General features: G+C 56.8%; 28 protein-coding genes and 1 riboswitch (2 of these 29 cut by a window edge). Of the genes, 2 read left to right on the top strand and 26 right to left on the bottom strand.

The genetic code is table 11. The features are described from left to right. From NLX71_RS10430 to NLX71_RS10415, 4 genes are all read right to left on the bottom strand, one after another. Window positions 1-11223 carry the 5' portion of a non-ribosomal peptide synthetase gene (locus NLX71_RS10430; protein WP_302058168.1) on the bottom strand. The gene continues 3618 nt to the left of window position 1, outside the view, so the window shows 11223 of its 14841 coding nt (coding positions 1-11223); the start codon lies at window positions 11221-11223; its stop codon lies off the left edge, out of view. 61 nt (window positions 11224-11284) lie between these two features. After that, window positions 11285-29494 (bottom strand): non-ribosomal peptide synthase/polyketide synthase, encoded by an 18210-nt coding sequence (locus tag NLX71_RS10425; protein WP_254363555.1) that lies wholly within the window; start codon window positions 29492-29494, stop codon window positions 11285-11287. Between the two features lie 48 nt (window positions 29495-29542). Next, window positions 29543-31327, bottom strand: a complete 1785-nt coding sequence (locus NLX71_RS10420; protein WP_254363554.1) for an ABC transporter ATP-binding protein — start codon at window positions 31325-31327, stop codon at window positions 29543-29545. Continuing rightward, complete coding sequence (locus NLX71_RS10415) at window positions 31302-33098, bottom strand: ABC transporter ATP-binding protein (protein WP_254363553.1); 1797 nt, start codon at window positions 33096-33098, stop codon at window positions 31302-31304. The genes NLX71_RS10420 and NLX71_RS10415 overlap by 26 nt, the downstream gene beginning before the upstream one ends. Window positions 33099-33721: 623 nt before the next feature. Between NLX71_RS10415 and NLX71_RS10410 the strand changes: the two genes are divergently transcribed. After that, on the top strand, window positions 33722-34960 hold the full coding sequence (locus tag NLX71_RS10410; protein ID WP_254363552.1) for a cytochrome P450: 1239 nt from the start codon (window positions 33722-33724) through the stop codon (window positions 34958-34960). 139 nt (window positions 34961-35099) lie between these two features. Here NLX71_RS10410 and NLX71_RS10405 read toward each other — a convergent pair whose 3' ends face one another. From NLX71_RS10405 to NLX71_RS10380, 6 genes are all read right to left on the bottom strand, one after another. Further along, window positions 35100-36062, bottom strand: coding sequence for an AraC family transcriptional regulator (locus NLX71_RS10405; protein ID WP_254363551.1), 963 nt, complete (start codon window positions 36060-36062; stop codon window positions 35100-35102). Then, on the bottom strand, window positions 36059-37078 hold the full coding sequence (locus tag NLX71_RS10400) for a Gfo/Idh/MocA family protein (protein ID WP_254363550.1): 1020 nt from the start codon (window positions 37076-37078) through the stop codon (window positions 36059-36061). Before NLX71_RS10400 ends, NLX71_RS10405 begins: the two co-directional genes overlap by 4 nt. A 24-nt stretch (window positions 37079-37102) precedes the next feature. After that, window positions 37103-38185 carry a Gfo/Idh/MocA family protein gene (locus NLX71_RS10395; RefSeq protein WP_254363549.1) on the bottom strand — a complete coding sequence of 361 codons (1083 nt, stop codon included), beginning with the start codon at window positions 38183-38185 and terminating at the stop codon, window positions 37103-37105. Between the two features lie 143 nt (window positions 38186-38328). After that, window positions 38329-39510, bottom strand: a complete 1182-nt coding sequence (locus NLX71_RS10390; protein WP_254363548.1) for an aminotransferase class I/II-fold pyridoxal phosphate-dependent enzyme — start codon at window positions 39508-39510, stop codon at window positions 38329-38331. Between the two features lie 47 nt (window positions 39511-39557). Continuing rightward, window positions 39558-40643, bottom strand: a complete 1086-nt coding sequence (locus tag NLX71_RS10385; protein ID WP_254363583.1) for a site-2 protease family protein — start codon at window positions 40641-40643, stop codon at window positions 39558-39560. Window positions 40644-40675: 32 nt separating this feature from the next. Continuing rightward, on the bottom strand, window positions 40676-41047 hold the full coding sequence (locus tag NLX71_RS10380; protein ID WP_254363582.1) for an arsenate reductase family protein: 372 nt from the start codon (window positions 41045-41047) through the stop codon (window positions 40676-40678). Between the two features lie 164 nt (window positions 41048-41211). On the opposite strand from NLX71_RS10380, the gene NLX71_RS10375 reads away from it, so the two are divergent. Next, the gene (locus NLX71_RS10375; RefSeq protein WP_254363547.1) at window positions 41212-41952 is read left to right on the top strand and encodes a YdcF family protein; all 741 of its coding nucleotides are present in this window, start codon (window positions 41212-41214) and stop codon (window positions 41950-41952) included. Window positions 41953-42025: 73 nt separating this feature from the next. On the opposite strand, the gene NLX71_RS10370 is transcribed toward NLX71_RS10375, so the two are convergent. From NLX71_RS10370 to cysK, 16 genes are all read right to left on the bottom strand, one after another. After that, window positions 42026-43135: an RluA family pseudouridine synthase gene (locus NLX71_RS10370; RefSeq protein ID WP_254363546.1), complete on the bottom strand. Its 1110-nt coding sequence runs from the start codon at window positions 43133-43135 to the stop codon at window positions 42026-42028. Continuing rightward, window positions 43132-43701: a cob(I)yrinic acid a,c-diamide adenosyltransferase gene (locus NLX71_RS10365; RefSeq protein WP_254363545.1), complete on the bottom strand. Its 570-nt coding sequence runs from the start codon at window positions 43699-43701 to the stop codon at window positions 43132-43134. Before NLX71_RS10365 ends, NLX71_RS10370 begins: the two co-directional genes overlap by 4 nt. Next, the gene (locus NLX71_RS10360; protein ID WP_254363544.1) at window positions 43698-46478 is read right to left on the bottom strand and encodes a cobyric acid synthase; all 2781 of its coding nucleotides are present in this window, start codon (window positions 46476-46478) and stop codon (window positions 43698-43700) included. The genes NLX71_RS10365 and NLX71_RS10360 overlap by 4 nt, the downstream gene beginning before the upstream one ends. Window positions 46479-46489: 11 nt before the next feature. Beyond that, the gene (cobS, locus tag NLX71_RS10355; protein WP_254363543.1) at window positions 46490-47332 is read right to left on the bottom strand and encodes an adenosylcobinamide-GDP ribazoletransferase; all 843 of its coding nucleotides are present in this window, start codon (window positions 47330-47332) and stop codon (window positions 46490-46492) included. Beyond that, window positions 47311-48291 (bottom strand): adenosylcobinamide-phosphate synthase CbiB, encoded by a 981-nt coding sequence (gene cbiB / locus NLX71_RS10350; protein ID WP_254363542.1) that lies wholly within the window; start codon window positions 48289-48291, stop codon window positions 47311-47313. Before cbiB ends, cobS begins: the two co-directional genes overlap by 22 nt. A gap of 263 nt (window positions 48292-48554) precedes the next feature. Next, on the bottom strand, window positions 48555-49100 hold the full coding sequence (gene cobU, locus NLX71_RS10345) for a bifunctional adenosylcobinamide kinase/adenosylcobinamide-phosphate guanylyltransferase (RefSeq protein ID WP_254363541.1): 546 nt from the start codon (window positions 49098-49100) through the stop codon (window positions 48555-48557). Window positions 49101-49129: 29 nt separating this feature from the next. Beyond that, window positions 49130-50212, bottom strand: coding sequence for a nicotinate-nucleotide--dimethylbenzimidazole phosphoribosyltransferase (gene cobT, locus NLX71_RS10340; RefSeq protein ID WP_254363540.1), 1083 nt, complete (start codon window positions 50210-50212; stop codon window positions 49130-49132). After that, a complete protein-coding gene (locus tag NLX71_RS10335) occupies window positions 50209-50991 on the bottom strand; it encodes an ABC transporter ATP-binding protein (RefSeq protein WP_254363539.1) in 783 nt (260 codons plus the stop codon). The genes cobT and NLX71_RS10335 overlap by 4 nt, the downstream gene beginning before the upstream one ends. Window positions 50992-51152: 161 nt before the next feature. Beyond that, entirely contained in the window at window positions 51153-52193 is a 1041-nt protein-coding gene (locus tag NLX71_RS10330) for a FecCD family ABC transporter permease (protein ID WP_254363538.1), read from the bottom strand. Window position 52194: 1 nt separating this feature from the next. After that, a complete protein-coding gene (locus NLX71_RS10325; RefSeq protein WP_254363537.1) occupies window positions 52195-53220 on the bottom strand; it encodes an ABC transporter substrate-binding protein in 1026 nt (341 codons plus the stop codon). 180 nt (window positions 53221-53400) lie between these two features. Then, window positions 53401-53602: riboswitch (cobalamin riboswitch) on the bottom strand. A 56-nt stretch (window positions 53603-53658) separates the two neighbouring features. Next, entirely contained in the window at window positions 53659-54177 is a 519-nt protein-coding gene (locus NLX71_RS10320) for a hypothetical protein (RefSeq protein WP_254363536.1), read from the bottom strand. Between the two features lie 125 nt (window positions 54178-54302). Further along, on the bottom strand, window positions 54303-54572 hold the full coding sequence (locus tag NLX71_RS10315) for an aspartyl-phosphate phosphatase Spo0E family protein (protein ID WP_254363535.1): 270 nt from the start codon (window positions 54570-54572) through the stop codon (window positions 54303-54305). Window positions 54573-54706: 134 nt separating this feature from the next. After that, window positions 54707-55900, bottom strand: a complete 1194-nt coding sequence (locus NLX71_RS10310) for an aminotransferase class I/II-fold pyridoxal phosphate-dependent enzyme (RefSeq protein ID WP_302058166.1) — start codon at window positions 55898-55900, stop codon at window positions 54707-54709. Window positions 55901-55915: 15 nt separating this feature from the next. Next, the gene (locus tag NLX71_RS10305) at window positions 55916-56392 is read right to left on the bottom strand and encodes an Lrp/AsnC family transcriptional regulator (protein WP_174551243.1); all 477 of its coding nucleotides are present in this window, start codon (window positions 56390-56392) and stop codon (window positions 55916-55918) included. 281 nt (window positions 56393-56673) lie between these two features. Continuing rightward, window positions 56674-56970 carry a hypothetical protein gene (locus tag NLX71_RS10300; RefSeq protein WP_254363534.1) on the bottom strand — a complete coding sequence of 99 codons (297 nt, stop codon included), beginning with the start codon at window positions 56968-56970 and terminating at the stop codon, window positions 56674-56676. 155 nt (window positions 56971-57125) lie between these two features. After that, on the bottom strand, window positions 57126-57671 hold the 3' portion of the coding sequence (gene cysK, locus NLX71_RS10295; RefSeq protein WP_254363533.1) for a cysteine synthase A. 384 nt of this gene lie beyond the right edge of the window; the window shows 546 of its 930 coding nt (coding positions 385-930); its start codon lies off the right edge, out of view — the gene reads right to left on this strand; it ends in the stop codon at window positions 57126-57128.

Below are 57671 nucleotides of genomic sequence, written 5' to 3'. Positions count from 1 at the left end.
CGGATAGTGCCGCAAGGCCAGCGTATTGACGAACATGCCGATCATCGGCTCCAGGTCGGCATGGCCTCTTCCGGCCGTCGGCGTACCCACCACAACGTCTTCCTGTCCGGTATAAACGTGAAGCAGCGCCGTGTAGACAGCGAATAGCACCATATACAAGGTCGTGCCCGTTTGCGAGGCCAGATTCCGCAAGCCCTCAAGCTGATCCTTGTCTATCGTGAATCCGAATATGTCCCCTTCAAAGCTCCGTACAGCAGGACGCGGGTAATCCGTAGGCAAATCAAGTGCAGGCGGCCGGCCTTCATAACGCCTCAGCCAGTAGTCCTTCTGCTTGCCGAGCCGGTTACGGAAGGCAGCTGACTGCGTCCATACCGCATAATCTTTATATTGCAGCGCTAGAGGCTGAAGCTGCTCTCCTTGGTACAGCCGGGCAACCTCATCAAGCAAAATGCCCATGGAAACGCCGTCGCTGATCATATGATGCATGTCAAAGAGCAGCAAATGACGCTCCGCTTCCAGTTCGACCAGTTCCACCCGAAGCAGCGGAGCCTGAGACAAATCAAAGGCACGGATAAATTTGCGGATCACAGCCTCAAGCGGCTCGGCTCCGTCATACTTGCGAACATTCAGCTTAAAGGGAACCTCCGCATAAATTCGCTGTACCGGCTCGCCCTTCACAAGCTCAAAGCCAGTCCGCAGCGAAGCATGGCGGATCATCAATTGGCGGAACGCTTCCTCAAACCGGACAAGGTCCAGCTTGCCTTGCAGCATAACGGTCCCTGGCATGTTGTAGCCGAGCTCGCCGCCCTCCAATTGATTCAAAATGTAAAGGCGGTATTGCGCCGGAGTCAGCGGGTAGTCGTCGCGCTCGCTGGCGACCGGAATCGAGACGTAGCGGTCTTGGTCCATAGCATGCAGCGCTTCTGCCAGCTGCTCCACCGTCGGATGCTCGAAAATCGTTTTGACCGGCACATTGCGGTCAAATTCTTTATGGAGCGTTGTCGCCAAAGCGGCAGCCCGCAGCGAATGTCCGCCGAGTTCGAAGAAATTGTCCTTGATGCCAATCCCCGGTATATCGAGAATATCCTGCCAGATGTCCACCAGCTTGGTTTCCAGTTCACTGCGCGGCGGCACATAGTTCGTGCCGCTTTGTCCGCTGGCGTCGGGCTCCGGCAGCGCCTTGCGGTCGATCTTGTCGTTCGGTGTCAGCGGCATCGCTTCCAGCTGCACGAAGTGCGCCGGCACCATGTAGCTTGGCAGCTCTTCTCTCAGAACTTGGCGCAGTTCGCTCGCCGCCAATTCCTCGCTTGCCACGTAGTACGCGCAGAGCTGCTGCTGGCCTTGGCCGTCTTCCCGCGCGATTACGATTACTTCCTGCACCGCTTCCACCTGCAGGAGCTTCGCTTCGATCTCGCCCAGCTCGATCCGGTAACCGCGGATTTTCACCTGGTGGTCGATCCGGCCCAAATATTCAAGCCGACCGTCCGGCAGCCATCTCGCCAGATCGCCCGTCCGGTACATCCGCTCCCCGCTGAAGCGGCTGGTCACGAATACCTCCGCCGTCAGCTCCAGACGATCCAGGTAGCCTCTGGCCAGACCCACACCTGCTACGCACAGCTCGCCTGCCACGCCTACCGGCAATAGATGTCCGTGCGTGTCCACGATGTATACCCGGTGGTTCGGCATCGGCCGCCCGATTGAAATCAGGCTGCCTGCCTCCGGATCTTCCGAAACCGGCCAGCTCGACGTCGCTACCGAGTTTTCCGTCGGACCGTACCCGTTGTAGTACGCCACCTTGTCCTTCCACTTCTGCACCAGCTCCGGCGACGAGGCCGAACCCGCTGTGAACAGAACGCGCAGGCTTGGCATATGCTCCGGCTCCAGATACACCGCATACGTTGGCGGCAGGGTCGCGACCGTAATTTGATGCTCCGCCATATACGTTTCAAACAACTGATAGTTCAGAATCGTATCCTTCGTCGGCACGTACAAGCTCGCGCCGCAGAACAACGCCTGAAAGATCTCCCAGCAGGCCGCGTCAAACGACAGGCTGGCGAACAGCAACACGCGGTCCTCTACGCCGAAACGCAGCGCGTGGTCATAGTAAGCTTTCAGGTTCGTCAGTCCGTGATGCTCCAGCATGACGCCCTTCGGCTTGCCGGTTGTGCCCGATGTGTAGATGACATAGGCCAAGTCGCCCGCACCGGATACCGGCTCCAGGTTCGAGCCGTCGGCATGGTAGTTCGCCTCCTCGTCCGCCGTAAGCACCGTAACGTCCTTCAGGTCGGCGGCGATGCGCTCGCGAAGGCGTTCCTGCGTCAGCAGCAGCTTCGCGCCCGAATCCTCCAGTATGTAGCGGATGCGGTCTTCCGGATACTCCGGATCGATTGGCACATACGCGCCGCCGGCTTTGAGGATCGCGAACACGCCGACGATCATCTCCAGCGAGCGCTCGACCATCAGGCCGACGAACCGGTCGCGCTGCACCCCGGCGCTGCGCAGCGTGCGGGCGAGGCGGTTGGCCCGCTCGTTCAGCTCGCGGTACGTCAGCCGCTGGCCTTCGCAGTAGACAGCAACCTGCTCCGGCCTCCGCACCGTTTGTTCCTCCAGCAACTGGTAGATCGTCTTCTCGCGAGGCGAGTCGACCGCGGTGTCGTTGAACGCATGCAAAATCTGCTCCTTCTCCGCCCCGCTCACCAGCTCCAGTTCGTGAATGCGGATATCCGGGTTTGCTACGACCTGCTCCAGCAAGTAAGTCAGGTGCGTTTGAATCCGCTGAACATCCGCTTCGTGGTAAAACCGTGTGTTGTACTCAAAGCGGACAAGCAGGTTTTCACCCGGCGCGACAATCAGGTTGAAGTCGTAATTCGTTTGTTCGGCAATCTCTATGTTCTCGACCTTAAATGCGGCTTCTCCACTGCCGATCTGGCTCATTCGATCTTCAACCGGGAAATTCTCAAATACCATAATATGGTTGATAAGTTCCTGCTTTTGCTCCGTCGACGCCTGAATTTCAAACAGCGGATACGAATCGTAAGCATTGGATTCCAAGTACCGGCGCTGAACGCCAGCCACAACCTCGGTGAAGGTGTCGCCCGCCTCGCAGCGAATCCGCACAGGAACCGTATTAATGAACAAGCCGATCATTCGTTCAATGCCCGGAATTTCCGCAGGACGCCCCGACACGACGCTGCCGAATACCGCATCGTTTGTGCCGTTGTATCGGTGCAACAAAATGCCCCAAGCGGTTTGCAGCAGCGTATGGACGGTGACCTGCTGCTGCCTGGCGTAGCGGTTGATTTGCTCCGTCAACGGTTTGCCCAAGTGGCAGAACAGACTGCCGAAGAGCGGACCAGCCCCTTGCTCCCTGGCTTTGCTTGAAGGCAGCAGCGTCTGCTCCCCGTATCCTGACAAATAGTTTCTCCAGTAAGCTGCCGCTTCGTCACGGTCGCGCGCTTCCAGCCACTCGATATACCGGCTGTAAGGCGTTACCGGCTCAAGCTTAGGCTTGCGCTGCTCAAGGGCGGCAAAATACATTTCGAACACTTCTTCCGTAACCAGCGACAAGCACCAGCCGTCCATCAAAATATGATGGGAACTCCAAAGGAAATGGTACGACTCATCACCCGTGCGCAGGATGGATACACGGATCAAGACATCCCGGGTCAAATCGAATCCGCGCTGCCGGTCTTCGCGAAGAAGGCGTTTAACCCTGAGATGCTGCCCTTCCTCAGACAGACCGCGTATGTCCTCGACGGCAAAATCCGCTTCTCTGTGACGGTACACCACTTGCAGCGGCTGCTTTCTCCAGCCGTTATATACATTCGTACGGAAAATTTCATGTCGCTGCAGCATGGCCTCGAAGCTTTGCCGGAAGGTCTCTACGTCGAAATAGCCGATAATATCAAAGGAAGTCTGTTCAAAATAAGCACCCGAGTCCGAATCCAGTAAAGCATGGAACAGCATGCCTTGCTGCATCGGCGTAAGTGCGTAAACATTTTCAATTTCAGCGATAGCGCTTGTCTCTTTTACGATTTGCTCCAGCTCTTCTTCGGTCATGCCGCGAACCGATACATCGCTAGGCGTCAGTGTCGGTGTTGTCTTCGCCGCGCAATGAGCGACGACTTCCCGTAGCGAGGACTGCAAAAGCCCAGTGAAGCGTTCCATCGTTTCCTTGCGGTATTGCTTGCGGCTGTAGCTGACGGTTAGGGAAAGAACACCCCCGGATACCAATCCGTTAATATCCAGGATAAAGGTTCTTGCAGCCTTTCTGCTGATCTCGTCGCCGCTTGAATATGGGGAAAACCGTAAAGAACCGTTCTCTAAATCCTGATCGAACTGCCCCAAATAGTTAAAGCTGATTTCCGGCTCCTGTCTGGACTCTTGAGGCCCGAACCGCCCGGATAAATAACGCCAAATGCCGTATCCAATTCCCTTGTTCGGAATGCTGCGCAGCCCTTCCTTGACCGCAACAATGCTTTTTTGCAGGTTCTCGTTCGCGCTCATGTCCAGCACAACCGGGTATTGGCTCGTAAACCAGCCGACGGTGCGGGAAACATCGATATCCGGAATAATCGGCTCCCGGCCATGGCCCTCCAGGTTCACGGCAACACGGTTCATCCCCGTCCAACGCTGGACGGCAAGCCCCAGTGAGGTGAGCAGCAAATCATTGATTTCGGTATTGTACGCTTGGTTAGCATACCTTAGAAGTTGCTCCGTTTCGTGTTCCGTCCAAACGACGGTTATTGTATCACTATCGCCGACCAGCGAAAGCTCTCCCTCATGATCCTTAGGCAGCGCTTCGAACCCCCGCTCTGTGACATTCTGCCAGTAGGCTTGCTCGCGTTCGATTTCAGGACCTTTGGCATACTGCGAAAGCTTCTCGGCCCAGAGCTGAAACGAATCCGTTTTTTGCGGCAGCCGGATCGGCTCATCTTTTAGCGCCTGCTCATAGGCACTTGCAAGATCCTCGAACAAAATACGCCATGATACGCCGTCGACCACCAGGTGATGAATGGCGATTAACAGGTGGTCTCCGTCTTGGGTCCGGAACAATCCAACCCGAACGAACGGACCTTCTGTGAGCGTGATGCCGCTTTGAATTTCGTTAGCTTTCGCTTCTATAGCAGAGGCAAGGTCAACTTCACCGTTCATGTCGTATAAGTCGAAGCTGTACAGCTCGCCTTCGCGGGTACTGCGGTTCCAGGCTAACGGCGGCCCGTTCTCAGAGTAACGGATCACGATGCGGAGGGCATCATGATGCTCCACAAGCCGGCTGATACTACGGCGGAGCGCATCTTCCTGGAATCCCTGCTCGCGATAAAGCAGAACAGCCTGGTTGTGATGGTGGGGATCCGCGTATTCCTGCTCAAAGAACCACCATTTAACCGGTGTCAGCTCCACGGCTCCAACCGCTTCTCCTTGGTCGGCCATCCGCGTAATCCGCTGTATATAGGGACTCAACCCGCCGATCGTCGGGTTTTGGAATAAATCTTTGATCTCCAGTTTGTATCCATTTTGGTATAATTTGGACGATACTTGAAGCGACTTGATGGAATCTCCGCCCAGCTCAAAGTAGTTATCCCGGATGCCGACAGCCGGCACGCCCAGCACCGCCTGCCAAATCGAGGCGAGCGTGCGTTCCGCCTCTGTACGCGGAGCCTCGTAGTCCGCACCGGGGAGCAGCAGCCCGCCTTTCGGCTCAGGCAGCGCTTTACGGTCCACCTTCCCGTTCGGCGTCAGCGGCAGCTTCTCCAGCACTACGAGCTGTGCCGGCACCATATGTGAAGGCAAGCTTTGCTGCAAGTGCGCCTGCAGCTCAGCGATACCCAACGACTCGCTTGCCGCCGCATAGCCACACAAATACTTTTGCCCGCGTTCGTCCGTCCGGTCAACCACAACCGCCTGCTTGACTCCTGCGAACTGCAGAATGGCGGTTTCGATCTCGCCCAGCTCGATCCGGTAGCCGCGAATTTTCACTTGGTGGTCCATTCGCCCGATAAAGTCGACGTTCCCATCCGCCATCCAGCGCGCCAAATCCCCTGTACGGTACAAGCGCTCGCCTTCAACGAAGGGGCTGGCGATAAACTTCTCCTCGTTCAGCTCCGGACGGTTCTTATACCCCCGTGCGACCCCAGGACCACCAATGAGCAGTTCCCCGGCTACGCCAATAGGAACCGGCTGCAAGGCCGCGTCCACGATATAAAAGCGGGCATTCAGCCAAGCTTTCCCGATTGGCACATTCCCTGCCTCCGGAAGCTTCTCCAGCGGCTCGTCGTAATAGCTGGAGTCGATAGCCGCCTCCGTAACGCCGTATGCGTTAATGATCCGCACGTGCGATCCGTAGCGCTCCTGCAGGCGCCGGTAGTCCGTCACGCTGCAGCTATCGGAGCTTGTGATTAAAAGCTGCAAGGTCGAGATGTCCAGCGATTGGCTGGCGATATGCTCCATCATCGGCACGATGAGCGCAGGCGTCGATTCAAATACGGTGATGCCGTAATCGCGAATCCATGCGTACAGCCGCAGCGGATCGATCCGGTCCTCCTTCGGCACGATCACCATCAGACCGCCGTTATACAGCGCCCGCGCCATGTCGCCCACGAACACGTCGAAGGAAAAGCTCGCCAATTGCAAGAGCCGCACCGGAAACTGGTCCAGCCGATAATCACGGCGGTATGCGATAGCCGTATTGATATAACTGCCGTGCTCAATCATGACGCCTTTCGGCCGCCCCGTTGTCCCGGACGTATAGATGACATAAGCCAAGTCTTTCGGCACGTTTTGATTCGGCAGATCCGACGCGTCGGCGTCGTAGGACGCTTCCTCATCCAGACAGAGGACCGTTTGCAGCTTGGCCCCTCCGGCCAGCCATTCCTGAGCGCGCTCCTTAAGCTGTGTTTGGGTGAGCAGTACGGTGGCCCCGCTGTCCTGGAGCATAAATCCGATGCGCTCCGACGGATAATCCGGGTCAAGCGGTACATAAGCGCCCCCGGCTTTCCATACGCCTAATACGGCGACAAGCAGGTCCGCGGAACGATCGGCCAAAATGCCGACGATGGACTCCCGGCCAATACCAGCTGTCTGCAAGGTGCGTGCCAGCCGGTTCGCCCGTTCATTCAGCTCGCGGTAAGTCAACTGCGCATCGCCTGCCACAACTGCTACCTGCTCCGGCACGGCTGCCGCCTGCTTCTCAAAGTACACATGGAATGGTGTCGCCAGCAGATGCTCCTGCCCCTTGCCGCCGTCTCCGCTGAATGCTTCAAGCAGCTCAGCCTTCTCGTCGCCCGTCATGATTTCAATGTCGGCCAGCTTCGTGTCCGGACTCTGCACGACCTCTTCCAGCACCCGCAGAAAATGATGGGCAAGCCGTTCCACCGTCTCCCGGCTATAGAGGGCTGTCGCATACTCCAGCGTAAATGTAAGCCCTCGCTCATCGAAGTCAGCCTCGAGCGTGAGATCGAACTTGGCAATCGCGCTGTCCACCGGGTACCCGGAGAAATGCACATCATGGAAAGCCGTGCCTTTCGGCTCTGCATTCCTCAGCTCGAACATCGTATCGAACAGCGGGTTGCGACTCATATCCCTTCTTACATTCAGCTTGTTCACGAGCTCTTCAAACGGATAGTCAGGATGGTCAAATGCACCAAGTGCTTGCTCTTTGACCTCGCCCACATAATCCAGGAAGGTCTTGTTTCCGGACGGATAATTCCGCAAAGCTAGCGTATTGACAAACATACCGATGATCGGCTCCAGATCAGCGTGGTGCCGGCCCGCCAACGGCGTGCCGACGACCACATCCTCCTGGCCGGTATATTTATGGAGCAGCGCCGTGTAAGCCGCCAGCAATACCATATATAAGGTGGAACCCGAACGCGAAGCCAACTTCTGCAAACCTTCGCTGATCGAAAAACCCGCAGCAAAGCTGATCTTATCTCCGGCAAAGCTTTGCACCGCAGGTCTTGGGTAATCCGTCTTGAGATCCAGCGTCGGAATTTCGCCTTGGAACGCTTGCAGCCAATACTGCTCCTGCTTGCTCCATTCCTCCGACTGCATTCTCTCCTGCTGCCAAACGGCATAATCTTTATACTGAATCCGTAAAGGAGCCAGCCCCTCCCCGTTGTACAAACGGGCAAGCTCATCCAAGAACGTGCGCAAGGAAACGCCGTCTGACACAATATGGTGCATATCGACCAAAAGCAGGTGACGGTCCGCCGACTGGGTAAACAATCGGGCCCGCAGCAAAGGCGCTGCGGTAAGATCGAACGGGCGTACAAACTGCTGAAAGAGCGTCTCGACATCTTTTCCATCGGCCTCAAGGCGCTCAAGGGAAAAAGCCGCCTCGCGCTGCACGCGCTGCACCGGCTCGCCGTCTACAAGATGAAAGCTCGTCCGCAGCGACTCGTGGCGCGCAATTAGCTTGCGGAACGCGTCTTCCAAACGGTCCGGCTGCAGCGGTCCCTCCGCGATGACCGCACCCGACATGTTATAGCCAAGCTCTCCGCCTTCCAGGTTGCTCAGCACATAGAGCCGTTTTTGCGCTGAAGATACCGGATAATAGTCGCTCTCCGGAACGTTCGGAATGGCAACGAGCACCTTTGTTTCCTTGCCTTCGATCGTCCGCGCCAATTGCTCTACCGTCATCGCCTCAAAAACTGCGCGCAGCTCAAGCTGCTTATTCATTTCTTTATGAATGCGCGCGGCAAGCGTCGCCGCACGGAGCGAATGCCCGCCGATGTCGAAGAAATTGTCCTTGACGCCGACCTTCTCAAGCCCCAACAACTCCTGCCAAATCCGTACAAGCTGCTCTTCCGTCTGCGTGCGTGGGGCTACATAAGCCTCGCCCGACTGGACACTTGCTTCGGGTGCAGGGAGTGCATTGCGGTCGATTTTGCCGCTTGCCGTCAGCGGCATCCGCTCGACCTGCACGAAGTACGTCGGTACCATGTAGCTTGGCAGCTCCTTGGACAGTGCCTCGCGCAGCTCGCCCGCTGTCAGCTCTTTTGTTGCTACATAGTACGCGCATAATTGCTTCTGGCCCTGGCCGTCGTCGCGTGCCATAACTACGGCCTCCTGTACCGCTTCCACAGCCAGCAGCTCCGCTTCAAGCTCGCCCAGTTCAATTCGGTAACCGCGGATTTTGACCTGATGGTCGATCCGCCCCAGATACTCGATGTTGCCATCGGGCAGCCATCGGGCCAGGTCTCCGGTCCGGTACATCCGCTCGCCCGGCACATACGGATCAGCAGTAAACTTCTCCGCTGTTAATTCCGGACGGTTTAAGTAGCCTCTTGCCACCTGCACCCCGGCGATGCACAGCTCGCCTGCCACCCCGACCGGCTGCAACTGCTCCGAGCCTTCCTTCAGGATATACAGCCGTGTATTGTGCACCGGCTTGCCGATTGGAATCACCGCATAGGACTCATCCGGCTCGCAATCGAAGTACGACACGTCCACCGTTGCTTCCGTCGGTCCGTACAGATTGATCAGCCGCGTCCGGTTCACCCGGCCTATCGCCTCTTGGAAGCGGGCCACGTGCTGCGGCGGCAGCGCCTCTCCACTGGCGAATACATGGCGCAGGCTGGACGTTTGTTCCGTGACCGTTGGCTTCGGCTGCTGCTCCGCGTAATCTAGGAACGCATGAAGCATGGCGGGGACAAAGTGCATCGTGGTCACGCCATAACGGCTGATCGCCTGCAACATAAGCTCCGGGTTTTTCTCTCCGCCCGGTGTCAACAGGCAGACGCTTGAGCCGGCTATGGCCCACCAGAACAGCTCCCACACCGACACGTCGAACGTAAAGGTCGTTTTTTGCAGAATAACGTCCGCCTCGCCAATCGGGTAGCGCTCATGCATCCACAGGATACGGTTGAGTACGGAATGATGCTCGATCGCCGCGCCTTTCGGTTTGCCGGTCGAGCCCGACGTATAGATCACGTAAGCCATGTCGCGCGGACCGGCGCCAAGGGGCAGATTCGTCGCATCTTCGGCGTAAACCGCCACCTCGTTCAAATCGAGAACCCGGCCTTTCAGCTCCGCCGGCACGCGGTCCAGGAAGCGGCCCTGTGTCAGCAGCAACCGTGCCCCCGAATCTTCGACGATATAGCGGATGCGCTCCGCCGGATACTCCGGGTCGATCGGCACGTAAGCGCCGCCTGCTTTCAGAATTGCGTAGATGCCGACGATCATCTCCAGCGAGCGCTCAACCATGATCGCTACCGGCACATCTGCGCCAACGCCTTCAGCGCGCAGCGTCCGCGCCAGGCGATTCGCACGCTCGTTCAGCTCGCGGTACGTCAGCCGCTCGTCCTCGAACAGCACTGCTGTCTGCTCCGGCGTACGTTGAGCCTGCTCCTCGAACAGCTCATGAATTGTCCGCTCCCGCGGATACTCCGCCGATGTGTTGTTAAAGCCTTGCAGGATGAGCGACTTTTCTTCGTCGGACATGATATCGATACTGTCGATAGCAAGCTCGGGCTGGAATAAAGCAAGGGTATACACCCGAACCAAATGATCGAATAACAATTCCAGCATTTGCTGGTCGTAACGGTCATAGCGGTAATGAATATGCAGCAAAATTCCGTCATCGTTCCGCTCAAAAGCAAGTTCGATATTGGAGACGATCGACCCTGGATGATGCCGGGTATGAAGAGCATCGAATGAAATGACCGTATGGAACAAGGGCGAGCCGTCCGGCTCTACTTGCAAATGCATAGCGCCCGCCATCGTTTGCAGCGCAATGTTCTGATTGACAATGGACTCGCTAACGGTAGCGTGGACCTGTGCAATCAGTGATTTAAATGCATCTGCTCCGTTCAATTCCTGTTTGATCAAGATGGTCTCATTCATAAGCGGAGCATCCGAAGTACGAACCGCCGGAATGGCTACAATCACCTTTTCTTCGTTCGTATACTTATATAACAGGCTTTTGACGCCTGCCAGCAACAAAATAAACAGCGCCATTGGAGAGCCTTTGGAAATGGCAATGAGCCGTTGCGATACTTGCTCGGGCATCTGTCCGCTCCATACCCGGAGCGGGGAGCCTTCGTTTTGGTTGTCGGTCTCCCTAATTTTGTGAGCTGAACTGTACGGTATGACAGATATCGTATCTTCTGCATCGAATTTGCCGCTCCAAAAGGCCCGCAGCTTTTTCATCGTATGATCCCCCTGTTCTTCCCATCTGTTTTTCCGTGCTCCCACGGGTGAATCGGTACATCCTCGAACCATAAGGCTTCGCAGGAGCGCATGGCTTGTCCTCATGCGCTCTTTGCGAACATGGAGAAACCTTTTAGAACATGAACTCCACAGACTCGACGGATACTTGGTCCGCAAGCTCAATGTCGCCCAGCTGGATGTTCGGTTGATCCGTCACCGTATACAACAGCGCAGCGAAATCGGAGGCATATTTCTCAATCGTATGGGCTTTAAACAGCTTGGTGCTGTATTCCAGGCTGCCGTTGATACGATCCCCTTCCTCGATGAAATACAAGGTAAGATCGAATTTGGCGACGTTGTAGTCGCGTTCTTGCTGGACGAAAGACACCGAGTCAAACTTCAGCTCCTGCCGCTCATTGTTTTGCAGCACCAGCATCGTATCAAACAGCGGGTTGCGGCTGGCGTCTTGGACTTGAACCAGCTTCTCCACCAGTTCCTCGAACGTAAACTCCTGGTTTTCAAATGCGCCCAGTGCTTGTTCCTTAACCTCCTGCAAGAGCTCCAGGAACGTCTTGTTCTCGGACGGATAGGCGCGCAGCGCAAGCGTATTGACGAACATCCCAATGACCGGTTCAAGCTCGGCCAATGGCCTGCCGGCAATCGGCGTGCCGACGATGATGTCCTCCTGCCCGCTGTAATGGGCCAGCAGCGCCTGATAAGCCGCCAGTAGCACCATAAACAGCGTGCTTCCTGTTTCCTCGCTGAGCCGCTTGACCGCCGACGTACATTCCGCATCAAGCTCGAAGTTGACCCGGGAACCGTCGAAGCTGCGTACCGCAGGTCGCGGATAATCCGCCGGCACCTCCAGAGCCGGAAGCTCGCCGGCCAGCGTCTCCAGCCAGTATTGTTCCTGCTCTTCGTAAGTACGCGCTCTTGCGCCTTGCTGCCAAACCGCATAGTCCTTGTACTGAATCCGCAACGGAGGCAGCTCCTCGCCTCCGTACAGCCGGACGAGTTCCTGCACCAGAATGCCCATCGAGGCACCGTCCGTAATGATATGGTGCATGTCGAATTGCATGATGTAACGCTCGGATTCGAGCTTTATCAGTTCTACCCGCATAAGCGGTGGTTTGCGCAAATCAAACGGGCGCAAGAAGTTTTCCATCCATACTTCCGCCTCCTGCTCACTGCCCTCCCGCACCTCAATGGAGAAGTCCGCCTGGGCATGCACCCGCTGCACCGGTTCACCATCCACCATCTCAAAGCTGGTACGCAGTGACTCGTGGCGTGCGATCAGGGCGCGGAACGCCTCCTCGATCCGCTTCACATCAAGCGGTCCTTCGACTCGCAGGACGCTTGGCAAGTTGTAGCTGATATCGTTCTTCTGAAGCTGGCTCAAAATATACACTCTCTTCTGAACGGAGGAAAGCGGATAGTAGTCTCTTTCCTCAGCAACCGGCAGACTCGTTTCGTCTGTTTTTTCCCGGCCTGCCATGACGGCAGCGAGCTCTTCCACGGTAGGATGCTCGAACACGCTTCTTAGCGGCACGCTGATCTGCAGCTCCTTCTGGATACGCGCCACAAGCGTGGCAGCGCGGAGCGAATGTCCGCCGAGCTCGAAGAAATGATCCTTGACGCCGACCTTCTCAAGCCCCAGCACCTCCTGCCAAATGCGCGCAAGCTGCGCTTCTGTCTGTGTGCTCGGAGCGGCATACCCCTGTCCCGATTGCAGGCTTGCTTCCGGTGCCGGCAGCGCCTTGCGGTCGACTTTGCCGTTTGCGGTGATCGGCATACGCTCGATTTGGACGAAGAATGTCGGCACCATGTAGCTCGGCAGCTCCTGCGAGAGTGTCTCGCGCAGTTCGCCCGCCGTCAGCTCCTTTGACGCTACATAGTACGCGCACAGCAGCTTCTGTCCCTGGCTGTCGTCGTGCGCCAGGACAATCGCTTCCTGCACGGCTTCCAAAATAAGCAGCTTGGATTCGATCTCGCCCAACTCGATCCGGTGACCGCGGATTTTCACCTGGTGGTCGATCCGGCCCTGGTATTCCATCTCGCCGTTTGGCAGCATCCGTGCAAGATCTCCAGACCGGTAAAGCCGCTCGCCCGGCTTATGCGGATGATCGATGAATCTCTCGGCTGTAAGCTCTTCGCGGTTCAAGTATCCGCGCGCTACGCCGTCGCCTCCGACGTACAGCTCCCCGACTACGCCGACAGGTGCAAGCTGCTGCTGCGCATCGAAAATATAGCTGGTCAGCGTCGGAATCGGACGGCCGATATTGCTGCGGTTGGACGCAATCTCTTGGTCCCCGATCTCCTTGTATGTCACGTGTACGGTCGTCTCCGTGATTCCGTACATATTGATCAGCTTCGTCTGCGGATAACGGTCGCGCCATAGTTTTAGCATCATCGGACTGAGCGCCTCGCCGCCGAAGATGACATAGCGCACGCTGCGGCCCTGCCCCTGCTCCGGCTGTTCCATCACCTCATTGATCAGCGCATGGAAGGCAGTCGGCGTCTGATTCAGCACCGTAACCTCTTCCTCGCGCAGCAGCTCTGCGAACGCCTTCGGATTTTGCGCGACCTGCTTCGGCACAATGACGGCCCGTCCTCCGAGCAGCAGCGCTCCGTACATTTCCCATACCGAGAAGTCAAAGCAGAACGAGTGGAAGACCGTCCAGACATCCTGCTCGTTGAAATCGAACTGCAGCTTATCGTGGACGAGCAGCCGCACGACATTGCGATGCTCGATCATAACGCCCTTCGGTTTGCCCGTAGTACCCGACGTATAGATGATATAGGCCATATCGCCAGGCTTATTTATCGGCTTCAGGTTACATCCGTTTCCTATATACAGCGACGGGTCGTTCAGGTTAAGCACCGCACCGGCATACGATACCGCGCCGAGCAGATGTGTCTGTGCCAGCAGCACGCGCGAACCGCTGTCCTCCAGCATAAACTGCAGCCGGTCCTGCGGATAATCCGGGTCCAGCGGCACGTAAGCGCCGCCCGCTTTGATCGTCGCCAGAATGCCGACGATCATCTCCAGCGAGCGTTCGGCAAGCAAGCCGACGCGGACATCCGGCCCTACGCCATGGGCGCGGAGATGGCGGGCTAAACGATTGGCCCGCTCGTTCAGCTCGCGGTACGTCATATGCTCATTACCGCAAGAGACGGCAATCTTCTCCACCGAGCGGCGGACCTGTTCTTCGAACAAGCCATGAATCGTTTGTTCCCGCGGATACTCCGCCGTGTTGTCATTGAAGTTGTTCAGCAGCAGCTCTTTCTCTCGCGCTGTCACCAGCTCCAGCTTGTCTACCGACACATCCGGATTTGTGGTAACCTGCTCCAGCAGATGAATAAAGTGTTCCTGTATCCGCTTGGCATCCTCGCGATCATAGATAACCGCATTGTAGCCGAAGTCGATCCTGATATCCGCGCCAGGTATGATCGTAACGGTGAAGTCATAATTCGTCTGCTCGTTCATCCGGGCGTTGCGGATTTCGAAAGCATCCGACCCGCGTTCTCCAATCCGTTCGATTTCTTCATCCAGCGGATAATTTTCAAAGATCAGAAGATGGCTGATCAAATCCTGCTTTTGTACCGTATGCGCCTGAATTTCGTAGAGCGGATACGTATCGTAATCGTTCGACTCGATAGCCTGCGCCTGGCCCCGTTTCAGCATGTGGGCAAAGCTCTCGCCGGCCTCGCTTTGGACACGCACCGGAATGGTGTTGATGAACAGCCCGATGATCCCCTCTACGCCCGGAATGTCTGCCGGACGGCCCGATACAACGCTGCCGAATACGACATCGGTGCTGTTGTTGTAGCGCTGCAGCGCAATGCCCCAGGCGGTTTGCAGCAACGTATTGATGGTGACCTGATGCGCCTTGGCTGTCCGCTGCAGGGCTGCGCTGAGCGGCTTGCCGGTTAAGCGCGACACTTTTTCCAGCTCATAACGCTGCTTGACATCGGCCGTCTTACGGTTCGGTAAATCCGTATGCTGCTCATACCCGGACAAATACTCCTTCCAATAAGCCGCAGCTTGGCCTGCATCCTGCTTATCCAGCCATTCCATGTAACGGACGTAAGGTGTGACCTGCGGCAGCTTGACCTCGCGCTTTTGGTGGATAGCAAAGTAAGCGCCGAACACTTCCTGGTACAGCAAGGATATGCACCAGCCGTCCATCACGATGTGATGGAAGCTCCACACGAACGAATACTCCGTATCTCCCGTTTGGAGAATCCCGATCCGCATCAGCGCATCCGCTGCGAGATCAAAGCCTCTGACTCGGTCCTTGGCGGCAAAGGCGGCGACATAAGCCCTTTGATCGGCATCGCCAAGATCACGCACATCCTCAAAATAAAACTCGCTTGCTTTTGACCTGTACACCATTTGCAGCGGCTCCTGCCTCGAATCGTTGACCATATTCGTGCGCAGCACCGTATGCCGCTGTACCAGCAGCTCTAGGCTTTGGGCAAAAGCTCCGACATCAAAGCGTCCGACCAACTCAAAAGCGGCTTGCTGGAAGTAAGCTCCCGATTTAGGCTCAAGCAGGCTGTGAAAGAGCATGCCTTTCTGCATCGGCGTGAGCGCATACACATTCTCCACTTCGCCCGTTTGCTCGGCTTGCCGGATGAGTTCCTCCAGTTCGTCGATGGTCAAGCCTTTCCGCTGCACGTCGCTTGGCGTCAGTTCGGCCTGCTTTTTCGTCACGCAGTGCTCCAGCACCTCGACCAGACGGTCATGCAGCAGTTGAGCTACATGCTCGATGGTTTCCAGACGGAAGGCCTTGGCGTTGTACAACAGCGTCATCGTCAGCCGGCCGCCCGATACCATGCCGTTGAAGGTGAGCGCATGCTGCAGCGCCGTTTGTTCGCTCACAGACTGTCCGCTCGAATACGGGGAAAACCCGAAAGCACCGTTCTGCAAATCTTCATCGAATTGGCCCAAATAGTTGAAGCTGATCTCCGGTTCTTGCCGCAGACGTTCGGCCTCCGGAAGCTCCGATACGTACCGCAGGATGCCGTAGCCGATACCTTTGCGCGGGATGCGACGAAGATCTTCCTTCACCTGTTTGATCTGTTTGCCAAGCGCCTGGCTGCCTTCCACCGTTAACAGCACCGGATACTGGCTTGTGAACCAGCCGATCGTCCGCGACAGATCCAGCTCCAAGCCGATGGCATCAGCCTCGCGGCCATGGCCTTCCAAGCTGATCAACAGCCTCTCTTGTCCGGTCCAATCCTGAACGGCAAGGCCGAGAGCGGCAAGCAGCAGATCGTTCACATTCGTGTTATAGGCGCGGTTTGCTTGCTTCAACAGCTGCTCGGTTGCTTCGGCTGACCATTCTACCGTCACCGTTCCGCTGTCGGCAAGCGTGAGTCCGCCGTCCTGTCCGTCTTCCTTCGGCAGTACAGCCGTCTCCACTTTATCCAGGTCACGCCAGTACGCCAACTCCCGCTGCAATTCGTCGCTAGCTGCCGCCTTCCGCAGCTCTTCGCTCCATGTCCGGAACGAATCGGTCTTATGTGGCAGCCGGATCGTTTCGCCTTGAACAGCCTGGTCGTAAGCCGTCTTCAAATCCTCGAACAAAATGCGCCACGATACACCGTCGATCACGAGATGATGAATCGCGATCAGGAGATGATCTCCATCCGCACAGCGGAACAGACCAAGCTTCAGGAGCGGTCCTTCCTGCAAATCGATACCGGCCTGCAGCTCGCATGCTTTCGATTCCACCAGCTCGCGGGCATGATCCGCATCCCGGTAATCGAACAAGCTCAGCTCAAGCGGCTTGCCTTCATGCACATCCCGGTTCCAGGCGGTGAAGCCGTCCGGGGCCGCTTTGTATACCATACGAAGCGCGTCGTGATGCTCGACCAGCTTCGCGAAGGCTTGACGGAGCGCCGCTTCCTCAAAGCCCTCTGCCCGATGGAGCAGCAAGGCTTGGTTAAAGTAGTGCGGCTCGGCAAAATTTTGCTCGAAGAACCAGTGCTGAATCGGTGTTAGCCGAGCCTCTCCAGTTACCGCTCCTTGATCGGCCTTGGCGACTGTTGTCTGGACATAAGGACTGAGCCCTGCGATAGTCGGATACGCGAACAAATCCTTCATTTCCAGCTTATAGCCTTGCTGCAGCAAGCGGGAGGACACTTGGATCGACTTGATCGAGTCGCCTCCCAGCTCGAAGAAATTATCGTGGATGCCGACCGCGCTCGCTCCAAGCACGCCCTGCCAGATGGCTGCCACGGAACGTTCCACTAGCGTGCGCGGCGGCGCGTAATCTGCGCCAGTTTGCCCGCTGACGTCCGGTTCAGGCAGCACCTTGCGGTCGATCTTGTCGTTCGGCGTCAGCGGCATCGCTTCCAGCTGCACGAAGTGCGCCGGCACCATGTAGCTTGGCAGTTTCTCGCTCAGAACTTGGCGCAGTTCGCTTGCCGCCAATTCCTCGCTTGCCACGTAGTACGCGCAGAGCTGCTGCTGGCCTTGGCCGTCTTCCCGCGCGATTACGAGCACTTCCTGCACCGCTTCCACCTGCAGGAGCTTCGCTTCGATCTCGCCCAGCTCGATCCGGTAACCGCGGATTTTCACCTGGTGGTCGATCCGGCCCAAATATTCAAGCCGCCCGTCCGGCAGCCATCTCGCCAGGTCGCCCGTCCGGTACATCCGCTCTCCGCTGAAGCGGCTGGTCACGAATACCTCCGCCGTCAGCTCCGGACGATCCAAGTAGCCTCTGGCCAGACCCGCACCGGCTACGCACAGCTCGCCTGCCACGCCTGCCGGCAATAGATGCCCGTGCGTGTCCACGATGTATACCCGGTGATTGGGCACCGGCCGCCCGATCGAAACCAGCCTGCCTGCCTCCGGATCTTCCGAGACCAGCCAGATCGACGTCGCTACCGAGTTTTCCGTCGGACCGTACCCGTTGTAGTACGCCACCTTGTCCTTCCACTTCTGCACCAACTCCGGCGACGAGGCGGAACCCACTGTGAACAGAATGCGCAGGCTTGGCATATGCTCCGGCTCCAGATACACCGCATACGTTGGCGGCAGGGCTGCGACCGTAATTTGATGTTCCGCCATATACGTTTCAAACAACTGATAGTTCAGAATCGTATCCTTCGTCGGCACGTACAAGGTCGCGCCGCAGAACAGCGCCTGGAAGATCTCCCAGCAGGCCGCGTCAAACGACAGGCTGGCGAACAGCAACACGCGGTCCTCTACGCCGATACGCAGCGTGTGGTCGTAATAAGCTTTCAGGTTCGTCAGCCCGTGATGCTCCAGCATGACGCCCTTCGGCTTGCCGGTTGTACCCGAGGTGTAGATGACATAGGCCAAGTCGTCCGCGCCGGATACCGGCTCCAGGTTCGAGCCGTCGGCATCGTAGTTCGCCTCATCGTCCGCCGCAAGCACCGTAACATCCTTCAGGTCGGCGGCGATGCGCTCGCGAAGGCGTTCCTGCGTCAGCAGCAGCTTCGCGCCCGAATCCTCCAGCATGTAACGGATGCGGTCTTCCGGATACTCCGGATCGATTGGCACATACGCGCCGCCGGCTTTGAGGATCGCGAACACGCCGACGATCATCTCCAGCGAGCGCTCGACCATCAGGCCGACGAACCGGTCGCGCTGCACCCCAGCGCTGCGCAGCGTGCGGGCGAGGCGGTTGGCCCGCTCGTTCAGCTCGCGGTACGTCAGCCGCTGGCCTTCGCAGTAGACAGCAACCTGCTCCGGCCTCCGCTCCGTTTGTTCCTCCAGTAACTGGTAGATCGTCTTCTCGCGAGGCGAGTTGATCGCGGTGTCGTTGAACGCATGCAAAATCTGCTCCTTCTCCACCCCGCTCACCAGCTCCATCTCGTGAATGCGGATATCCGGGTTTGCCACGACCTGCTCCAGCAGGTAAGTCAGGTGCGCCTGAATCCGTTTGATCGCTTTCGACTCAAATGCGGCTGCGTTATAACCAATGTAAAGCTTCATCGATTCGCCCGGCAGCACAACAAGGTTTAAATCATAGTTCGTTTGCTCCATACTTTGAATGCCGGACAATCGAAGCGCGGAATGCTCTCCGCCAAGCTGCTCCATCTTTTCATCCACCGGATAGTTTTCAAAGATCACGATATGACGAATCAGATCCTGCTTCTGCTCCGTCAATGTCTGGATTTCATACAGCGGGAACGTTTCGTAGGCATTGGAGGCAATCGCCTGCTCCTGCGCCCGCTTCATGACGTCAGCAAAGCTTTCCTCCCCTGCGCAGCGGATGCGGACGGGAATCGTGTTGATGAATAATCCGATCATCCGCTCCACACCCGGAATTTCTGCAGGACGTCCCGACACCACGCTGCCGAATACCGCATCATCCGTTCCGTTGTACCGTTGAATCACGATTCCCCATGCGGCTTGGATCAATGTGTTGATCGTAACTTGATGCGCTTTGGCCGTCTGATGAATCCGTTTTGTCAACTCGCTTCCAAGCTCACACTCGTAACGCTGCGCGCGATACCCGGATACGTCCTCCGAGTTCCCCGGCTTGCCAACAGGCAGCAAGGTTTGCTCTTCGTAACCTGCCAGGTAGCTGCTCCAATAAGCGGACGCTTCTTGCGTGTTTTGCCGCTCCAGCCATTCGATGTAAGAGCTGTACGCCCATACCTCGGATAGCTCAGGCTGCTTGCCCCTGACCAGCGCAAAGTAAGCTTCGAACACTTCCTGTGCCACAATCGAGAGGCACCAGCCGTCCATGATGATATGGTGGAAGCTCCAGATCATATGGTGCTCTTGAGGGCCGGTACGCAAAATCGCGATGCGCAGCAGCGGATCACGGGCGAGATCAAAGCCTTTCTCCCGATCCTCGCGCTTAAACCGCGCGATTTCCGCTTCACGTTCCTCGGCGCTGAACCCGCTAAGATCCTCGAAGACCCGTGTGCCGCGTTTGCTGCGGAATACGACCTGGACAGGGTTTTCCTTCCACGCTGTGAAGAAGTTCGTGCGCAGGGCTTCATGGCGCTGCACCAGCAAGTCGAGACTTTGAGCGAATGCTCCCGGCTCGAACTCGCCCTTCAAATCGAACGACGTCTCTTCAAAATACGCCCCGGAGCCGGCTTCCAGCAGGCCGTGGAACAAGATGCCTTTTTGCATTGGCGTCAAGTTGTACACGTTCTCGATCTCGCCAATAGCCGCCGTTTGCAGCATAAGCCGCTCCAATTCCTCAATCGTTACGCCTTTCAAGGACACATCGCTTGGCGTCAGCTCGGTGCGATCCTTCGAAACGCAATGCGCAATCACTTCCTGCAGGCTGGCATGGAGATGGCCAGCGAGCTGCTCCACCGTTTCCCTGCGGTACTGCTTAGCGCTGTACCTAATCGCGAGCTGCAAAGCCCCGTCTACGACTAAGCTGTTCAAATCAAGCGCAAAGCGCAGCGCTATATCAGCGCTCGCCGTCATTCCGCCGGCAAACGGAGACAAGCGAATATCATGCTGCTGGAAGTCCTGATCAAGCTGTCCCAAATAGTTGAAGCTGATTTCAGGCTCGGCCCGCAGCGCCGGAGCTTCCTGCTTCCGTGATAGATACCTTAGAAGGCCGTAGCCGATACCTTTATCCGGTATGGCGTGAAGCTGCTCTTTGGTCCGCTTGATCCGCTCGCGCAGCGTCATATCGGCTCCTTGCGACAGCAGCACCGGGTACACGCTCGTAAACCAGCCGACAGTGCGTGTCATGTCCAGGTCCGGAATAATCGGCTCGCGTCCGTGCCCTTCCAGACTAACCAGCACATCCTCCAGGCCGCTCCAGCGCTGAATAGCGATACCGAGCGCCGTGAGCAGCAAGTCGTTCATTTCCGTGTTATAAGCGCGGTGCGCCTGTTTCAGCAGTTGTACGGTTTCCTCAGGCGTCCAATTTAGCGTAATCAGCTCGCTGTCCTGCAGCTGCGGGCGTTCGTACGCATAATCCTTAGGCAGCGGACGGCAGGATGCCTGTTCGATCTGCTGCCAGTAGGCCCTTTCGCTGTCCAGAGCCGGGCTGTCCGTGTATTGTTCGAGTCCCTGGGCCCAAGCTTGGAACGAGTCTGTCTTCAGCGGCAGCCGGATCGCTTCACCTTTTGACGCCTGCTCGTATCCCGTCATGAAATCTTCAAACAAGATACGCCATGACACCACATCAATAGCCAAATGGTGCACCGCGATCAACAGGTGGTCGCCATCCGCGCAACGGAACAGTCCCAGCTTGACGAACGGTCCGGCGTTTAGATCGATGGAGCCTTGAATTTCCGTCGCCTTCTCCTCGATCCAATGGTTTAAGGAATCGTCCATCTTTCTGTCCTGCAGATCGATGACTGCAAGGTCAAGCAGTTCGCCCTCCGTGACGGCACGGTACCGGACTTGATAGCCGCTTCCGCTATCTTGGACAACCAGGCGCAGCGCGTCATGATGCTCAGCCAGCTTATGGAACGTCTGGCGCAAGGCCCCTTCTTCAAAACGATCCGGACGGTAGATCATGAACGACTGGTTAAAATGCTGCGGCTGAGACGGATTATGCTCAAAGAACCAGCGCTGAACCGGGGTTAGCGGCGCCTCACCCGTTACCTCCCCTTGATCCGCAAGCCGGACGGCTATACGGACATGAGCGCTCAACGAAGCGATGGTCGGATATTTGAAAATATCTTTCATCTCCAGCTTATAGCCGGCTTGCATCATGCGGGACGCCACCTGGATCGACTTGATGGAATCGCCGCCCAAATCAAAGAAATTGTCGTGAATGCCGACCGTCCTCAAGCCGAGCACCGTCTGCAGGATATTCGCGAGCGCACGCTCCACTGGCGTACGCGGTGCGGCATAGGCCTCGCCTGACTGCACGCTTGCTTCCGGCGCAGGAAGCGACTTGCGGTCGATCTTGCCGTTAGCGGAAAGCGGCATCCGTTCAACCTGGGTAAAGTACGTAGGCACCATGTAGCTTGGCAGCTCTTTCGATAGCGCCTCGCGCAGCTCGCCCGCCGTCAGCTCTTTTGTCGCCACATAGTAGGCGCACAGCAGCTTCTGGCCTTGGCCGTCCTCGCGGGCCACGACGACCGATTCCAGCACCGAGTCGATGCGGAGCAGCTCGGTTTCCAGCTCGCCCAGCTCAATTCGGTAACCGCGGATTTTCACCTGATGGTCGATCCGGCCCAGATACTCGATGTTCCCATCGGGCAGCCATCTGGCCAGGTCTCCGCTCCGGTACATCCGCTCGCCTGCCACAAATGGATCAGCCGTAAACTTCTCCGCCGTTAATTCCGGACGGTTTAAGTAGCCTCTTGCCACCTGCACCCCGGCGATGCACAGCTCGCCAGCCACACCGACCGGCTGCAACTGCTCCGTGCCTTCCTTCAAGATATACAGCCGTGTATTGTGCACCGGCTTGCCGATTGGAATCACCGCATAGGACTCATCCGGCTCGCAATCGAAGTACGACACGTCCACCGTTGCTTCCGTCGGTCCGTACAGATTGATCAGCCGCGTCCGGTTCACCCGGCCAATCGCTTCTTGGAAGCGGGCCACGTGCTGCGGCGGCAGCGCCTCTCCACTGGCGAATACATGGCGCAGGCTGGACGTTTGTTCCGTGACCGTTGGCTTCGGCTGCTGCTCCGCGTAATCCATGAACGCATGAAGCATGGCCGGTACAAAGTGCATCGTGGTCACGCCATAACGGCTGATCGCCTGCAAAATAAGCTCTGGGTTTTTCTCTCCGCCCGGTGTCAACAGGCAGACGCTTGAGCCGGCCATGGCCCACCAGAACAGCTCCCACACCGACACGTCGAACGTAAAGGTCGTTTTTTGCAGAATAACGTCCGCCTCGCCAATCGGGTAGCGCTCATGCATCCACAGGATACGGTTGAGTACGGAATGATGCTCGATCGCCGCGCCTTTCGGTTTGCCGGTCGAGCCCGACGTATAGATAACGTAAGCCATGTCGCGCGGACCGGCACCAAGCGGCAGATTCGTCGCATCTTCGGCGTAAACCGCCCCCTCGTTCAAATCAAGAACTCGGCCTTCCAGCTCCGCCGGCACGCGGTCCAGGAAGCGGCTTTGCGTCAGCAGCAACCATGCCCCCGAATCTTCGACGATATAGCGGATACGCTCCGCCGGATACTCCGGATCGATGGGCACGTAAGCGCCGCCCGCCTTCAGAATCGCGTAGATGCCGACAATCATCTCCAGCGAGCGCTCAACCATGATCGCTACAGGCACATCCGCGCCTACGCCTTCAGCGCGCAGCGTCCGCGCCAGGCGGTTCGCCCGCTCGTTCAGTTCGCGGTACGTCAGCCGCTCGTCCTCGAACAGCACTGCTGTCCGCTCCGGCGTGCGGGCCGCCTGCTCCTCGAACAACTCATGAATCGTCCGCTCCTGGGGATACTCCGCGGCCGTGTCGTTGAAGCCATGCAGCAGCAACTCCTTCTCCTGCCCGGTTACCAGCTCCAGCTTGTCCACCGGAATAGCAGGGTTCGCTGCAATCTGCTCCAGCGCATGCACGAAATGGTGCTGCATTTGCTCAATTTCAGTCAAATCAAAGGCGTTCGCGTTATATTCAAACTGGAAGCGAAGCTCGTCGCCCGGCATGACAATCATGTTGAAATCATAGGTCGTTTGCTCGGACATCACGACGTTCGAAATCGCAAATCCGCTTTCGCCGCCGCCCTTCATTAGCAGTTGCTCAGCTTGCTCTTCCATCGGATAGTTTTCAAACACAATAATATGGTTGATTAAATCCTGCTTCTGTTCCGTCAGCTTCTGGATCTCAAAGAGCGGATACGTATCATAGCTTTGCGTTTTCAAGGTCTGCTCCTGGCTGCGGATCATCGCCTGGGCGAAGCTTTCGCCCGGCACCGTTTGAAGACGGACCGGTATCGTATTGATGAACAGGCCGACGATGCTCTCCACGCCTGGAATTTCCGCCGGACGGCCCGACACGACGCTGCCGAACACGACATCGGGACTGTTGTTGTAATTTTGCAGGATGACGCCCCATGCCGTTTGTATCAACGTGTATAAGGTGACCTGGTGCTGCTTGGCCACACGGTTCAACTTCTCGGTCAATTCTCGGTTCAGCAAGAAGGTTTGCTTAACGGGTGCAAATCCGCTTGCGTCATCCCCAGAGTCCGATCGAGGGAGTAACGTCATCTGCTCATAACCGGACAAATACTGGGACCAGAATTGCTTCGCTTCCTGGTCGTCCTGCTTTTCCAGCCAATCAAAATACCGGCTGAAAGGCGTAACAGGGGCAAGCTTCGGTTGCTTCGAGCTAAGATAAGCGTGGTAGCTCTCGAACACCTCGCCTAACATGAGCGATAAGCACCAGCCGTCCATCAAAATATGATGGAAGCTCCATACCATGCGGTACGACTGATCGCCGGTTTGCAGTACGGAAACGCGCATTAACGCGCCCTGCTCAAGATCGAAGCCCCGTTTTTTATCCTGGCGGAGGAAGCTTTCGGCGTATGCCAACCGCTCATCCGCTTCAAGCGGGCGCAGATCCTCGTAGCTGAAGTCGACCGGTTTATGGCGGATGACCACCTGAATCGGCTCGTCAGTCAGCGAAGTCAAATAATTGGCACGCAGAACCTGGTGTCTTTGCACAAGCAGCTCAAAGCCGCGGCGGAATGCCTCCACCCGGAAGCTTCCTTCCAGATCCAGTGTCAATTGCTCAAAGTACGAGCCGGCTTGCCGGTCCATTAAGCTGTGGAACAGCATGCCCTTCTGCAGCGGCGTCAGGGCAAACACATCCTCCAGCTCGCCGACATGGCGCATCAACTCCGTAATTTGCTCAAGCTGCGCCAGAGAAAGCCCTTTCATTTGCAGGTCGCTTGGCGTCAGTTCCGGCTGTTCCTTGGACGTGCAATGGTCCAGCACTTCACGCAAGCTCGTTTGCAGAAGCCCTGCCAACCGTTTGATGGTATCTGCCCGGAACGCTTCCGTATCATAGTGGATCGTCATCTCCAGTTCCCCGCCAACGATCATGCTGTTCACGTCAACCGGGTACCTCATGACCGTCTGCCCGCTAACCAATTCGCCGGTTGGGTGCGGGGATAAGCTCAAGCCGCTTTGCTCCAAGTCCTGATCGAATTGGCCCAAATAGTTAAAGCTAAGCTCCGGCTCTTGAACAAACACTTGTTCCCCATTGTTCATAGACGACAAGTATTTCAGTATGCCAAATCCGATGCCCCGGTGAGGAATCCGGCGCAGACCTTCCTTCACCGTGCGGATAAGGTACGAAATGTTCTTTTCCTTTTCACTGCTTCCCATTTCAAGCACGACCGGGAACTGGCTTGTAAACCAGCCTACGGTACGGGTTACATCCACATCCGAAAGGATTGGCTCACGTCCGTGCCCCTCCAGATTGACCGCAATCCGGTTATGCCCGGTCCAATCCTGGACGGCTATGCCGAGCGCAGTAAGCAGCAGATCGTTGATTTCTGTATTATAAGCGCGGTTCGCTTGCTTCAGCAGCCGTTCGGTTTCCTCTTGGGTCCAGCGGACCGATACAACCTCGCTCCTGCCAACCGTCGGCGTCCCGGCGTCGGCAAAGTCCTTGGGCAGCGGGAGGAATCCGGTAGCGCCCGACTCCAGCCAATACTGGCGTTCGCGCTCCATAGCAGGGCTGTCGGCATGGGCGAGCAGCTTGTCAGCCCACGTTTGGAACGAGTCGGTTTTTTGCGGAAGCTTGATCGTCACAGAACCGCTGAGTGCCTGCTCGTAGCCCGCTGTCAAATCCTCAAGCAATATGCGCCACGATATGCCGTCCACAACCCAGTGGTGAATGGCCATCAGCAAGTGGTCCCCATCTGCGCAGCGGAATAGGCCCAGCTTAACCAGTGGCCCGTCATGAAGCTGGATACTGCTTTGAATCGCGTTTGCTTGCGTTTCAATCGCTTCAGCTACATGCTCCACTTGCGTAAAGTCGCAGATCTCCAGCCCGTACAGTCCGCTGCCTTCCCCGTCTGCACCGCGATTCCAGGTTTCATGAACGCCGTTCTCTGTCTTGCGGAGCACAATGCGAAGGGCATCGTGATGCTTGACGATGGCCTCCACCGCCGAGCGAAGCGCAGCTTCCTCAAAGCCCGCTTTCCGGTAAAGCAGAAACGCCTGGTTAAAGTGATGTGGTTCAGCCGGGTTCTGGTCTAAATACCAGAGCTGGATCGGGGTATGCGTAACAAGTCCGCAAACCTCGCCTTGATCGGCAATCCGGCTGGCTTCTTGTACATATCTGCTCAACTCCGCCACGGTCGGATATTGGAACATCTCTCTCATTTCCAGCTTATACCCGGCTTGAAGCAATCGTGAAGAAACCTGGATCGCTTTGATCGAATCGCCACCCAGCTCAAAGAAATTATCCAGCACACCGACATTCTTCACGCCAAGAATAGACTGCCAGACCGAGACAAGCGCCTGCTCGACGGCGGTACGTGGCGCCACATACTCCGCACCTGTTTGAAGGCTGCCCTCCGGAGCGGGAAGTGCCCGGCGGTCCACTTTCCCATTTGGCGTAAGCGGCATCTGTTCAACCTGTACAAAGTACGACGGCACCATGTAACCCGGCAGCTCCTGGGACAGCGCGCTTCTGACCTCATTGGCACCAAGCTCGCGTTCTGCCACATAATAAGCGCACAGCTGCTTTTGTCCGTTTTCATCCTCGCGCGCGATGATCACCGCTTCCTGTACCGCCTCCACTTGCAGAAGATGCTCCTCAATCTCGCCAAGCTCAATGCGGTATCCACGGATTTTCACCTGCTGATCCATCCGTCCCTTATACTCCAGCGTACCGTCCGCCCGCCAGCGTACCAGATCACCGGTCCGGTAGCAGCGCTCGCCTTTACGGAACGGGCCGTCGATAAATTTCTCCGCCGTTTGCTCCGGTTGATTCAAGTAGCCACGGGCCACCCCATCGCCGCCAACCAGCAGCTCGCCCCATGCCCCGACAGGCTGAAGCCTCATAGCGCTGTCGACAACATAGGCCGTTGAGTTGCGGATCGGACCGCCAATCGGCACCGTATTGGACCGCTCCGCAGGAATCACGTACGCCGTTGAGAAGGTCGTGTTTTCCGTCGGACCATAAATGTTTACGAGCCGGAAGCCGGGGTTATCCTGAAGCACGCGGTTCATGTGCGGCACGGACTGCGCCTCGCCCCCGACAAGCAGTGTGTCCAAGCTTGCAAACAGGCGGCTGTCCTGCTGTGTGAGCTGATTAAATAGCGCAGTGGTCAAGAACATCGTTGTAATGCCATTTTCCTGAATCGTCTGCTTCAAGCTGGCCGCATGCAAGATCATGTCCTTATTCACCAAATGAAGCTGTCCGCCATTCAGCAGCGCGCCCCAGATTTCAAACGTGGACGCGTCAAAGACGACCGATCCGGTTTGCAGGATGCGCGTTGTTTCATCCAGCGCAGCATAATCGGTATTTTTAACCAATCGGACTACATTTCGCTGTTCAACCATAACTCCCTTTGGCTTACCGGTTGTTCCGGACGTATAAATCACATAAGCCAAATGGTTGGGTCCGCTTACCGGTTCCAGGTTGGAACCATCCTCGTCATAAACCTCCTTTCTGCTTATATCCAGGATCGTTCCTTTAAAGTGTTCGGTAACTAACTCCTTCCGCTCGGTCAGCAGCACGTTGACCCCGGAATCTTCCAGCAGATAACGCACGCGTTCCTCAGGATAATCCGGATCAACCGGTACATAAGCGCCTCCGGCTTTTAATATCGCTAAGATGCCGACGACCATTTGCGTGGACCGCTCCGCTATCATTCCAACCGTATCATCCGCCGTAACGCCAAGGGCGCGAATCGTGCGGGCCAGCCGGTTTGCTCGCTCGTTTAACTCGCTGTAGGTCAAGGCCTTTCCTTCGCAGACCACGGCCGTCTGCTCTGGCGTTCGTCCCGCCTGTTCTTCAAAAAGCGTAGCAATGCTTTGTCCGCTTGGATAATCGGCTGCTGTATCGTTAAATACGTTAAGAATCGTTTCCTTTTCCGTTTCGCTTAGGAGAGACAACTGTTGGATCGTCTGCGTCGGACTTTTAATCATGCCCTCCGCAACGGCTAGAAATTGACGAATGATTTGCGCCACTTCCTGCTCATCGAACAGCTCTGTCCGGTAGTCGAAATAGAGCATCATTTTTCCCCGGTCGAGCTCATCCACCATATGAATGTCAAAGTCGTTCACGATATCGCCGCAAAAATCATTGTCCGGCTGCATGGTGAATTCGCCAAATTTGGCAAAGCTGTACGTCCGGTATTGAATGGACCCGCCAAACAAACGCTGTATATCCTGACTGCGACGGGTTTCGCGCAAATCTTGAATGACTTTATTATACGGATACCGCTGATAGCGCAAAATCGAGGATTGCTCTTTCGCAACGCTTTGCAAAAAGGCCAGCATCTCGGTCTCCGGCTCCACGCGAACCCGGGTCGCTACCGTACTGACGAACATGCCGATCGTATCCTTTTCTTTCTTGCTTGTCCGGTTTGCATAAAGCGTACCAATCGGAATATCCTGCTCTTGTGTAACCTTGTGCACGTAAATATATAAGGCTGATAAAAAGAAAGTAAAGAGACTGATACGGTGCTCCTCGCAAAATGCGTTTATCCCCTTGTGGAGCTCCTCGCTGAGTTCGGCGCCCTCCCTTCTGCCGGCTGTGCTAAGCGTTAAGGGATTGTAAGTTTTGAGCCCAATCGTCTCCGGAAACTCGCTAAACTTATTTAACCAATAAGCTTTGTCCTTCTGATACCGGTCTGACTGCTCATATTCCTGCTCTGCTTGAATAAAATCAAGGTAGGAATTAGCTTTCAAGCTGCTGGCGGCATCGAAGGTCCCATTCGCAAGCTCCTGGTAAAAACCCGTCATTTGATCGACCGCCTGGTGCATCGACACACCGTCAGTGGCGATATGATGCATCCTAAAGCTAAGCCAAATTTCCTCTTCATGGATACGGATAATCGTAAACTGATACAGCGGTGCGTGCAGCAGCTTGAACGGCACAACGTTATTCCTCTTTAGCCACTCGGCCGCCTGCTCTTGGGGCATCTCCAAGTGTCCAATCACGAGATCCTCTTCGGCATAAGGCACGATGTACTGCCAAGGGACGCCGTTATCACTGGCAATGCGAATACGGAATGAGTCGTTGCGCTGCACGACGACACCGATCGCTTGTTTCAAAATATCTGTATTCACAGCCCCATTAATTTTGGTGTTAAGGATGATCGTTGACGCATTGCGATTTGGATACAGCAGTTCCGTATACCAAATACGCTCCTGCGGTTGCGTCAACGGATACCGCTTCACCTTCTCGCGATCAAAGATCTGATTGTTTGCCAGCTCTTGTTTCATGACAAATTCACACACTCCTATTCGCATCGTAAAGTGATACTGTAGATGTTATACAGACACCAAGACCTGCTCTGCGTGGTATTGTAAATCGTGAAGCTTGGCGTACACGCCATCTTTGGCTAGCAGCTCTTCGTGTATTCCTTGCTCGACCAAGCTGCCATCGGCAACCACGCAAATGCAATCGGCTTGCTCTATGGTCGACAGCCTATGGGCGATGACTAGCGTTGTTCTACCCCTCATCAGCTCTTGAAGCGCTAGCTGGACTTCATGCTCCGACTCCGCATCCAAAGCGGATGTAGCCTCGTCCAACAATAGAATGGGTGCATTTTTGAGCAGGGCTCTGGCAATCGCAATCCGTTGACGCTGCCCTCCGGATAAGGTTGAACCGCGTTCCCCGACAATTGTCGCATAACCTTCCGGCAGCTCTGTAATGAATGCATGGGCATGCGCCATCCGGGCCGCATTCTCCACTTCCTCATCGCTAGCATCCGGGCGTCCAAGACGGATGTTCCCGGCAATCGAATCGTGGAAAAGAAATGCTTCCTGAGGGACATACGCAATGAGCTCGCGCAGTTCTTTAATACTATAAAGCTCTAGAGGTTTGCCTTGAATGGTTATCAGACCAGACTCCTGCTCGTAAAAGCTGAGCAGCAGCTTCATGATCGTGCTTTTACCGCCCCCGCTTGGTCCGACTACTGCAGTCACTTTCCCCTCCGTTGCAGACATAGACAGACACCGCAGCACCGGGCGGCCCGGCTCGTAACTAAAGGTAACGTTACAAAGCTCCAGCGCCGGGACATTGCCGGATGCCTCTTGATAGGCCAGCTCAGCCAGAGCAGCGGTAGCCCTGTCACCTTCCGGCTCCGTAGGCTCATCCAGCAGTTGATGGATTCGGGCAGCACCGGCGAGCGAGTTTTGCATCAGCGTAATCGCAGCCCCAACCTGGAGAAAGGTGCTTGAAATTCCAATTTGCAGGTAAAGAATTAAACCAAGCGTCCCCAGTTCAAGCTGCTGTCTGGACACGAGATATAAGCCGATGGCGAGAATCCCCCCCATGCTGAAAAATTGAACGGCGGAGTTGCAGGCTTCCAGCACACCGGATTGATGGCCCTGCTTGAGGCCGGACTCGCTAACTTCCTCACTGGCCTCCTCGCAAAGCTTGCCGATCTGGTCCCTCAAACCGAATAGCTTCGTGATCTGGAGACCGCCGATTAAATCCCCTACGCGCTCTGTCAATATGCCCATTTGCGCTTGCAGCTTGTCGCCGATCGCGCGCATCCGGGGAGCAAAACGCGCGTTAATGCCTATAGTCAACAGTGCCAGGACGACGAGGACAAGGGCGAAACGCCAATCGACCACGCATAGGACAAGAATCGATCCGGCTACCATGGTGATTTGTGAAACAATCGATCTTAAATGCTCATGGTACGTTTTTTCGACCACTTGCACATCACTGGTCATCCGCGAAAGCAGGTCGCCGGAGTGGTGTTCTTCCGCAGCGCGAAACGTGATTTTACCAATATGCTTGTATAACTGCATCCGCATATCCGCTAAGGTCAGCCTGATGCTTCGCAAATACAAATAGCTGAATATAGGCGATAAGATACACAATCCGACAACGGAGCTGACCACAATCGTAATAGCCGTATACAGATCTTCCAACTGCCCGCCGACTGCAAAATTCAACAGGTCTTTGATCACAAAAGCAATAAGTATCGAAAGTCCGGAGTTGGCCAAGCTATCGCCGATCAGTCCGGTATAATAAAGACGGCGTCGGGGGCGCATAAACTTCATGAGCTGCTTGTAATCAAGGAACGCTTGTTTGAAGGACATAGTCCGCTCCCCCCTTCCTGCTTGCCGTGCCCTGCGCTGTCTCATCTTCCTTCGTTAATTGATAGAGATACAGCTTTTTATAAACACCGTTTTGCGCCAAAAGCTCATCATGCGTACCGCTTTCCGCAATACGTCCCTGATCAAGGACAAGTATACGGTCAGCCTGCAAAATCGTTGACAGCCGGTGGGCGATCACCATAACGCTGCGGTCATCAGCCAAACGCTTTAAGGCGCTATGCACAAGGGATTCGGACACCGTATCAAGTGCCGAAGTAGGCTCGTCCAGCAGGATGAGCGGGGACTGCCGAAGCATCGCTCTGGCAATGGCCATCCGCTGCCGTTGCCCCCCGGATAATCCGCCGCCCCGCTCGCCCAGCATCGTATCATAGCCTTGCGGAAGCTGCTCGATAAAGTCGTGGGCATTCGCTGCCTGGGCTGCAGCCATAATCTCCTCACGGGTAGCTCCCAGCCGCCCAAATCCGATATTGTCAGCGACCGTAGCGGGAAATAGATAAGAATCCTGGGAGACAACGGAAATATTTGACCGCAGCGCGGATAAATCCCACTCGGACAAAGGCCTGCCGAACATACGTATCGTACCTTCGCCCGGTTCAGGCTCGTAAAAGCCGCACAGCAGCTTAAAGATTGTCGTCTTCCCACCGCCGCTTGCGCCGACGATAGCCAGTGTTTCTCCCCGGTTTAACTGAAAGCTGATGTCGTCCAGTACGTTCGTTTTACCTTCGTAGGAAAAGGATACACGCTCGACGCTGACCGGAACATCCCACGAGCCAGCTTGCTCCTTGGAACCGGTTTGCCTTTCGACAGGCCAGTCAAGCGCATGGAAAAGCCGCCGGGAGGCGCCCGAAGCCTCCTGCAATTGGGCAATCAGTGTAGGAGCCAAGCTGACCGGCTGCAAGGCAAGTGGCAGCAAGTAAAGAAACAAGATGAGACTACCGGCATTCAATTCACCGATTCGGATTAAATGCCCGCCATACATAACGACGAAAATAACAGGTACCGCAAGGAACAGAATAGCGATGGGCCCGAGCGCCGCATACCGCTTTTCAAGCCGCAAGCCCAGCTTTACGGCATGCTGCGTCAGTTCGCTATACTTTTGATAAAATATCGTCTGCGCATTAAACGCCTTCATCACCGCCAAGCCTCCGATGGAGTCCTGCGCCAGTGCATTCAATTGACCCATGGTGTTCTGGATCTGCTCGGAAGTCGAACGCAGCGTATGGGTCAGCAGTCCGGCAACCAGCATGCCTAAAGGAAACAGCACGAGACTGAACAGCACCAGCTTCCAGTGTGTAAGCAAAAGCAGGGTCAGCGCGCCGATAAAAACGACAGGCAAATAAAACAAATTGGCGAAGTGCTGAATGAAAAAATTTTGCAGCAGCGCCGTATCGCCCGTACACCGGGAAATCAAATCGCCCGTTAATTTGCGTTCCGCTTGGGAAAGCGGCATATCGCCAAATCTGCGCACGAGTTCGTTGCGCAAATCGCGAAGCACCTTGACACTAAAGCGGGCTGATCCATATTTGATCAGGTACCGGCACGGCATGCCAATCACGATCATCCCTACCAGCAGGAAGAAAATCATAGAGGCAGAGGCTGCCCCCCCATTCACTATCCATTCGAAAAACTTGCCCAGCATGATCTCGATGGCAGCGAGCGCCAGCGAAGCAACGACTGTTACCGCCACCCAGAACGAGTATGGCTTCACATAACGTACGAGTCTGCGAAAAACCGGCGAGCTTTCAGTCAACATATCTTCCTCCGTTCATGAAGTATCAACTGACCACCAATTCGCTAGCTAATTTACTATTTTTCATATCTGTATAATCGGAAATACTCCTGTTGTGGGAGGAGGTGACTGGCGAGAAAATGTTGAGCCCACAATAGGTGAACAAGTCTGTGGCCCGTTTCATGATGAATGAAGTCATAACCTTTGAAGCTGTCGACACTTGCCTTACCTCTCACCCTCTCTTTCTCTGTCATTATCTCTTGCTAACATGAACATTGTAACTTCATTTTGTAAGCGCTGTGTTATTTCCATATAAAGCATATATTAACATTATAACGGAGGATTAAATAATTGCAAGCGGTTTCACAAGATTATGGTTTCGATCGATTGAAAAATTTGATGGCACGTTTTATAAAGAACACAATGAGTTTCATAAGCCCGGAACAGGTTTGATCCATGCATTATAAAAATAAACATTGATCATATGAATTAAAAACCTTACAATACAAATATTGACATAATTATTATTTTAATTACTCCATATAAAATAAATAGGATTATTGGTAAAATCAGTTTCAAATATAGTCACTTGACTCTTGGATATACATTGGTTTCCAAGAATTTAACAGTTGGAGGAGATAACGAAAATGACAGCATCGGCTTCCATTGATTTTTCTCAAGTCAACATCAAAGATGTCAATTTGCTCGATCCCTATTTATACAGCCATGGAGAGCCTCATGCGGTATGGGCCGCACTGCGCCATCAGGCGCCTGTTCATTGGCAGCAGGTCGATGACAAGTTGGGCTTCTGGTCGATTACGAAATATAGGGATGTTGTGCAGGTATTGAAGGATTATAAGACGTTTACCTCCGAACGGGGAAATTTGCTCAGTTTGCTTGGAAGGGATGATCCCTCCGGCGGCAAGCAAATGGCCGTGACAGATCCGCCACGCCATACCCAAATGAGACGTGCCATGCACCAATTCTTTACTCCTGACTCCATCCTCAAGCATGAAGATCAGATTCGCCAGGAAATCCGCAAGCTGGTTCTGCCAAGCTTAGAAGATGAGGGGATTGATTTTGCTCGTGCCGCGTTTGCTTTATCGATTTGTGTAGGCGGATGCATCCTGGAGCTGCCTCCGGAGGATTGGCCAACACTGACACGGCTAACCATCATGTCCGTTGCTCCTGAGGATGAGGAATTTAAATTGGCAGATGACGATATCACAGCGACTTTGCAATTGGCACACAGGGAGTTGTTTGGTTACTTTCAAGATATGGTCAAGCAGCGCCGCCGTTCTCCGGGAGATGACCTGATTAGCGCATTGTTACAGCTGGAGATCGCTGGCGAGAAGATGGACATACCAACGGTCATTTCCAACTGCTACAGCATTTTGCTCGGAGCTACAGCTACGACTCCGCATGTCGCTAGCTCAACGGTACTGGAGCAGACGAAAATAAATGGGCTTGAGGAGCTTGCCGCACATCCTGAATCTATGGACAGCTTTGTCGAAGAGGCTTTTCGTTGGTCTTCTCCGGGCAGCCACTTTTTGAGATATGCCACGATGGATACGGAAATCCGGGGAGTGCCGATTAAAGAGGGAGATGCTGTTGCCGTCTGGGTAGGCTCGGCGAATCGCGATGAGGAGATTTTTGCAGATCCTTATACCTTTAATATGCAGCGGCATCCCAATCCTCATATTTCCTTTGGCACAGGTGTCCATCATTGCATCGGAAGCAGAATAGCCAAACATACGATGACCTTTTTATTTGATGAACTCACAACAAATTTTACTCATTTTGATGTGATTGGCCCTGTTGAATACCTGGGCTCTAATTTTATTTCAGGAATTAAGCATATGCCTGTACGCGGGTATCAACGCTAAAAGCCACCATACGTTGAACTCTTGGAATGAACGTCAGCTCGTTCCCAAGAAAAAATAACACCTGACAAGCGTTTTCCCCCATTCGATACGCGAACGAAGGAGAACGGCTTCAGGTGTTTTCTCAGTTGCTTGGAAACGGCTAATGCTGTGTAACGTTATGCTGCAAACGGTACTGCATCGGCGTGGTGCCGAGCTTTTTCTTAAATACGTAATGCAAATAGTTGGCGCTGGAGAAGCCGTTCTGAACCGCGATCTGGTCGATGGTGAACTCGCTCTCGGCCAATTCCTTGCAGATTTGCGCGAGCCGAACATGCTCGATGTACTCGCTGAACGTGCCTCCCGTTTGCTCGCGAAAAATGCGCTGCAGCTGTCTCGGGCTGATCTGCACCCGCTCCGCCACCACCTCCAGCGTTAACGGGGCCATGTAGTTGTCTTTGATAAACTGGGCGGCAAGCTGGTAGCGGTAGTTTTTCATATCCCGGGACGGCAGGTCCCGCTGCGGCGTTTCGTCGTAGGCCCGCGTCATCCGCAGCAGCACCTGAATGATCGATTGCTTGATCACCGTCAGAACGCCCGGCTGATTTTCGTACCAGGCCCGGTAAGCCGTCATAAAGCATTCCATCGCCTTGTATTTGTCGGCCATCGGCCGCGGAGGCAGCTGCTCCAGGCGGCGGATGCACGCTTCCGCCTCCGCCTGCTCCCAGCGGGCTCCCCATGCCTCCGAGTCTGCCGTCTCTTCCGCTTCCAGCTTCCGAATATCGATATGCAGACACAGCTCATCCATCGCCTCGAAGGCATCCGCCTCCTGATAATGCAGGAGACCGGGACCGGTCAAATACATCTGCCCTTCCTGCAACGAGTACGGCTCGCTGCCGAGAATGACCTTCCCTTTGCCGCGCGGGATAAAATGAAACTCGAAGTCCGAATGCTTATGAAAATGAACGATCCGGCCCGAAGCAAAGCTGGTATGGTGAAAGTTCAGCATGCGAATGCCGTAATGACCCCATTTGAACTCCACCTCCAGCCGGTCAAGCGCCGTCGGGTTTTCCAGCATCAGCTCGAACGGATACGGCCTCGCGCCGATTCGGGACTGACCGTTCATGGCTGCAAATCGTTAAGTCGGCAGGCCGTCCCGGAGCGTGCGGATAAGTTCGAAGCTTCCATTAACCGCGTCAGGTCCAGCGCCAGCCCGATATTTTCCTCCGCCATCGTCCCCTGCTGAATATGGGTTACCCACTGATGAAACGCCGACGGGCGACCGGCCGGAAGCTCCTGCACGCGCCATTCCTCGTCCGACGCCGCTCCGCCCTTCGCCGTGCGCACGAGCAAACGGTTGTCGTGCGTCGAATAGAGCAAGCTGCCTTCCGTGCCGTGCACTTCGATCACGAACGGCGAATGCCGGTTGACGAAGCCCGCTTCCACAACGGCAAGCGCCCCGCTGGTATAACGCAGCACGGACACCGCATTGTCCTCGACTTCCCGGTCCGTGACGTAGCCGTAGCTGGCCGTTACGCTCTCCGGCATGCCGAGGAACAAGCGGGCCAAATACATCGGATGGCAGCCGAGGTCGATCATCGCGCCGCCGCCGCACTGCTCGGCATTGTAGAAGTGCGCAGGCAGCCAGCCGTTCGCCGATTGGTCGTTTGGAATCGCGCCGTTATGAGACAGCCGCGTGCGGACGAGCGTCACTTCGCCGAGCAGCCCCCGGCTCAGCACGTCCTGCACGGCCAGTGTATAGCCTTCGTTCAATCGCGGAAGCGACACCGTTAACTTGACACCGGCCTTGCGGACCGCTTCCATAATTTCGTTGCTTTCCTTCAGCGTCGGCGCAACGACTTTTTCCGTAAACATATGTTTGCCCGCCTGCGCCGCTGCCACCAACACATCCCGGTGCAGGTTGGTCGGCGTATCGACAATCACCGCGTCGATATCCGGCTGAGCGAGGAGTTCCTCCAGCTTGTCGTAAAACCGGACGCCCCGCGCTTCCGCTTCCCGGCGTCCGCGCTCCGGAAGTTCATCCCATACGGCCACAATTTCCGTATCCGGATGCTCCTCCGCCTGCTTCGCGTAATCGGCGGCATGCACATGCCAAAAGCTGAGCATCGCTACTCTGATCATCGTTCCCATCCTTTCTTCCGGCGCTTAGTCGAAGGTTACAGCTTTGCCTGTTTTCGCCGATTCATAGATCGCTTCGAGAATTTCGGACACGACGCAAGCCTGCTCCGGCGTGACGACCGGCTGCTTGTCATGCAGGATAGCATCGATCCACAGACGCATTTCCGTATCCGGCGCGCTCTCGCTTTGACCGTCGTAGAAATCGACCCCGCCGCCGCCGAGCTGGATCTTGTTCATGTATAAGCGGCTCAGCTTCTCGCCGTTCAGCCGGAGGCCGTCCTCCATATCCGCGCCGCCTTCCGTTCCGCACAAGGTGGTCTTCCCTTCCTTCGCATCGAGCGTATTGAGCGCCCAGCTCGATTCCAGCATGATGGTCGCGCCGTTCTTCATCACGATCATGCCGAAGGCCGAATCCTCCACCGTAAATTTCTTCGGGTCCCAGGGTCCCCAAGCATTGGCAGCGTTTTCTTTGCCGGACAATTTATGAAAAGCCGTTCCAAGCACGACCTTCGGTTCGTAGTTATCCATCAGCCAGAGCGTCAGGTCGAGGGCATGCGTGCCGATATCGATCAGCGGTCCTCCGCCTTGCTTCTCTTCGTCAAGGAAGACGCCCCAAGTCGGCACGGCACGGCGACGAACGGCATGCGCTTTCGCATAGTAGATGTCGCCAAGCTCGCCTTCCTCGCAGATGCGTTTCAAATAAAGGCTGTCCTCCCGGAAACGGTTGTTGTAGCCGATCGTCAGCTTCTTGCCTGTCCGCTTGGCCGCCTCGACCATCCGGCGAGCATCGGCCGCCGTCTTGGCCATCGGCTTCTCGCACATCACATGCTTGCCGGCTTCCAGCGCCGCAATCGTGATCTCCGCATGGGAATCGTTCGGCGTACATACGTGAACGACATCGATCGACGCATCTTGCAGCAGCGCTTTATACTCTTCATAAACCTTCGCTTCCGCATTGCCGTACTTCGCTTTCGCTTCTTCGGCCCGCTCGGAAACAATATCACAAAATGCGACAAGTTCAACTTGCTCCAAACGAGACAGACTCGGCAAATGCTTTCCGTTTGCAATACCGCCGCAACCGATAATGGCTATTTTGAGCTTCTGGGACACTTGATACGCCTCCTATTATTGTACGACATGCCTTCATAGTAGCATGATTGAAGCGGCGATGAAATTGCAATTTGGCGACAGGAAAAAGTAAGATATTGCGACATCTCTAGAAATACGACGCTGCAACTAGGCACAAGCATTTGTCAGCGGGAAGCCTCCCGCAAAAACCGTCCGATCCGGCGGACCGCTTCCCGCAGCCGATCCTCTTCCTGAACGAGAGCGATGCGGACGTAGCCCTCGCCTTCTTTGCCGAACGCGTCGCCCGGAATAACGACGACTCCCGCGGAATACAGCATTTCCCGGGAAATCTGTCGAGACGTCCAACCTTTCGGGATCGGCGCCCAGATGAACATCGTCGCCTTCGGCTTCGGAATGCTCCAGCCGGCTTCGTTCAGCCCTTCGATCACAATATCCCGCCGCTGTTCGTACAGCGCTGCGACCGACCGGCTCCCCGGCATCATATCTTCCTCCAGCGCAGCGATACCGGCCTGCTGCACCGCCAAAAATACGCCGTAGTCGATATTGGACTTCAGCACGCGCAGAGCGCGGACCGCATCACGCTGCCCGACCATGAAGGCAATGCGGCAGCCGGCCATATTGAAGCTTTTCGACAAGGAATGGAACTCGACGGCGATGTCCTTCGCTCCCTTGACTTCCATGATGCTGGGCGGCTTAAAGCCGTCAAACGACATCTCGGAATAAGCGAGATCGTGCACCAGCAGCAGCTCGTGCTCGCGGGCATATTCCACCAACCGCTCGAAGAACGCCAAGTCGGCCACCGCCGACAGCGGGTTGCTCGGGTAGTTCAAAAGCATAAATTTGGCTTGCCGCGCCACTTCCGCCGGGATGTCCTCCAGCTTCGGCAAAAAGCCGTTACCGGCGCGCAGCGGCATATGGTAAGGCTGCACCCCGGCCAGCACCAGGCTCGCGGAATAGATCGGGTAGCCCGGATCGGGAACCATCACGGTATCGCCGGGGTCCGTCACCGCCATCGCCAAGTGCGCCAAGCCGTCCTGCGATCCCATCAGCGTGACGATTTCATCCTCCGGATCGAGCGCGACCCCAAACCGGCGGGCGTACCAGCGGGCGACCGTTTGCCGGAATTGCAGACTCCCTTCCGATGTCGGATAGCCGTACAGGCCCGGATCGTTCACCGCGCGCGTCAGCGCTTCCATGACACGGGCGGACGGCGGATGGTCCGGGCTCCCGATGCCCAGGTCGATTACATCGACGCCGCGCGCCGTCACTTCCCGCTTCCAAGCCGCCACCTCAGAAAAAATAGCCGAACCCAGTTCGGCCAATCGTTTCGATTCCCATCGTTTCATTGATGCGCTACCTCGTTTTCCTTCCGAATGCCGATTCGGAATGTTGATTATCCATTCAGCCCCGTTACCTCGTGAACGTACCACATCATGCCGATTAAAAACGCCGCAAGCAGCGCATACGCCGTCCCGAACTTCCACCGCGCCGACGTAGGGACGTCGTAGTACTTGTCATTTTCGTATAGTTGGTAATCGATCTGGCAGTGGATCATCAGATGCAGACCGTCTTCTTTCTGGAGATGCTCTATGCGGGTCACGTGTGTACGCTTGATGATTCCTTGGTGCATCAGTGGCACCGTGCCTTGAAAATGAAGGCCTTCCCAGAAAACATTGACATACTGCTGCCCGTCCAAATCCGAGAACGTGACAAAGGACAGCTCCCGCTTATGCTCCGGGCCGGGAATCAGATAGCCCTGTGCCAGCAGCGGCTCGGCCGCCACCAAGAAGCTCGCGTTGACGAACCGCTCCTCGCCTTGCTTGCGGTCCTTAATGAATTTTTTGTACAGGTCGTAGGCGAACATCGCCCAAATGATGAAGAACAAGATCGAGCGCAGGTAGATGATCACGACCAGCCCTCCGATCAAGCCGACCAGCCAAAGCCAGCGCGTCACCGCCGTCGCGATCCGCCCTCCGTCAAGCGGATGAATCGGCAGCAAGTTGATCAGATTGAGGAAAAATCCGACATAAGCGATGGAATAAAGCAGTTTACTATGCTGCGGGTCCCCCAGCGCATAGGCTGCGCCGAATACGACTAAGGCGCCGACCGTTCCAAGAATGGGCCCCCCCAAAGCGACGTATGCTTCCGTCACCGCATCCCGGGGATGCCGCTTCATGTTGATCAGCGCGCCCAGGAACGGAATAAATACCGGGGCCGATACCGGCAGCCCTTTTTGCTTGGCGGCAATGACGTGGCCGAGCTCGTGGATGAGCAGCAGCAGTACCAAGCCGATCGCGAATTGCCATGGAAAAATAATTGCATACGCGCCGACGGTCACCGCCATCGAGATGATCGCTCCCCCGAATTTGCCAAGCTTTAGCAGCGGCAGCAGCGTTTTCAGCTGCGTCAGAATGAAGGTTACGGCTGCGCCGATATACCAAAGCGGATTTTGTTTTTTCGGTTTAGGTTTTTGCTGCAACAAGACTCACGCTCCTTAGACAAACCTTACGATTAGTTCCCCCAATTTTCCTCGTACAACTCCGGCTTGAAGCCGACCGTCACCCGCTTCCCGTCCGTCGCGACCGGTCGCTTGATCAGCTTGCCGTTCGATGCAAGCAGCTTCATTTTCTCCTCGTCGTTCAGCTGCGGCAGCTTGTCCTTGAGCTGCATTTCCTTATACACTTCACCGGATACGTTAAACCACTTTTTGATATCCAGCCCGCTTTGCGGGATTAGCATCCGAAGCTCCTCCACGGTCGGCGGCTGCTCCATGATGTGGATCGCCTCCACTTCCCATCCGTGCTCTTTGAGCCATTTCAACGCGCTCCGGCAGGTGCTGCAAGCAGGGTATTGAAAAACTTTGATCGACTTGCTCGTGCTCATGATTTCTCTCATCCTTATCCTATCCTAAATGGTTAACTATGACATGAATTCATTATACCGAGGAATCGGCAGGTCCTGCAAATCGCCGACGGCCCGCCCAAAGGTTGAAAAAAGGCGGCGAAGCGCAGATAATGGAAAAGTGTCCCACAAAAGGAGCTTAGGCCATGATTTATGTTCTTAAACTCATTTACAGTTTCTTAATGCCTCCCGGCTGCTTCGTCCCGCTGCTGCTCCTGGTCGGCTGGTGGCTTTACGCCCGCGTCCGCCGCTCGGCCGGCGTTGTTTTGTTCGCCTCGGCATTCCTCGTCTATTTGCTCTCGATCCCGCTTGTCGGCGAAACGGCGCTGCAATCGATTGAAAATCGTTATTCGCCGCCCGCGGCTCTGGAAGGCGACGTCTACGTCATGCTGACCGGCGGAGCGGTGTCGGGGACCCCGGACGTAAGCGGCACCGGCCACTTGAGCGGCAGCACGCTGCACCGGGTCGTCTCGGTGGCCGAACTGTACGCCGCCAAGCCGCTGCCGGTCATCGTCTCCGGCGGGCAAGTGTATGCCGATACGGCCAACGAAGGCCAACTGGCCCGCAGCAAACTTATCGCGCTGGGCGTTCCGGCCGAAGCGATCCGGTTGGACGACCGGAGCCGCACGACTCAAGAGAACGCTCGGTATGCGAAGCAGCTTCTGGACGAAGGCGGCTGGAAGCGGCCGCTTCTTGTGACGTCGGCTTTTCATATGCCGCGCTCGGTGAAGCATTTTGCCGCGCAGCACGTTCAGGTCATTCCGTATCCGGTCGATTATAAGATCAGCCGCGGCACAAGCTGGACGGGGAGACTATGGATTCCAACTTCTGCGGCCATGGACGATCTAAGCCTCGCGCTGAAAGAGTATTTGGGACAACTCCAATAACGGACGACACCAAAAAACAAAAATCCGCTCGTTCCCCCGATCATACTTGCAATACGCGGGAACAGCGGATTTTTTATGCTTCGTGCGCAGCTTCCGACTGCGCTAATTGCTTGATGCAGCACTCCATATCCGCCGGCAGCGGCGCGTGAAACTCCATCCACTGACGTGTGACGGGATGTGTCAGCCCGAGCGTGCAGGCGTGCAGCGCTTGACGCCCCAGCGGCGCATAGTCCGCTGCGGGCAAAGCCGCTTGGCAGACACTTGATGCCGCCTGCGGCTGCGGCTGCGTTGCGCTGCGGTCGGCGACGGTTATGCCCTCGGATAATGGCGCCGAAGCTCCATGCCACTGCTGCGAACCGTCGGCTTCCGGGATACGTCCCTCCGCGGCCGCTTTATCCGCCTCATCCGCCGTTCCGCCGGGGCCGTACATCTTATCGCCGAGCAGCGGATGGCCGAGATGCCGCATATGCACGCGGATTTGGTGCGTCCGCCCCGTCTCCAGCCACAAGCGCGCGAGCGTCGCTTCGCGAAACCTCCGCTCCACGCGGTAATGCGTGACCGCCGGATAGCCGGTCGGCGTGACGATGCGGACATGCGGCGCAAGCGGATTGCGATCGATCGGCGCATCGACCGTGCCTTCGTCGCTGCCGATCACGCCGTGAACGAGCGCGACATATTCCTTTTTTAGCCCGTGCGCCTGCATTTCCTCCGAAATTTGCTGATGCACGTACGGATTTTTGGCGACGGCCAGCACGCCGGACGTCTCCTGATCGAGCCGGTGCACGGGGCGGAAGCGGAAGCTCACGCCCTTTTCCCGCCAGTAATGAACGACGCCGTTCGCCAGCGTATCCGTGTAATGTCCGTGCGTCGGATGCACGATCATCCCGGCCTCTTTGTTCAGCACCAGCAGTTCGTCGTCCTCATACAAAATGTCGATCGGAAGCGGCTGCGGCAAAATATCGTCCGACGCTTCCATCTCCATCCGCGCGGCGACCCGGTCTCCGGCGCGTACCTTCACATCGATATATTTGCGTTCCCCGTTGACCGTAATGCCTTGCTCCGTCAGCTTCAGCCGCGAGAGGAGCTTGCGGGAAATGCCCATTCGTTTTTGCAAAATCGTCCTCAGCACCATGCCGTCGTCTTCGGTCGGGACGATGTATTCCAGCGGTTTATAATAGCTCATGACTTGCGTCTGAACACCTCGGCGCTCCGAATATATTCCACGTCTCCGTGTCCGGACCGATGATTGGCGACCCGGGCGACCGTAAAGAACAAGTCCGACAGCCGGTTCAAATAACGGCGCACCTCTTCGTTGATCGGCTGCGTGCGCGCAAGCGTCACGACCCGGCGCTCGGCGCGGCGGCATACCGTCCGGCATACGTGAAGCGCCGACGACGCCTGACTCCCGCCCGGAAGGATAAAGCGCTGGATGTCCGGCGTCTCCGCATCGTATTTGTCGATCCATGCTTCCAACTGGTCCACCATCTCGGCCGTCACCTTATACGGCCGCAGCTCCTGCTTCAGCAACGCCAGATCGGAGCCGCAGTCGAACGTCTCATGCTGGATTTGCAGCAGATCGGCGAGCAGATCTGCATCGCGTTCCGCATCCAGAAACCCCATCGCCTGGCCGATAAAGCAATTCAGCTCGTCAACCGTGCCATACGCCTCGACCCGGACGTCGTCCTTGTCTACGCGGCCTCCGATCACCCCGGTTTTTCCGGCATCGCCCGTTCTCGTATAAATTTTCACCGCAATCCCTCCCGACCTTTATTCCACCCTATCATCTCATACAATCGCTCCGTATCCAAGTGCTCCCGCACATGGGCCGCGAGCCGGTCGAAGGCCGCCTCCCGGCGTTCCTGAAAGCGCAGCTCCGCCGGCAGCGGCTCCAGTCCTTTCGCTGCGCGAATCCGGTTCAGCCACGCGCGGCGAAAATCGTCGTTATGCAAAATGCCATGCACATACGTGCCCCACAGCCGTCCGTCCGCACAAACCGCGCCGTCCGGCGACGAACCGGATTCGGTCGGTCCGGTATCGGGATGCGATAACTCGAACGGGTGGCCGACGGGCCGCAAGAATGAAGTGACGCCCATATGAATCTCATAGCCATGTATTTCAAACGTTTGCTCGGGATCGGCATACAGCCGTGTCGTACCTGCGGCTCTTACGGTCCGTTTCTCCGCGGCAAAGACGGTTTGCGTCGGGAATAAGCCGAGTCCGTCGAGCACCGGCCGGTCCGATTCGACCGCATTCGGATCGAGCAGCTTTTCCCCCAGCATCTGATACCCCGCGCATATCCCCGTCACCCATCCGCCGCTCTTGGCAAAATCGAGCAGCTTCCGGTCAAGACCGCAATCGCGAAGATACAAGAGATCGTCGACGGTGTTTTTGCTGCCCGGCACAATGACTGCGTCCGGGGAACCGAACGTCTCCGCCGTATCCACGAAACGAAGCCGGACATCGCGCTCATATTCCAGCGGATCGATATCCGTAAAGTTGGACAGGCGCGGCAGCCGGATGACGGCGATATCGAGCATGTCTTCGGACAGCATCGTATCCGTGCGGCCTAGAGCGCCTTCCGCCAGCTTTCGTTCGAGCGACGCCGAATCCTCGTCCTCCAGCCCAAGCTGCGGCAAATAAGGAATAACGCCCAGCACCGGCTTGCCCGTCCGCTTCTCCAGCCATTCGATCCCCGGCGTAAGCAGCGTAACGTCTCCCCGAAACTTGTTGATAATAAAGCCCTTCACCCGGTCGCGTTCCTCCGGCGACAAAATGTCCAGCGTCCCGACAAGAGAAGCGAACACGCCTCCGCGGTCGATATCCGCGACAAGCAGCACCGGAGCGTCCGCCCATCCGGCCAGCCGCATGTTGACGATATCCCGGTCTTTCAGATTGACCTCGGCCGGGCTGCCCGCCCCTTCGATCACGACCGCGTCATAGGCTTGCCGCAAGCGGGCGAGCGCTTCCTTCACGACCGCTTCGGCTTCCGGCAAATATTTTTCCCGGTACGTCCGCGCATCCAGATCACGGTAAGGCTTGCCATGGACGACCACTTGCGCCACCATGTCTTTTTTGGGTTTGAGCAAAATCGGATTCATGTCCGTCGTCGCCGGAATCCGGCAGGCGTCCGCCTGCATCCCCTGCGCCCGGCCGATTTCTTTACCATCCGGCGTCACATAGGAGTTGAGCGACATGTTTTGCGATTTGAACGGCGCCACGCGCAAGCCGTCCTGCAGCAGGATGCGGCACAAAGCCGTCGTCAGCAAGCTTTTGCCGACATCGGAGGCGGTTCCCTGCAGCATGAAGGTCGGAGCGAGCTTCAGCGATGATGAATCGGCTGGAAGCGGCGGCGGACAGGCATTGGACACGGACCCGCCGCTGCTCTGCGAGCGTTCCGGCCTCTTGGCTGCCGCGACTTCTTCGCCCGTCGTCGCGCGCTCTCGCGCCTCAAGCAGTTCGGCAATCGACTGCCTGAGGCCGTCCAGCAGCGCTTCGTTCTGCTCCCTCAGCTTGACCGCCACCCGGCAGTACGTCTCGTCCAGCCCGGGAAACAGCGAAGCATCCCGGATCAAAATGCCCCGCCGCCCCATCGCCGCTTGCAGCGCCCGCACATCGAGTCCCAGCGGCCGCAGCGAAAACAGCACAAAATTCACATCGCTCTCATACACGGTCAGGCCGAGCGATTGCAGCCCGGCGCGCAAGCGCTCCTTCTCTTCCTTCACCCATTCCAGCGTCCGGCGCGCAAACTCCCGATCCTCCATAACGGCCGAGCCGATCCACTGGGATAAAGCGTTCACGCTCCATGGCACCTGCAGCCGTTTCATCTCGCGGATTTGCTCCGGATGCGCCACCACGTACCCGAGACGAAGTCCGGGAATCGAATAAAACTTCGTCATCGAGCGGATGACGGTCAAGTGAGGACTTTGCGCCGCAGCACGGGCCAGCGTCAGCTCCTCCTCCCGCGGGCAAAAATCCAGAAACGCCTCATCGACGATAGCCGGAATCTGTCCGTCCGCCAGCGCTTGCACCACGTCATCCGGCAGCAGACGCCCGGTCGGATTGTTCGGATGACCGAGAAACAGCAGATCGCATCGGTCAGCAGCTGCCTGCACGTCGGCCAGACGAAGCGCAAAGCCGTTCGCTTCATCGAGTGGGATGTCAACGATACGTCCCCCGATTTTATCCACAGCTTCCTCGTATTCGGCAAAGGACGGACGAACCAGTCCCGTCACCCGGGGACGGCGCACCCGGACGGCCAGATCGATCAGCTCCGCCGCCCCGTTGCCGACGAGCACGCATTCGGCCGGAACGCCGTGCTTGGCCGCCAGCTTGCCGGTCAGCTCCCGTACCGCCGGGTCCGGGTAATGGACGACCTCCCGCCACTGCTCGGCCAAAATGCGTCCTACCGCCTCGGGCGGCCCGAGCGGGTTCATGTTCGAGCTAAAATCGACAAACCGCTCCCGCGGCCTGCCGAAAGCTTCCGCGGCCGTCCACAAATCGCCGCCGTGTCCGTATCGTTCCAGCATTGCAACCTCTCCTATCCCTTAATCAACACAAGCACGAGCAGCAGCGCCGCTTCAAGCAATTCGTTCATCGCGCCGTACGTATCACCCGTCAGTCCACCCAATTTCCGGTGAATCGAAACGCTTATCAGAACCCCTGCTCCCATCGTCACGGCGAGCAGAATGACGATTATCCCTACCATATGCCAAAACGGCAGCGAAAGCCCTCCGAACGCTTCTCCCGCCGCGACAACACATAGCGACAGCAACAGCGCTACCAGTCCCGAGCCCACGGCATGCCCGGCTCCGACACCGCGAAAAAAGCCGCCCATTCCGCTCCCCGCCTGCCGCGCATAAGGCCAGCAGGCTATCGCTACGACCATGTACCAGCGGCTCCACAGCGGAACAAGCGCCAAGAGGAGCCACAAATTCCACTGGCTTCCGGCTGCCGCAGCAGGCAGCATCTCCGCCAGCAGCGACCATTTCAGCAGCAGCACCAGCACGGCGGCGATGACACCCATCGCGCCAACCCGGCTGTCCTTCATGATTTCCAGCATTCTTTCCCGCGAACGGTGACTCAGGATGCCGTCGGCCGTATCCATCAGCCCGTCGAGATGCAGCGCCCCAGTGAGCAGCACCCAGATCCCAAGCAGCAGAGCGGCTGCGGGCAACGGAGGCAGCACGCTGGTCAGCAGCAGACCGGCTGCCGCTGTGATCAGCCCGAGCACCAGTCCGACGAGCGGATAAAAAACGACGCTCCGCCGAAACAAAGCGTCGTTAGAGTCCAGCTTCACCGGTACGGGCAATCGGCTTAAAAATTGAAACGCAGCCGCGCAGGCCTCACCCCAAAGCCGGATCAAACGAATAAAAGCGCGCACAGCAATCCCCCCGCAATGATGTAACTGACGCCGTACAGCATGCGCACGGTCCGCTTGATATCTTCCCGCGTGCGCTCCCGCAGCGGCCAGCCCATCCGGGCCCGCTCGCTTGTCCGGCCGTGATAGACGTTCACGCCCCCGAGCTCGATGCCGAGCGCACCGGCCACGGCCGACTCCGGAATGCCGCTGTTCGGGCTCGGATGCAGCCGGGCAAACTTCAGCACGGCTTTTGCCGCGCGAACGGCATCCAGTCCGGGACTTGCAAGCGCAGCCAAGACGAGCAGCCCTCCGGTCAGCCGCGCCGGAATCCAGTTGAGCACATCGTCGAACCGGGCCGAGGCCCAGCCGAAGTGCAGGTACTTGTCATTTTTGTAGCCGACCATCGAATCCAGCGTATTCGCCGCGCGGTACAGCATCGCCAGCGGAGCTCCGCCGAGCAAAGCAAAAAAGATCGGCGACACAACGCCGTCCACGATATTTTCAGCCACCGTCTCCACGGTCGCCCGCGTAATCTCCGGCTCGTCCAGCCGCGTCGTATCCCGTCCGACGATATAGCCGACATATTTACGCGCTTCATCCAGACGCCCTTCGACCAATGGACGGTAGACCGCCATTGCCGCATCCTTCAATCCTTTGATGGCGATCGTGGTCGAAATGAACCATGTGTTCACCGCGTAGCCGAGCCACGGATGCACCTGCGACGCGGCCCAGACGATCAAATACATCGCGCCGAACGCCAAGCCTACCGTCGATGCAGTAAGCACAATGCCACGCCAGCGTACGGCCCACTTACCGTGAACGCCAGCCGACTGCGCCCCGTCCGGCCACAGCCGCCTTTCCACGGCGGAAATCCACCGCCCGATCCAGATCACGGGATGCGTCAGCCAGCGCCAGGCCGGGTCGCCGAGCACCCAATCGATGACGATGGCGGCCAGTACCATGATTAGCGTTTCACTCATCGTGTGCGGGTGTATCTCTTTGTTCGCTCCGCTTGACTTCGTCAAAAGTCGCTCTCAAAGAGATACACCTCCTCCCTATAAAAGACTAAAAGCTTGACGCGCCGCCTTGCAGGGCGCTATTTTTCATGCGCTGCCCGCGGCGGGCAGGGAGCCGGGCATGATTCTTGGTTCGCTCCGTTGACTTCGTCAAAAGTCGCTCCCAAGAAAGCACACCCGGCTCGCCCCCAAACCCCTCTTCCGCGGAAGAGGGGATAAACGCAAGGCTACAGTTTAAAAGCCATGCTCTTGAGTTCAAGAGGAATGCCGGAGGCGACAAGGAAAACCTTGTCGGCCTCACGGGCAAGACGTTGGTTCATCCGGCCGGATAAATCGCGGAACAGGCGGCCGAGCTTGTACTCCGGCACTAGCCCGGCTCCGACTTCGTTCGTCACGAGAACAGTCGGCTGTTTCACCGTCGCGAAGACGGAGGCGAGGCTGTCGATCTTCGCTTCGAGCTGCGCTTCGGCATCCGGCTCCTGTTCCAACCGCAGCAGCCAGTTCGACAGCCAGAGCGTCAGGCAATCGACGAGCACCACCGGCGCTGCCGAACGTTCGAGCAGCTCCGCCAAGGCGAAGGGCTCCTCGGCCGTCGTCCAGCGGAAGCCGCGCTCGCTGCGCGATTGGCGGTGCAGGGCGATGCGCCGCCGCATTTCGTCGTCATACGCTTGCGCGGTGGCGACGTATAAGCCCTCATGGCCCAGCACCGCCGCATACCGCTCGGCGAACCCGCTTTTGCCGCTGCGCGCCCCTCCGGTGACAAGCACTCTCATTGGCGCGTTTTCTTCCCGTTGACCGGGGTTCATACGCCTGCCCGTTCCGATGCGCTCGTAACACCAGCATCCGCGAAGGTTGCCATCTCCTTCATAATACGGACCGCCGCTTCGATCATCGGGAACGCCAGCACCGCGCCGGTGCCTTCGCCCAGCCGCATATCCATGCGAAGCATCGGCGTCAGCCCGATCTCCGTTAGCAGGCGTCCATGGCCCTGCTCCTGCGAAAGGTGCGACGCGATCATATACGACGCGCTGAGCGGCGCCAGCTTTACCGCGACCAAGGCGGCGGCCGACGAGATGAAGCCGTCGATGACGACGGGGATGCGGCTCTGCGCCGCACCAAGAATAAGGCCGACCAATCCGGCGATCTCAAGGCCGCCTACTTTGGCGAGCGCATCCAGCGGATCGGAAGCGTCCGGCCGGTTCGTTTCAATCGCCCGGCGAATGACCGCCTGCTTGTGCAGCAGCCGCTCGTCGTCGATTCCGGTTCCGCGTCCGGCCGCAGCGGCGGGATCGGTCGCTCCGAGCACGGCCAACAGCGCCGAGCTGGCCGTCGTATTCCCGATGCCCATCTCGCCGGTAGCGAGCAGCCGATAGCCTTCGCCCGCCAGCTCTTGGGCTATTTCCACGCCGACCATGACCGCGGCTTCCGCCTCCGCTCGCGTCATCGCCGGTCCTTTCGCCATGTTGGCCGTGCCCATGCGAACCTTGCGCGAACGCAGCAGCGGATGCGACAGCTCGGCGTTGACGCCGATGTCCACGCAGACGACATCCGCCCCGGCCTGCCTTGAGAGCACATTGACGGCCGCCCCGCCGTTCAGGAAATTGAGCACCATCTGCGGCGTCACCTCGGCCGGAAAGGCGCTAACCCCTTCCTCGCATACGCCATGATCTCCCGCCATCACGACGACGGCTTTTCGCGTCAGCTCCGGCATCACCTCGCCGCGAATACCTGCGAGCTGCTTCGCGATTTCCTCCAGCCGTCCCAGACTGCCGGGCGGCTTGGTCAATTGGTCCAGTCTGCGGGCCGCCTCTTCCATGATCCCCGCATCAAGCGGCTGAATGTCCGATAGCACTTGTTGTAACCGGCTTTGATCCGACACGGTCATTCCCCTTTTCCGAGCAAAATTTGCGGCACTCCGCTGTCCGGGTGCCGAAGCACGTACGGACGCGTGCCGTATACGTTCTCCAAAAGATCGGCGCGCAGCACTTCCTCCGGCGTGCCGATTCCGGCTACTTCGCCGTTATAGAGCAGCATAAGCCGATCGCAATACTGCGCGGCCAAGTTCAAATCATGCAGCACCGAAATGACGGTCATCCCGCATTCCTGCTGCCATTGACGGACCCTGTCCATCAAGTCCACCTGGTATCCGATATCCAGAAAGGTCGTCGGTTCGTCCAGCAGCAGCAGCTTCGGCTCCTGCGCCATCGCTTTGCCCAGCGCCACCCGCTGCCGCTCGCCGCCGCTCAGCCCGTCGACCGTACGCTCCTCCAAGGGTCTGAGCTTCAGCCAATCGAGAATCCGCTCAATTAATGCTGCGGAATCCCCGGGCTCGTCCCCCAGCCAGTTTTGGTACGGGTAACGGCCCATCTCGACGATTTCGCGCACCGTGAACCCAAGCGGTGGCAGCGCATCCTGATGCAGCACGGCGAGCTGCCGGGCCAGCTCTTTGCGGGAGACGGCTTCCACTGGACGGCCGTCCAGCCTCACCGTTCCGGCGTCGGCACGCTCGGCGCCGGATATCATATGCAGCAGCGTCGATTTTCCGCTGCCGTTCGGGCCGAGAATGCCGAACCATTCGCCCGGCTCTACCGAGAAGCCAATTTGTCGAAGCACCGGCCTGCCGCCGAACGCTTTGGCCGCCTGCTCCACTTCCACCCGTATCACCCGCTTCGCTCCCCCTTTTTCCTGAAGTCCGATACATGAGGTGCGCCGTATGAACGGACTCCCTCCGGCCGTTATCCGCAGCAGCTATCTTGAACAACGCTCCACTTCCCCAAAACCATTCCCAACCGCACGCCCTGGCTCCAGACGCAGCGGCCCCGGCTTCATCCTTCCCGAGTCGCCCGCTTCCGCCGCCGCAGCAAATAAGCGAAGAAGGGCGCCCCCATAAAAGCCGTGACGACGCCGAGCGGAATTTCCGTCGGGCTGAGCAGCGTTCGCGCAAGCGTATCCGCCAACACGATATAGATCGCGCCTCCGATGAGCGACAGCGGCAGCAGCAGACGGTAATCCGGGCCGACCAGCAAGCGCAGCAGATGCGGCACGAGCAAGCCGACAAAAGCGATGACCCCGGACACGGATACCGCAGCGGCCGTAATCAAAGTGGAAGTGATCAAGACGACAAGCTTCGTCCGTTCTACGTGAACGCCCAGATGGGCCGCCTGCCGCTCGCCGAGAGCAAACAGATTCATGGCCCGCCCGAATCCGAGCAATATCGCCGCTCCGACAGCCAAATATGGAAACAGTATGAGCGAATAAGTCCATCCGCGCAGCGCCAGACTGCCCATCATCCAAAATACGATTTCATTAATGACCTGCTTGGACATCGAGACCATCAGCGAAACGAACGAACCGAGAAACGCCTGCATCACGACGCCGGACAAAATAACCGTTTCTATCCGCAGCTTACCTTCCGTCCGGGCCAGCAGCAGCACCGCGCTCAGCGCAAGCATCCCGGTCGCAAACGCGACAACCGGCACGCTCCATTCCCCGAGCAGCGAAAACTGCAGCCCGAACAAAATCAGGAAGGAAGCCCCCACGGATGCCCCCGACGAGACGCCGAGCGTGTACGGATCGGCAAGCGGATTGCGCAGCACGCCTTGAAATGCCGCGCCCGCCAGCCCCAGCGCAGCGCCGACCAGCAATCCGAGCGCCACCCTTGGCAGCCGTACCTTCCATATAATTTGCTCCGACGCCACGCTCCAAGTCTCGGGGATGCGCTCGCCAGGCCATGGAAGCTGATGCAGGAGGATACTCCATACATGCCCAAACGGCACGTTAACCGAACCGACGGACAGGGCAGCCGTCGCAGACAGCAGAAGCAGGACGATAGCGCCTCCGCCCCATATCCACAGCTTGCGCTTCATTTTATTTCACCAGATCCGGATAAATCCCTTTGGCGATCTCCACGAGTCCGGCCGTAATGCGCGGTCCTGGACGGCTGATCAAATCTTTGTCGACACCGGACAGCTTGCCCGACCGGACCGCTTCGATTTTGTCCCAGCCGCTGCGTTCGCGGATCAACTGGTCCATCGGCTTTTTCGACTTGTCGTCAACAATGCCATTGGGGTAAATGATCACCTGCGGATTATCCGCGATGACTTTCTCTTCGCTGATTTGAACATAGCCTTTCTCGCCGCCGGCTACATTGATCCCGCCGGACAGCGTGATCAATTCGTCGATAAATTCGCCTTTGCCGACCGTCCAGCCCGGAGAAAACTCGATGAACACCTTTTTCTTCTGCTCCGGCTTCAAATCCTTCACGGCATCGACGACCTTCTGACGGTCGGCTTTCATCGAATCGACGAGCTTTTGCGCCTGCTCCTGACGGTCGAAGATTTGCCCCATCATCAGCAGATTGTTCATCACGTCGTCCATCGTTTTTGGTTCAACCTTGAACATGTTAATTTTCAGCTCGCGCAGCTTGTCGACCACCTGCGGCTTCATCGACACCCCGGTCATCACCAGATCCGCATTGGCCCCGATCAGCGCTTCCTCATTCGGCTTGACGATGCTGCCCATCTTCGGCTTCGACTTCGCTTCCGCAGGGTAATCGCAGAAGTCCGATACGCCGACTACCTTATCCCCGAGACCCAGAGCGAAAAGCGATTCCGTTTCACTCGGCGAGGTGGACGCGATTCGCTCCGGCGCCTTCTCAAACACGAATTCCTTGCCCGTAGCATCCTTGATCTTCAAAGGATACGACGTTCGTTTGGCCGACGCCGCCGCTCCATCCTGCTTCGTACCATCGGCCTTCGGCGGATTGGCAAGCTCTCCCTGCCCCGGCGTCTTCGTCGCGCTTCCGCAGCCGGCCAGCGATGCGGACAACGCCAAGCTCAAGATCGCAGCTAACCATCGTTTGCGTAGAACCTTCGTTGTAAGTGTAGCTTTCATCTTCCAAAACTCCTCCGGATATATGGTATATTTTGTTTCCGCCTAAAACGAAAAAGGCCCCTCACCCCGGGAGCATCTCCGGGGCGAAGAGCACAGGCGGGCCGCCGCCCGCGATCCGCCTGTCCAAAGACGGCACACCACCGGTCGGCTGCCCGATTCCGCTCCTTTTCCTCGAAGGACGCTTCGCTTGCCGTTCAGGCAGGTTTCCTGACTTACAGGCTTCCTTCCGGAGCTCTCCGCCTTCCCGCTTTACATCAAGCAGTGGCTTATCGGAGAGCATTCGCCCGTTCACAGTGGCGGGACCGCGCCGGAATCGCACCGGCTTCCCTTTTAACTCGCAAGCTTCCATCCGCTCGCAAGCACCCGAACCGCTATTCGATTATTCGTTCGCTGCGGATTTCCATGGGCTTTTCCCCCACATTAGCATCGCCCGAACGGCTACTTCAGCGCAATGACTTTTAACACTTGCTTTGCTTTCTCCAGGTCCGGAGCACTCTGCGGAATGAACGCAAACAGCTCTTTGCCGTTCAATTGAAGCTCCTTGAACCAAAGGGACTTCTCCATCGGGATGCCGTACAGATGCTTCTCCTTCTTGTCGCCTACGGGAATTTCCATGACGCCTTCGGCAAAATCCTCCGGCTTCGCCACGTCGTCGAGCGACACGTATCCGCCCTGCTGCGCCATACCCTTGAACTGCTCCGCCGGTATAATGATTACCCCGTGCCCTCCGGCGGCAATTTCGACCATCATTTTCTCAAGCGAAAACAACGGCGACGTCACGACTTGAACGGTGGGCGTCTGTCCAATTTTGCTCAGCAGCGACGCTTGAAGCTTTTCCCCGATTTCCGTCGGAATCCCGCTCTTCCCCATTAAAAACACCGTCACGTCCGCCTTCGGTCCTCCGCAGCCCGCGAGCACGAAGATCAGCAGCAAACCGAGAAGCCATCTCCTTCTCATCGTTCCTTTGTCTCCCCCTCTAACCGTGCCGCTGGAAGCCCGTCTCGGCGGCTCTCTATCCATGTATCTTACCATAGTCGGGGCCACGCTTTCAAAGCTTTTTCGACAAAGCAAAAAAGGACCGCTCAACGTCGGTCCCCTTTGGGGCGGTTCATATATTCATTGATTTTGATATCCAACTGCATGCTGATTTCGACAACTTGGGGAGACGTTAGACTGTTCCCGTTCTGTACAAGCTGTTCCAGCTGACGCCGCAGCTTGTAGATGTCGTCTTCCAGCGAAACGGCGGATGAGGCCTGTTTTCTTTTTCCAAAAGTCCACTTGGCCTTGTGCTCGCTTTCGCGAATCCAGCCGACGTTCAGATATTGCCGAAGCTGATATTCCGGAAAAGCCATCCCCCATCCCTCCCACCGGTTCGTCGTCATCAGACCTAAGTTGACAAGTTTTATGATAAAGTCATCACATAAAACTTGCATACCTATAAGATACCAGTTTTTGGGGGATTTGAAAATGATTTATTTTGACGAAATTACAACTTTTTTATGAAATTTCCAATCCTGTCGATTGCTTCTGTCAATTGATTGACCGATGTCGCATACGAGCAGCGGATAAAGCCCTCTCCGCCGAGGCCGAATACATGTCCCGGCACCGCTGCGACCTTGGCTTCAAACAGCAGTCGCTGGGCGAATTCCTCCGAGCTCAGTCCCGTGGACTCGATGGAAGGGAAGGCGTAAAACGCGCCCTGAGGCTCATGGCACGGCAGGCCGATCTCCCGGAAGCCCTGGACGACCAAACGTCTCCGCTGGTTGTAGGACTCGACCATCTTGTCCTTCTCCTCCATCCCGTTCGTGAGCGCTTCGAGCGCAGCCACCTGCGCCATGGACGGAGCGCACATCACGGTATACTGATGGATTTTCAGCATCGCCGAAATGAGGTCCTGATGCCCGCAAGCATACCCCATCCGCCATCCGGTCATGGCGAACGCCTTGGAGAAGCCGCTCACGAGAATCGTGCGGTCCCGCATGCCCGGCATCGACGCGAAGCTGACATGCTTTTGCTCGTAGGTCAGCTCGGCATAGATTTCGTCGGAAATGACGATCAGGTCGTTCTCTTCCACAATTTTCGCGATCGGCAGCCAGTCCTCGTACGTCATGATGCCGCCGGTCGGGTTGCTCGGGTAGCACAGGATGAGCACCTTCGAGCGGGGCGTAATGACTGCTTTCAGCGCTTCCGGCTTCAGCTTGAACTGGTCCTTGGCGAACGTTTCGATTCCGACGGGAACGCCGCCGCTGATCCGTGCGATCGGACTGTAGGAAATGTAGGTCGGCTCCGGAATGAGAATTTCGTCTCCCGGGGCGATCAAAGCGCGCAGCGCAAGATCGATGGCCTCGCTGCCTCCGACCGTCACCATGACTTCGTCCGATGGCTCGTAGAGCAGTTGGAACGATTCGTACAAATATTCCGCGATCGCCTCGCGCAGCTCAAGCAGGCCGGCGTTAGGCGTATATTTCGTATTGCCGCGCTCTAACGAATAAACGCACGATTCCCGGACATGCCAAGGCGTACGAAAATCCGGCTCCCCGACGCCAAGAGAAATAATATCCTTGCTCCCGCTTACCAAGTCAAAAAACTTGCGAATCCCCGAAGGCGGTATTTCCTGCACGAGCGGCGCCAAATACCCGTGCATTGATTTGACCTGCTGTACCTGTTTTGACTCAATCATGCTTTTCAGCGTCCTTTACGGCGAGATTAAAAGGCGGCGGTCATCCTCATGATCTTCAAAGACGATTCCGTCTTGTTTGTATTTTTTAAGAATAAAATGCGTTTTGGTCGAAAGTACCCGGTCGATCGGAGACAGCTTGTTGGAAACGAACGACGCCACTTCCTTCAGCGTCTTCCCTTCGATTTCCACCAGCAGATCGTAGGCCCCCGACATCAAATAAACCGATTTGACTTCCGGATATAAGTAAATGCGCTCGGCAATCGCATCGAAGCCCCGCCCTCGCTCCGGCGTAATCTGCACTTCGATCAGGGCGGTGACCTTCTCATCGTCCACCTTGGCCCAGTTGACGACCGTCGCATATTTGACGATAATGTTCGCTTCCTCCAGCTCGCGGATGGCTTCCGCCACTTCGGCTTCGGACGCCCCCAGCATAGTCGCAATCAGAGCCGGCGTACGTCTTGCGTCTTCCTTCAGCAGATCGATGATTTTCATTTTGAATTGTTCCAATGACAACGCCCTCCTACTAGTTATACGAAGCAAACGGCCTCACCCGGCGAATCGACCGTGAGCCGGAAAGCCTGCGAGGTCGCAGCCTCGCAACGAGTGCCTGAACCAATGGCTTATTACTCCATATTACACCCGTCAACCACGCTTTGGCAAAGTAAAATTATGCGGGCTCGCCTTTGGACGGCCAACAGGGAACAGACTTCATCACACACAGCAAAAAACCCCCGAACGCTCGGAGGTCGGTAACGGCTTATGAGCAGCCCGTATCAGCAGTGACTCGGTACCGGGGAAACGGCCAGCAGTTTGCGCATGTAAGCTTCAATTTCCCGCCGTTCATAGCCGGGCCTGATTTTGCATTCAAACGCTTGCTGTCCGATGTCGTCGCTTACCAGCCGCCCGAGGCCGATCAGCACTCCTTGGTCGTAGGCCGCGATGACAGGGCCTCCGTCGCACAAAGCTTCGTAAGCCAGCGGTCGGCGCTCGCCGGTCCGTTCGGACACGGAGTCGATCAACTGCTGAAACTGCGCTTCGCCCGGAAACTCGTTATGCAGCGCGATTTTCATCCTTGGTTCCCTCTCTTCCATACTGCTTTTCGGTGTCGAGATTGATCTCTATTGATTATTATACATTTAGTTGCATATTTATTCAATACACCTCGCCCAGTTTACAAATAAAAATAAGCTTGCCCTTATCGGACAAGCCTGCGTTCTAAACAAAGTTAAAAAATGACCATGCTCAAATAGCGCTCCCCGGTATCCGGAGCAATGCACAGCACGCGCTTTCCGCGGCCGAGCTTGCGGGCGATTTGAAGCCCCGTCCATACCGACGCTCCGGCGGACGGGCCGACCAGAATGCCTTCGAGACGCGCCAGGTCCCGCGTCGTTTGCAGCGCATCCTCGTCGGATACCTGCACGATTTCGTCATAGACGCCGGTGTTCAAAATTTTCGGCACGAAGCCGGGGCTGGTGCCCACAAGCTTGTGCGGTCCCGGCTCGCCGCCCGACAAAACCGGAGAGCCTTGCGGCTCGACGACGTAGATTTGCATTCCCGGAAGCTTCTCACGAAGCACTTCGCCCGTGCCTGTAATCGTGCCGCCCGTACCGGCCGTCGCAACGAACGCATCCAGCCGCCCTTCCATCTGCTCGATGATTTCCAGCGCCGTCGTCGTCCGGTGAATGTCCGGATTCGCCTGATTCTCAAACTGCTGAGGGATGAAGCTGTTCGGAATTTGCGCCTGCAGCTCCACCGCCTTGCGGATCGCGCC

The organism is Paenibacillus sp. MZ04-78.2, assembly GCF_024213375.1.
Taxonomy (GTDB): Bacteria; Bacillota; Bacilli; order Paenibacillales; family NBRC-103111; genus Paenibacillus_G.
Note: the sequence above shows the minus strand (reverse complement) of the source record. Positions and strands in the feature narration are given on the sequence as shown.

Excerpts from the sequence above, each read along its gene's own strand:
- NLX71_RS10425 (WP_254363555.1), bottom strand. The coding sequence starts at position 29,494 with ATGAAACAAGAGCTGGCAAACAATCAGATCTTTGATCGCGAGAAGGTG.
- NLX71_RS10420 (WP_254363554.1), bottom strand. The coding sequence starts at position 31,327 with ATGTCCTTCAAACAAGCGTTCCTTGATTACAAGCAGCTCATGAAGTTT.
- NLX71_RS10415 (WP_254363553.1), bottom strand. The coding sequence starts at position 33,098 with ATGTTGACTGAAAGCTCGCCGGTTTTTCGCAGACTCGTACGTTATGTG.
- NLX71_RS10410 (WP_254363552.1), top strand. The coding sequence starts at position 33,722 with ATGACAGCATCGGCTTCCATTGATTTTTCTCAAGTCAACATCAAAGAT.
- NLX71_RS10405 (WP_254363551.1), bottom strand. The coding sequence starts at position 36,062 with ATGAACGGTCAGTCCCGAATCGGCGCGAGGCCGTATCCGTTCGAGCTG.
- NLX71_RS10400 (WP_254363550.1), bottom strand. The coding sequence starts at position 37,078 with ATGATCAGAGTAGCGATGCTCAGCTTTTGGCATGTGCATGCCGCCGAT.
- NLX71_RS10390 (WP_254363548.1), bottom strand. The coding sequence starts at position 39,510 with ATGAAACGATGGGAATCGAAACGATTGGCCGAACTGGGTTCGGCTATT.
- NLX71_RS10380 (WP_254363582.1), bottom strand. The coding sequence starts at position 41,047 with ATGAGCACGAGCAAGTCGATCAAAGTTTTTCAATACCCTGCTTGCAGC.
- NLX71_RS10375 (WP_254363547.1), top strand. The coding sequence starts at position 41,212 with ATGATTTATGTTCTTAAACTCATTTACAGTTTCTTAATGCCTCCCGGC.
- NLX71_RS10370 (WP_254363546.1), bottom strand. The coding sequence starts at position 43,135 with ATGAGCTATTATAAACCGCTGGAATACATCGTCCCGACCGAAGACGAC.
- NLX71_RS10360 (WP_254363544.1), bottom strand. The coding sequence starts at position 46,478 with ATGCTGGAACGATACGGACACGGCGGCGATTTGTGGACGGCCGCGGAA.
- cbiB (WP_254363542.1), bottom strand. The coding sequence starts at position 48,291 with ATGAGTGAAACGCTAATCATGGTACTGGCCGCCATCGTCATCGATTGG.
- cobU (WP_254363541.1), bottom strand. The coding sequence starts at position 49,100 with ATGAGAGTGCTTGTCACCGGAGGGGCGCGCAGCGGCAAAAGCGGGTTC.
- cobT (WP_254363540.1), bottom strand. The coding sequence starts at position 50,212 with ATGACCGTGTCGGATCAAAGCCGGTTACAACAAGTGCTATCGGACATT.
- NLX71_RS10330 (WP_254363538.1), bottom strand. The coding sequence starts at position 52,193 with ATGAAGCGCAAGCTGTGGATATGGGGCGGAGGCGCTATCGTCCTGCTT.
- NLX71_RS10325 (WP_254363537.1), bottom strand. The coding sequence starts at position 53,220 with ATGAAAGCTACACTTACAACGAAGGTTCTACGCAAACGATGGTTAGCT.
- NLX71_RS10320 (WP_254363536.1), bottom strand. The coding sequence starts at position 54,177 with ATGAGAAGGAGATGGCTTCTCGGTTTGCTGCTGATCTTCGTGCTCGCG.
- NLX71_RS10315 (WP_254363535.1), bottom strand. The coding sequence starts at position 54,572 with ATGGCTTTTCCGGAATATCAGCTTCGGCAATATCTGAACGTCGGCTGG.
- NLX71_RS10310 (WP_302058166.1), bottom strand. The coding sequence starts at position 55,900 with ATGATTGAGTCAAAACAGGTACAGCAGGTCAAATCAATGCACGGGTAT.
- NLX71_RS10305 (WP_174551243.1), bottom strand. The coding sequence starts at position 56,392 with ATGAAAATCATCGATCTGCTGAAGGAAGACGCAAGACGTACGCCGGCT.
- NLX71_RS10300 (WP_254363534.1), bottom strand. The coding sequence starts at position 56,970 with ATGAAAATCGCGCTGCATAACGAGTTTCCGGGCGAAGCGCAGTTTCAG.